Below are 55548 nucleotides of genomic sequence, written 5' to 3'. Positions count from 1 at the left end.
GGCTTCCTGCACCTTGGAGGTGTTATCCCCATAGACCTCGTCGGGGTCGATTGGCTTGTGGCCCCCAAAGAACTTGCCTGCGCCCTCTCCAAACGGGTCAATCTGGACCATCTCGCCCCACTGGAAATCTGGATCGATATCGCTCGGTTTCACTTCCAGCAGCTTCGCGAACTTCATTATCGCGTCGGTATTCAACCCGATCCTGCCGTTCAGGTATGACGCCACTGCCCCCTGTGAGCTCCAGCCGATAAGGTGCGCCGCCTTCTCCTGGGTTAAATCCAGGCGCTTTTTCTTAGCGTGCCAAATCTCCCGCAGGCGTTGCTGCGCGATCTTTTGCTGTGCGGTGAGTTGGCGTCTTTTTTCCATTGGTTGGATTTTATTAGCAGTGCTACTCACAGCTCTAGCTCCATTGGTGTTGACTGGTAATATTACCGCTGGTAATTTTATTTAAATGAAACCGATAGAACGCGCCATCAAGGTGGTGGGAACACAGGAGCAATTGGCCCATGCGCTGGGGCTCAAGTACCAGAGCTCCATTTCTCAGTGGGTGACCGGCCGTCGGCCTGTTCCACCTATGCAGTGCCTTCCAATCGAGAAGGCTACCGGCGGGGCAGTAACCCGCTACGAGCTGCGCCCGGACGTATTTGGCCCGGCGCCGGATGGCGAGTTGAAGAAGGCAGGCTAAGCCGCGGGGGCGGCGACGTGTGCTGACGAATAACGAACATAGTGAATCTCCCTTTTCCCTGATTGCCATTCTGGCTGTGGGGGTGGGGGAGAAGAATCAGACCGGGTACATGGGTATCCATACAGGGGGCACGATGGCCAGCGAACTGAAAGTGGTGCTGCAGGCAGATATTCAACCAGCGCTGAACTGCCTGCAGTCGATCAAGGCCGACCTGTCAGATCTTGAAGGTTTTGTTGAAGCTCCGCTGAAGGTCCTTGAGCGCCTTATCGACACTGGCCAGCCCCTTTTTGAGTTCCGATGCATCGACGTCGATGTTGGCTCCACAGGAGCATCGAATCTGTGTGTTCGCGTTGAGCCCGGAGATTCGCTTTGTGTGTTTGCGGCCGCACTTCGGGCAGGGGATTTCGACGGATTGGTTACCGAAAGCTGACATAACTATTCCTTGTATGACTGTTTGTTGGCGCTTTCAGCATACCGGGAGAGGCGACACCTGCCCAGTGGTGTGACAGCCGGAGAGACGGCAAATAACGAATTAGGGGGCTTCGAAAGGAGCGGGAGAAGACCATGACAATAACGCCAATCACAGGGGCGAGCGTATGAGCACCCGGATTATGTCCGAGTGCTGGCCGCTCGCTATGTCACCGGCACAGAAGTCTGTGCTCATTTCTCTGGCTGACCAGGCGAACGACGACGGCGTTTGCTGGCCTTCCATCGGGACTATGGCTTTGCGTACCTGCCTGACTGACAGGGCGGTGCGTAAGGCTGTGCGTGAGCTGGAATCGATGGGGATCCTGGTTAGCAATTGCCGCTCGGGCAGATCCACGTATTACACGATTACTGTGGATAACTTTGTGCCGCCGGTGCGGAAAAAGCGTACGCGCAAGGCTGCCGAACCCCGGAACGAGGTTCCGCCCACCCCGGAACAAGGTTCCGCCCCGGAATCTCATTCCCCCGGAACCACATTCCCTCCACCCCGGAACGAGGTTCCCCCCACCCCGGAACCACATTCCGGGGACCCCGGAACCACGTTCCCCCAGAACCGTAAAGAACCGTCATTGAACCATCAGGGAACCGTCAGAGAGGGGCACGCAAGCGCGCCCTCACCACTGGGTGAAAAATCGCCAGCGAAAAAATCTACTCGCGGGACTCGCTTGCCCAGCGACTGGCAACCCGGCCCGGAGTACTTCGCCGCAGCACACGAGATTAACCCCCGATTGAGCAACCTGCAGATCGTGGAGATTGCGAACGGCTATCGCGATTACTGGATTTCCCAGCCCGGGCAGCGGGGCGTGAAGCTGGACTGGCTGGCGACCTGGCGGAACTGGGTGCGCCGTGAGCGCGGTATCCCGACACCGCCACTAAGCAACCCGGGCAACCAGCGTACCCGCGATGTGAGCGCGGTGGATATCGCCACGGACACGAGCTGGTGACCGGTATGCGGACGATTGAATTCACGTTGCCGCAGGCCTCGCCTCTGCTGAACCAGATTCGCGGCATGGCTCCGAAGGCGTACATGGCAATGCGTCGTGACTTGGCGAACGTGGTTTACGGGGCACTGGTGCGGTCTGGACAGCGCCGGCCTGCAATGCCGTTCAGCCGTGTGCACATCGAGATCGTGCGCGGCAACAGCGGTTCGCTGCCGGACTGGGATGGCCTCTACGGCGGGCTGAAGCCGTTGCTGGACACGTTCGTTCCCCCGAGTCGACGCCACCCACACGGGTTGGGATTGATCGAAGACGACAACCCTAAGTGCGTTGTGTCGCTGAATGCGCGCCCAGCAAAAACGAAGCGCGGCGAGCAGTGGACGCAGATTTTGATTGCCGAGGTACTGGAGTGAACCAGTTGCCGCACCGGTGGGCTGCGGATATCAGCGCGGGCCGCCGGGTAATTGCGGATGTACCGGCTGAGTTGAGAGAGCTCACCGAGTACCAGCTGGGCCTATTGATCGGTACCCGGCGTGCGCACCAGCTGGACGTGCGGCTGGGGCTGGCCGGGCAGGGCACCCGGATGACGGATTTTGAGCAGTTGAGCGATGCCACCAAGCGCGGTGTACGGCTGGGACTGCAACGGGAGTTTTTTCTACGTCGCCACCAGGCGCGGCGCGGATTGAGTGGGAAGCAACGACGGGGGAGGCGGGCATGACGAGTATTACGGAAGCACCAACGCGCAACTGGTTCACCAGCGAGGAACTGCAATGCGGTTGCAATGGTTGCAATGTAGCGCGAGAGGCCGGCGAACAGGTGGGCTTCAATGCGGACCAGGTGAAAGCGGGTTTCCTACTGCACCTGAACCGGCTGCGGGAATTCTGGTACGGCAAGCCGATGGTGGTATCGAGTGGATTTCGCTGTATCGAGCACCCTCTGGAGGCGAAGAAGCGCACCGCAGCGATGAAAGCGTCTGTGGAATACGTGCCTGGAGATCACCCGTGTGGTGTGGGGGTGGATATCCAGTTGGCGGGTGAGCGGGCACTGGAACTCATTGAGGCAGCGGGTTCGTACAACCGCGCCCACCTGAAGTTAGGCCTGCCGCGCCCGTTTTCGGCCATCAGCCCGAACCAGCGCGGAGACTGGAATACCCGCTTTGTGCACCTGGGGGGCAACACCAACGCACCCCGTCGTCCACGTCCGCACATATGGACCTACTGAGCGAGGTGGCTATGGAGCGAGTAAGCAATCAAGTGATCGCCGCCCTCGAGGAACAGTTGTTTGTCTGGGCGCTGTTCAGCGCGACCGGTACCGGCAACTGCGGTACCAGCCCGATCTACGCGCTGATGATGGGCAGGGTTCAGAGCACCCGCTGCGGATCCGTGGCACTGATGGACGATACCCGGGCTGCGGAGATCGATAGCGCAATGGCAAAAGTTAAACGTGAGTCTCCGGAGCAGTACAGGGTGCTGAGTGTGGAGGCGTACAGCCTGCTGGGCGGTGATTCGCTGGCCCTGCAGCGTAGCCGAGCGCGTCGACTGCGCATGAGTGAGCGCACTTACCGCCGCCACCTGCAGTCTGCGCGGTTGTTCCTGGCGGCGCTGCTGTTCGGCCCCCGGTGGGCGGCCAGCGTTGAGGAGTTGGCAGCATGAGTTTGAAACCTACCCGTATTCCCAAGCTGCTGGCATTGGCTAAGAACCGGACCTGTGTGGCTTGCGGAATCGGCGACGACACCATCGTGGCTGCGCACTACCAGGGCTACCGCTCCCATGCCTACGGCAAGGGTCGAGGGATTAAACCGCACGACGCGATGAGCGCGCAGCTGTGCTTCAAGTGCCACGGTGAGGCTGACCGTAGTGGATTCGCCAAAGGGCGCATTGAGCACAGCGCTGTATTCCTGAAATACATCATCGTCACCCACCTGCGCCTGTACATGGAGGGGCAGTTGTTTGCCAACGAGGAGGGCGGCCAGTTACTCGCTCAGCTTTGTCGGAACGCACGCACTCTGATGGGGGAGAGCGAAGAGAGCCTGCACCGCACGGCAATGGAGATCGCGGAGTGTTTCGACAGTGGTGCCCTGCAGCCGATTACCCGTCGCGGTGCATGTGTTGGCGATTTTGTGGGGGTGATTTATGCGGGTGGCTAATGGGTTCGGCGAGCTGTACTGCACCCGTGGAGAGCACTGGGTGGATCCGGACAAGTTTCCCAAAGACAAGCGAGCAAAGACCGGCCGCGCCAGTTGGTGCCGTGAGTGTATGGCGGAGTATCGCCGGCAGCGCGCGGCACAGATTAAGACCGAGCAATTGCGGGAGCTGGCAAAGCAGAAGCAACTGCAGCCAATTTTTTGATAGTGGAGCAAATGAGCGATGGCGAGAGGCGTCAACAAAGTAATTTTGATCGGCAACCTGGGCGGGGATCCGGAAACCAACCAACTGCCCAGTGGGGGCTCGGTAACCAACTGCAATATCGCTACCAGTGAGACCTGGAAGGATAAGCAGACTGGTCAGCAACAAGAGCGCACCGAATGGCACCGCGTGGTGTTCTTCAATCGCCTGGCAGAAATTGCCGGGGAGTATTTGCACAAGGGCAGCAAGGTCTACGTGGAGGGCTCGCTGCGCACCCGCAAATGGCAGGACAAGAATACCGGGCAGGATCGCTATACCACTGAGATTGTGGTGGCAAATATGCAGATGCTGGATAGCGCCAACGGTAACGGCGGTGGTATGGCCCAACAGCAGGCGGCCTCCTATCCGGAAGCGGGCGGCCAACAGTACGACGACATTCCGTTTTGACACTACAGGAGCAATGCAGATGACAGAGACAGTACCGCCGTATATGGAACCTGGCGAGTTTCAGCCATTTCGTCCCGCTCTCTCTGAGGAGCACCAGTTATCGCTTCTGGGGGTGCCGGGATACGAAAAGCTGGGCGATGTACTGCGCCGAGCCTATAAGCAAGCTGCTGCGGGCAAGGGTAGCGATCGCCACGCGCAGGGTCAGCCCTTCCACGAGCAGCCAATGCAGCGCATTAGCCAGCTACTGGATACAGATGGCGGCATGGCCTTTCAGGCAATGAAGAAAATTCAGGAGTCCCGGAGACTGCCAACCCGTGAGCAACGCGTGGCGGAGCTTCTGGGGGCAATCAATTACATTGCTGGCATGGTGATTTTTGAGGAAGACAGTTTGCCAGTAAGGCCAAGCGAGTAATTCCACCTCTCACAGGGTGATATCAAGGCGGTGCTGGTATGGGCTGCAGTTACAATCAAGAGGATCCACATGGATAACCAACATAGAAAAATTAAGGGCTATCGTGAACTTTCTGAGGAAGAGATCGAGGCCATGAATGCAATCAAGACCAAGGGCGCAGAGCTGGGTGAGCTTGTTGGTAAGCTCCGCAACACCGATAGCGTGGATCAGCGCTGGGTAAGTATCGGAGCCACTGATCTGCAGCAAGGACTGATGGCGTTGACGCGCTCTGTGGCTAAGCCTGATTTCTTTTGACTGGTCGCGAATGAAATTTCATTCGCTGGATTTTGCAGTTTGGCCGTTCGGTGGTAAAAAATCGCTAACTTGGAAAAGTTGTCACCGCAAATCGTTAAATGTATTGAACCGGCTTCGCGCCGGTTTTTTTGTGCTTGGAGAAAACATGAACGGACAGGAAGGAAGCGCCGTAGCCACTACAGCCGCTGGTGTTGGCATGACGCAAGTGCCCGTAAGCCCCGTGCAGTTGGTGGGGTTGATCGTCGCCACCCTTGGCCTGATCTGGAATGTGTACGCCACGATAACACGCAACAAGCACAACAAATTTGTGCGCGACCAGGCCGCCAAGGCTGAGCGGCGACAAAAATCCATTAAATAATTCAGTTTTGCCACCCCTGATTCTCCCTATTCCCCAATCCCGTTTTGGGGGTGGCACCCTACAACCTGCGAGAACGAAAACATGGACTGGAAAGCCCTAGTAAAAAACGTGGCCCCCACGATCGGCGCGGCCCTCGGTGGACCTGCGGCGGGCACTGCGGTCAAGTTTCTTGCGGATAAGTATCTGGGCGACCCGGAAGCCGACGAGAAAGACCTCGCGGAACTGGTGCTGAACAGCAGCCCCGAGCAGCTCGCTGAGCTGCGCAAACTCGACAATGAGTTTCGGGTACAAATGCGTCAGTTGGATATCGATGTTTTCGCACTAGCGGTAGACGACCGCAAAGACGCCCGTGGCATGGCTGCGAAAACTAGTTTGATGCCGCAAATCATTTTGTCTTGTTTATTTATCTCCGGCTATTTCGGCCTTATTTGGGCGCTGTTCTCTGGTGAGGTAGTAATGACTCCAGAGATTGAGAAAACCAGCACTCTGATGCTGGGAGTGATCACCGGCGCCATTCCAATGATCCTGCAATTCTGGTTTGGGTCCAGTCAGGGCTCAAAAGACAAGACCGCGCAGATGGCGGCGCAGAAGCCCGGCTAATGATAAGCATCAAAGACGACCTGCACCTGCTGGAGAAAAAGCTGGGCAGGATGGGGCAGAGGATAGTGCCAAAGGCTGCGAGCCAGGCGATTAATCGTGCTTTAAAGAGCGTGAACAGCTCAGCCATCAAAGAGGTGGCAGCCGAGACCAGCGTAAAGCAGAAGGATATCCGCCAGGCGCATAAGCTATATCTGGCACGCCGTACCAGGCTGCAAGCGTCCATTGACGCAGCTAAAGCAAGAGCACGCAACCTGATTGAGTATGTGCGCCCAGCCCAGCGCAAGGCGGGCTACTTCAACAGTCGCAGCAAGCGGGGCAAGTTCAAGGCGCCAGGCGTGAAAGCCAAGGCCTGGGGCAAGACCAAGACATACAGCGGCACCTTTATCGCACGGGCCCCACAGGGGCAGCTGCTGGTGTTCGCTCGCAAAGGTCCCGGCCGCACGCCCCTCAAAGGTGTGGCAGGCCCCAGCCCTCGCGGCACGTTCGTAAGCCAGCGCCTTGAGCAGGTGATGGAGCGCAAGGCCCGCGAGCGCATACCTATCGAGCTGACCAGATCCATACAAAACGAGCTGCGCAAACTGAAATGACTAACACCATGCACACAGCCGCGGGTCCTTCCCGGGGTGTGTCGCATACGGGTCCGCAGCTGCGCGGGGTTTCGCTATTTATGAGGCGTTTTTTGGGGTGTTTGTTGTTGGTCATTGAGGGGAGGGGAGTGAATGGCCGAGAGCAAGCAAAAACCCCGAAAAAAACAGAGTAAAAATGCAGCAGCCAGCGCCGAGAAAAAAGCCGCGAATACCAAACAAACGGCCACCAGCGAGGTGCGCGACTGTTTGCTAAACCAGCGGCAGATGTGCGAGAGCCTGAGCGTCACCCCGCCGGGGTTTGCGCGCTGGGGTGTGGAGCCCGCCCTACGGGTGGGGAACCGGGCCTATTACAGCGTGCGCGACGTGGTGGACAACCGCGTGGAGGCGGCGCTGGAGAAACAGCGCCTGGAGCGACCGGGCCCGCTGGAGGGGAGCGACCTAAACCCGGTGGCCGAGCAGGCGCGCCTGGCGAAAGAGAAGGCCGACGCCCAGGCCTTGAAAAATTCCGTTACCCGCGGCGAGCTGATCCCGGCCGAGGCCATGGGGCTGGTTATCTCAAAGGTTGCCACCGAAATGGCGGCGGCACTGGATGCCCTGCCAGGGCAGATAAAGCGCATCGAGCCGGGGCTATCGGCCACCAGCCTGGACAAAATCAAGCGCGAAATAGTCCGCGCGCAGAATGCGGCCGCCGAGGTGGACCGCTACCTGGACGAATTTGTCGATGTTATCAGCACTGCAGACGAAGGCGATTAAGCAAGAACTGCGCGCCGCGCTGCGCGTGTTGAAACGGCCCGAGCCGTTGCCGATGGCCGAATGGGCCGACAAATATTTTTACCTGTCCGCCGAATCCAGTTACACCCAGGGCCGGTGGAAAACCGAGCCATTCCAGCTGCCGATCCTCAACGCGATGGGCAATGACGACATTGTCGAGGTCAACTGGAAAAAATCGGCGCGGGTGGGGTACACCAAGTGTATCACCGTGGCCCTGGCGTACTACGCCGAACACAAGCAGCGTAACCAGATGCTGTGGCAGCCTACCGACGCGGCCGCCGAAGATTTTATGAAGCAGCACGCGGAGCCGACCATCCGCGACGTGCCGCCACTGTTCAAGCTGGCGCCCTGGTACGGGCGCAAGCACCGCGACAACACCGTCAACTACAAGCGTTTTTCCAATAGCCGCCAGTGGTTTATCCGCGGCGGTAAGTCCGCGAAAAACTACCGCGAGAAATCGGTGGACGTGGTGTATTACGACGAGCTTTCGAGCTTCGACGCCGACATTGAAAAAGAAGGTCCGCCCACGGTCATTGGCGACAAGCGTATCGAGGGCAGCGCCTTCCCGAAATCCATACGCGGCAGCACGCCCAAGCTGAAAGGCGAGTGCCAGCTATCCAAAGCCGCGGACGAGGCCGACGAATTTTTTTACCGCTGGGTGCCCTGCCCACACTGCGGCGAGCACCAGGTGCTGGAGTGGGGCGGCCCCGACGTGCCCTACGGCATCAAGTGGGACAGCGAGGAAACCGTGCTGCAGGCGTATTACGTGTGCAAGCACCACGGCTGCGTGATTGAGCAGCGCGACCTGGCCGCCATGGACGCCGCCGGCGAGTATCGCAGCCAGTCCGGCATGGTCACCCGCGACGGCCTGAGCTTCTACCGCGACGGCGAACAGGTGGACCCGCCGCTGTCGGTGAGCTTCCACATTTGGGCCGCCTACTCCCCCTGGACCACCTGGGGGCGGATTGCCCGCGACTTCCTGCGCGCAAAGGGCGACCCTATCAAGCTGAAAGGCTGGGTAAACACCACCCTCGGCGAGGAGTGGGAGGAGGCCGGCGAGCGCGTGGAGGCGCATCACCTGTATATGCGACGCGAACACTACCCCGCACAAATCCCGCAAAGTGCCAGCGTCATTGTCGCCGGCGTGGACGTACAGGACGACCGCATCGAGTGCAGCGCCTGGGCCTTTGGTGGCGAGCGCGGCACCGAGTCCTGGCTAGTCGAGCACGAAATATTTTACGGCGACCCGGGCCGCTGGGAACTGTGGCAACGGCTCACCGACTGGCGGCTAAAGACGTTTGACCACCAGAGCGGTGCGCGCCTGCGTATTGCTGCCACCGCCATCGACACCGGCGGCCACTTCACCGACATGGTGTACAAGTACGCCAAGGAAAACGAGGCGCAGCGGGTCTACGCCATCAAGGGCAGCAGCCAGCCCGGCGCGCCCCTGGTGGGCCGCCCGAGCAAAAACAACAAGGGCAACGTCAACCTGTTTTCCATTGGCACCGACACCGCCAAGGAAATGATTTTGGGCCGGCTGCAGATTAACGAGCCGGGCGCCGGCTATGTGCACTTTCCGGTTGAAATCGACCGCGAATACTGCGAACAGATGACCGCCGAAAAGCGCGTGCCCGTACGTCGCGGTGGCCGCACCGTGCACACCTTTAAGCAGATGCGACCGCGCAACGAGGCCCTGGACTGCTACGTCTACGCCCTCGCCGCGCTGGAAATCCTAAACCCGGATTTTGTCGCCCTGTCGCGCCGGCTGCTGCCGGCGGAACCGGAGCCTGTTGAAAACCCCAACGCCCTGCACTATCCGCAGGAGCCGGAGCCAACCAAGCCGCGCCCGCGCCGCCGCCGCAACCGCGCGCGCAAGGTGGGTGGCATTAGGTAACAAGACACCATGACCGAACCCCGTAAATTTATCGCCGGCGATTCCGTGCGCTGGAGCCGCAGCCTGCCGGATTACCCACCGGCCGACGGCTGGGCGCTGGAATACAAATTGGTGTCCCTGGGGCAATCCCACACCATCGCCACCACCGGTGCCGGCACTGAGTACCAGGTAAGCCTGGCCAGTGCCGATACCGAAAGTTGGGCCGCGGGTGACTACCACCTGGTGCCCATGGTGAGCAAAGACACCGACCGGCACAGCCTGGACCCGATCCGCGTAGTGGTGAAACCCAACCCCGCCAGTGCCAGCTACGACCCGCGCAACTTTGACGAAAAAGTCCTGGCCGAGCTGGAAAGTTTGCTGCAGAAAAAGGCCACCGCGGATAAACAAACCGTAACCGTTGAGGGCCAGACCGTCGGCCGCTACACCTGGGCGGAGCTGCAGGCGGCAGAAAAATATTTCCGCGGCCGGGTCAACCGCCAGCGCCGCCTGGAGCGCGAAAAGCGCACCGGGCGCAAATCCAACCGCGTGCTGGCGCGGGTTAAATAAGGGCAGCCCATGAAATTGTTAGATCGACTTACCGGCCGCGCCGCTTTGCAAACCCAGGTCACCCAGCTGGAGAACAAACTGGACCAGGTGGGCCGCCAGGCGCGCAATATGCGCGGCGCCCTGCGCAGTGCGGCCCATTTCAAGGGTGCGGAAAAAAGCCGCCTAGCCGAGGGCTGGACCACCACCCCGGTGCCCATTAACCAGCAGCTGCAGCAGGAGCTGCACACCATGGTGGCGCGCAGCCGGCACCTGGCCAAAAACGACCCTTATTTTCGCCGCTTCCTGGGCCTGGCAAAAAACAATGTAATCGGCCACGCCGGTTTCAAGTTCGCCGCCAATATCAAAAAGATCAATGGCGAGGACCCGGACAAACGCGCAAACAGCGCAGTGGAAAAAGCCTGGCGGCAGGCCTGCAAAAAAGGCGTGCTGGACTATCGCGGCCGCCTGAGTCTGCAGGCCATGTGCGGGCTGATGCTCAACAGCCTTTTGCGCGACGGCGAAGTGCTGGCGCTGAAAATCCGCAGCCGCAAAATCAAGCCGTTTGGTTTTGCCATCCAGTTGCTGGACCCGCTGCTGCTGCAGCTATCCAGCGACCAGGTGCCCGGCCGCATGGGGCACAAAATCACCCTGGGGGTTGAGTTCGACCGCGAAGGCCGCCGCGTAGCCTACTGGCTGTACAGTACCGACACCACCCACGACGATTATTACACCCTGCACGGGCGAGGATATATCCGCATCCCCGCCCACCGCATCATCCACGAATTTCTGGACGAATACGTGGACCAGGCCCGCGGCTTCCCCCTCGGCAGCGCCGCCGCCGCGCGCCACCATATGCTGGACAAATACGAGGACGCCGAGCTTTCGGGTGCCGTGATTAGCGCCAGCACCATGGGGATTATTGAGCGCAACGAGGAGGACGTGGGTTTTACCGGCGAAAACGAGCCGGGGTACGACGACGAATACGAGGACGACGAGCCGTTTTACATGGAAGTGGAGGGCGGGACCTTTCAGGAAATCCCCTACGGCGCCAAGCTGAACACCTGGGACCCGCAGCACCCAAACCAGGCATTTAAAGACTTTGTAAAGGGCATTTTGCGCGGCATCGCCGCCGCCTTGGGTGTGTCTTATTTCAGCCTCGCCAACGACCTGGAGGGCGTTAACTTTTCTTCGGGCCGCCTGGGCGCGCTGGAAGACCGCGAAGTCTGGAAGGGCCTGCAGGGCTGGTTTATCGACAACCTGCTGCGGCCCATATTCGATGAGTGGTTAAGTCAGGCCCTACTGATGGGCGCGGTGCGCTTTAAAAGCGGCACCCCATTAAATCCCGGTGACCTAGCCCGCTACGCCGAGGGTGCCACGTTCAGCGGCCGCCGCTGGGCCTGGGTGGACCCGCAAAAGGAAATCACCGCACACGAAAAAGCCGTGGCCCTGCGGGTATCCAGCCGCAGCGAAATTATCCGCGAGCGTGGACGCGACCCGGAGGAGGTATGGGACGAGATTCAGCGCGAGGACGAGGAGCTGCGCCGCCGCGGTATCAACCCCGCCAGCGCGCTGGACAAAGCCCTAGAGAAAACCAGCAAGCCCCCGGCGGGCGACGACACCGACGACGAGGACCAGGAGCAGCCGCAAGATGATACTTAACGAAACGGACGAGCTAGTCCGCCAGATCAACGAGAAAGGGTCGCAACGTGCGGCCCTTTTTTATGCCCGCCCGAAAGGTGGCACCCGCGCCGAAGCAGACGACGAAGCCGGCCCCATCGACCTGGACGCCCGCACCGTGGAAATGGCCTTCGCCAGTGAAACCGAAAAGGTCGAACGCTGGTTCGGCATCGAGGTGCTGGTGTGTACACCCGAGGCCGTGGACCTGTCGCTGCTGAACAACCGCGCCCCGGTGCTGGAGATGCACAACTGGCACCAGCAGGTGGGCGTGGTGGACGAGGCCCGTGTGGACCCGGACCACATCGCCCGCGCCGTAACCCGCTACAGCCGCAGCCAGCGCGGCGAAGAAATCCTACAGGACATTGCCGACGGTATCCGCGGCAAGGTCAGCGTGGGTTACCGCGTGCTGGAAATGAAACTGGTCGAGGAGCGCGAGGACGGCCCCGACGTTTACCACATCACCAAGTGGCAACCCTTTGAAATTTCCATTGTGTCGGTGCCCGCCGACGACGCCGTGGGCGTCGGCCGCAGCGCGGCCACCAGGGACCCGGCACACCCCCCCCCAGAATCCGACAGCAACGCCGGAGGCGAGGGCCGCAGCGCGGACCCCGTTGTCAGCGATTCGCCCGCAACCCCTGAACCCGTAACACCCGAACCCGAAACCCGAGAGGCCATTGTTATGACCGAACAAGAAAAGCAAGCCGCAGCGAAAGCCGCGCGACAGCAGGGCAGCGCCGACGAATCCCAGCGCGTTGCTGACATTCTCGACACCGCCGAAGCGTACAACGCCGACCCGGAACTGGTGCGCACCATGCTGCGCGACACCAGCAAAACCAAGCACGACCTGGCGGAAGCCCTGTTGAGCGCACGCGCGGAGGAGCGCGGCACCCAGGCGGAAGGCCCGGAAATTGGCATGAGCGACAAAGAGGTACGCCAGTTCAGTTTCCTAAAAATGTTCCGCGCCATGGCGTTCCCCGAGAGCACCCAATTCCGCAAAGAGGCGGCCTTTGAATTCGAGTGCTCGCTGGCAGCTGCCGACAAACACAAAGGCGAGCGCAAGGGCGACCAGATGATCCCGCACGACGTGCTGGTGGCCGGCCGCGCCATGGATGCAGGCACCCTGCGCGCCGCTGGCTTCAATACCCGCGCGTTGTCCGCCACCCTGGCCGACACCGGCAACGCCCTGGTGGGCACCCAGCACCTGGCCGCCAGCTTTATTGACCTGCTGCGCAACCGCATGGTGCTGGCGGGCCTGGGCGCCATGACCCTAACCGGCCTCAACGGTAACCTGGCGATCCCGCGCCAGGTGGGCGGCGCTTCTATGTACTGGCTGGACCCGGAAAACAACGATATTCCAGCCGAGGGCCTGCCCAGCTTTGACCAGGTGGCGCTGACCCCGAAAAACGCCGCCGCCTTTACCGAGCTGACCCGTCAGCTGTTGCTGCAGTCCAGCCCGGACGCTGAAAACCTGGTGCGCATGGACCTGGCCAAGCAGATGGCCCTGGGCCTGGACAAGGCGGCCCTGTACGGCACCGGCATCGACGGCCAGCCCCGCGGCATTATCAATATGACCGGCATCAACACCGTGGACTTTGCCGGCGTCAATCCGACATTTGCCGAAGTGGTGCAGATGGAAACCGAGGTGGCGCTGGACAACGCCGACGAAGGCAATGCGGCCTACGCTATGGGCGCGGGCCTGCGCGGTTACTTCAAAACCACCGAGAAATTCACCGGCAGCAACGGCGCCACCATTTGGGAGCCGGGCAACCAGGTCAACGGCTACGGCGCGGTGGTTTCCAACCAGGTGGAGGCCGCCGACCTGCTGTTCGGTAACTTCTCCGACGTGATTATCGGCATGTGGGGCGGCCTGGATATGCTGGTCAACCCCTACAGCGGCGACAAGGCCGGCACCGTGCGCATCACCGCGCACCAGTCCTGCGATACCGCCGGCCGTCACCCGGAAAGTTTCTGCCACGGCAAGCAGTTCACCCCGTAAGCCGCGCCGCCTAGTGCGGTAACCCAGCAAAGGCCCGCCATTGTGCGGGCCTTTGTTTTTCCCCTTTTTTACATTTCACGCCGAGGACAAATCCATGGCCGAGAAGCAAGAAGAAATCAACGAGATCACCGTTACCCGCAGCACCAAAGTCAAAGGCAAATTTGTCGAGCGCGGCCGCGTGCTCGCAGTGGGCGCTGACCTGGACAAAAACGACGCGCGTTTTCTGCTGCGCAACGGCAAGGCGCTGCCGGGCAAGCAAACCCGCATCGCCGAGGCGCACGCCGCGGAAAAAAAAAGCGCTGAACTAGCGCGCGCTGAAACCAGTGCGGGCGCCGGCAATGTGGCCGAGCTGGAAAAACAGCTGGACGAAGCCGACGCGCAGCTGGAAGCCGCCGAGGACCGTGCCGCCGCCGCCGAAGCCCGCGCACTGGAAGCGGAAAAGCGTGCGGCCGAGGCCGAAAAAGCGCTGGCCGCTGCCAACAAGAAAGGCAGCAAGTAACCCATGGCCGGGCACTACGCCGAGCTGATCGACCCGGACCTGCCCGGCTATGTGGAGGCCGCCGCGCCCGGTGGCACCCTAGCCGGCATTTTTACCAATGCCTGGCAGGAGGCGGCGGGGCAGGGGGGCACTGTGCCGGTGCTGACCTGTGACGCCACCGATGCCACCGCCGTGGGCGCTATGGCCGACGCGCTTGTCACCATCGACGGGCACGACTTTGTGATCCGCGAGGCGCAACCGCGCAACGGTGGCGGCGTGTCGCTGGTATTGGAGGAGCAATAAGTGGCCCACGTATCCCACCAGCTGCTGGACGCCATCACCACCGCGGTGACCGGCCTGCCCACTACCGGCGACCGGGTGCGCCAGTCGCGGTTGTATGCCCACGGCCGCGGCCCCGCGTTGAATATTCGCCTGGGCGAGCGGCGCAATACCGCCACCCTGGGCAATGCCCTGGTGAATGCCGAGCAGGACATTTTTATCGACATTGCCGTGGCCGGCACCGCCGAGAGTATCGACGACCAGCTGTTGCAGATTGAATCCGAAATTCACCAGGCGCTGATGGCGGATTACAGCCTGGGCCTGCCGTTTGTGCTGGACCTGAACCCGCAAGGGTTGAGCGAGCCGGACCTGGAGCAGGCGGAAAAACCCAAGGCCGTGGCCACCAGCGCCTGGCGCTATGTGATCCGCCACCGCCTGACCGACCTGGAGAGCTGACGCCATGCCGAAAACTTCAGCCAAGCGCAACACCCTGATCCTGAAACCCCGCAAGGGCGGATGCACCGAAAAGCCCGCCCCGGCAAAACCCAAGCAAGTGAAAGAGGCCAACACCGATGGCAAAGCTGGTTAAACGCGAACTGATCCTGGCGGCCATCGAGGCCACCTATAACACCGACGCCACACCCACCGGCGCCGACGCGGTGCTGGTGGAAAATGTGGGCTGGAGCTACGCCGGCGCGCGCATGGTCGAGCGCCCGGTGATTAAACCCACCCTCGGGCAGTTTCAGCAGGTATTTGCCGGCACCCTGATGGAAATCACCTGCGACGCCGAGCTGAAAGGCAGCGGCAGCGCGGGCGACGCGCCGGAAATCGACGCGCTGCTGCGCGCCTGCGGCCTGGCATCGATCGTTACCGCCGGCACCAGCGTGGAGTACGCGCCGGCGAGCAGCGCGCACGAATCCGCCACCGTGTATTTCCACGAGGACGGCAGCCTGTACAAACTCACCGGCGCCCGCGGCACCGTGGCGCTGAACTTGGGAACCGGCAACAAGGGCATGGCCAGCTTTACCCTCACCGGCCACGTCACCGGCCCCATTGACGCGCCTCTGCCCACTGCCAGCTACGACGCCAGCGTGCCGCCGCCGGTAATCGGCGCGCCGTTTAGTGTCGGCGGTTACGCCGCGGTAATCAGCACCCTGGGCCTGGACCTGGGCAACACCGTGAGCACCCCGCCGAGCATGAGCGCCGCCGACGGTTACAGCGAGATCATTATCAGCGACCGCGACGTGACCGGCAGCTTCGACCCCGAGGCCACCCTGGTGGCCACCGAGGACTGGCACGGCGACTGGAAAAGCGGCGCCACCAAGGCCATCACCACCGGCGCCATTGGCAGCACAGCGGGCAACCGTTACCAGCTGGACATTGCCCAGGCGTATTACCGCGAGCTGGCGCCAGGCGACCGCGAGGGCGTGCGCACCTACGACATCACCTACGGCGCCGCCGGCGACGACAGCGCTTTTACCCTCACTTTCACCTGATTCTCGGGCCGCACCGCGGCCCCTGGCTTTCCTCAACAAGCGAGCAACCAATGGCACTAAGACTAAACCCCGGCCTGGCCCCCATGTGGTACACGCCGAGCGACACCGACCCCGACGACGCCGCGCCGGCGGGATTTCTGCTGGCACCGCTGACCGAGGTGCAGACCATGGAAATTATGGCGGACGGCACCATCGACGCCGCCGGCAATTTCTACCCCAACCACGGCGCGCGGGTGAAGATGCTCACCTGGGGCCTGAAAGACTGGCGCAACGTGGAGGACGCCAACGGCGTGCCGGTGGACTACAAGCCCGGCGACTGGCAACAGCTGCCGTGGAACCTGATGGGCGAGCTGGCGAATCAGATCATGATCCGCAGCGCCCTGCGCGAGGACGAAAGAAAAAACTCGCCATCGCAATCGTCGTCGCCCGCGAACCCGGAGCCTTCGATTGCGGCAGCTGCAAGTGGGGCAGACACTGCGACGACTCCAACCCCGCACCCATCCCAAAATTCGTGATCCCCGGGGTGCTGGAATCCCGCACCTGTTTCAAACCCATGGTGACAGAGCGCAGCGCCACCCTGCTGCGCATGCACCAGCACTACCGCGCCGGCCACCTGTTCCGCGCCGGCGGGGTAGGCGACCAGCCCGCGTACTACCTGGACGCCATGGCCACCATTGACGCCCTGGCCGCCGAAACCGACAGCTAAACCCCGAACCAGCCCGAGGACCCCATGGCCGACAATTACAAATTTGTCATTACCGGCAGCGATAAAACCCGCGCCATGTTCAAAAGCCTCAAGGCCAACCTGGGCGCGGTGCGCGGTGCACTCAACAGCACCCAGGTGAAAGTGGCGGGCCTCGCCGGTGTGGCGGGCCTGGGCGCGCTGGTGAAATCCAGCCTCAACACCCAGGACGCGCTCGCTAAAACCGCCGACCGCCTCGGCCTCACCACCCGGGAGCTGGCCGCCTACCAGCACCAGGCCAACCTCACCGGCAGCAGCAACGAGGGCATGAACAAGGCCCTGGAACTGATGAACCGGAATCTGGGCGACGCCGAGCGCGGCACCGGCGAGGCCAAGGACGCCCTGGCGGATCTGGGCCTGACCGCAGCGCAACTGAATCAAATGCCCACCGCCGCGCGCTTCGAGCTGCTGGTGGACCGCTTGGGTCAGGTGAGTGACCGCACGAAACAAGCAAGCCTGGCAGCGGACCTATTTGGGCGATCCGGCACCGACTTAATCAATATGATCGACGCCGGTGCCGCGGGCCTGGCGCAGGCGAAAACCGAGGTGGATGCCTACGGCGTGGCGCTTACCCGGGTGGATGCTGCCAAGCTGGAGGCCGCCAACGACGCCATGTTTCGCGTGGGACAGATTGGCCAGGGCCTGGGCAACCAGCTGACCGTGCACCTGGCGCCGATTATCGAGGAGGTGGCCACCCAGTTTGCCCACGCCGCGCAACAGGGCGGCGGTATGGGCGCAGTGGTAGAAAAAGCCTTTAAAAAAGGCGTCTCCGTGGTGGGCGTATTCGCCGATGGCATCCACGGGGTGAAAATTCTGTTTCAGGGATTGCTGACCCTGGGACAGGGGCTGCTTGCCGCGCTCACCACCGGCTTTGCCGCGGTGGTGGAAAACGTGATGGCACTTTCTAACGGCATTGTGGACGGCCTGTTCTGGCCGATCCGCAAGGTGATGGAACTGCTGGCCCCGTTTTCCGACACCGTGGCGCAATCGCTGGCGGACGTGAATACCCTGGTGGACGGCCTGAAATTCAAGGCGCCCCAGGGTATGCGCGACTTCGCCGAGGCCCAGCGCCAGGCGTTTGCCGAATCCAAGGAGCAGCTGCACGCGCTGCTGATGACCGAGCTGCCCAGCGACGTGTTGAAAGGCAAGGTGGACCAGATTCTGGCCGCGGCCGACGTGCGCGCCCAGGAAATTGCCGCCAAGGCCCAGCAGAACGCCGGCCTGGCGCGCGCCGCCAACGACGAGGGCGGCGGCAACGGCGCCGATGGCCTCAGTGACCAGGAGCGCGAACAGCTGGCCGCCAAGCTGGAAACCCTCAAATTGTCCTGGCTCACCGAGCTGGAGCAGCTGCAGGTGAAGCAGGACCAGGAAATGGCCCTACTGGACGAAGCGCACGCGGAAAAGCTAATCAAGCACGACGAGTACGAGCGCAGCCTCACCGCGCTGGAGGCCAAGCACGCCAAAGAGCGCGAGAAGTTCGAGGACAAGAGCAGCAAGAACCGCGTGGCCTCGGTGTTCGGCGCCTTCCAGCAGATGCTGGGGGTATCGGACGCGAGCAGCAAAAAGCTGTTCAAAATCCAGAAGGGCCTGGCGCTGGCCAAGGCGGTGGCGACCCTGCCGAGTGCGGTCATCGAATCGTTTAACAATTCCGGCGGCTACCCCTGGGGCATTCCCGCGGCCGCGGCCATGGCGGCCACGGGCGCGGCGCAGATTGCGCAGATCAAGAGCGCCAATTTTTCCGGCGGCGGTGCCGGCGGGGTGCCGAGCATTGGCGGCGGCACCGCTACCGCGGCGGCGCCCAGCGGTGGCGCCAACCTCGCCGGCATCAATCAGTTTGCCGGCAATAGCGCGGCGGCCCCCGGCAGCCAGGTGAATATCACCATCGCCGGTGACCTGGTGGGCGACAACGCGCAGACCATCGCCGACAAACTCACCACCTTAATTGCCGAGCAGGACCTGGTGATTATTCCCAGCGGCAGCCGGCAGGCCCAGGAGTTAACGGGGTAAGTCTATGTATATCGAATTTGTCCCCACCCGCCTGGTGACCGGCGGCAACGGCAAGCTGCACGCGGACCTGCAGCAGTACGACGTGGACGACAAGCCCGAGGGCAAAGAGCACACCGCGTTAAGCGGCTTCCGCGAAACCACAGCCTACCGCCTGGAGCGGCTATCAATTTGCCGCACGGTGCCGCTGAAATTGTCGGACGCCGAGCTGGCGGCGTGGCGCGAGTTCGCCGCCAGCTGCGCCTTTGGCGAGTACTTCACGTTCGACGCGCTGGGCACCGAGGCTGCACCCGACGACCCGCAAACCGTGCAGCTCAAATTTAAAAGTTTTAAGGAAAAGCGCCTACCCGGGCGCTTTTTTGAATTCAGTTTCACCACCCTGCAGGTGGTTGCCTAGAGCCTGTTTAGATGCGCAACAACTCCGAAACCTTCGACCTGTACAACACCAGCCCCCAGCGCGCGCTGCGCCTGGTAGTGGTGATTGAATTTCCGACCCCGGTGTACCTGGCGAGCCACGGCGATATTCCCGGCCTGCCCGGCGGCGCATTGGGTGGCGTGCTGGCCAAGGTCAGCAGTACCAGCCAGCGCTTGATACCCGAGCAGGGCCGCGCGGAAATTGGCGCAATCAATTTTGAGCTGGTGGACGTGGGCGGCGTATTCACCGACACCCTGCGCAACCAGTTGCAGGCGGGCAACGGCATCAAGGGCCGCACCGTGCGCCTGTACCAGGGCGGTGCGGGCATGGACTGGGCCGACTTCCGACTGGAGCAAACCCAAGTGGCGGAGGAAAGCCTGGGCTACGACCACGGCCGCTACCGCGTGCGCTGCCGGGATATTCAGCGGGAAATGCGCAAAGACATTTTTGTGCCGCGCAGCACCCGCCTGGCCGCAGACTTCCCCAAGGGCGCCGGCACCCTGAGTGTGTACAGCACCGCGGATTTTGAACCCTGCCCGCACACCGCGAGCTTTGGTGACGCGCCCGGGCAGACGGTGTATTACCTTAAAATCAAATACCAGAATGGCTGGGAAGTGGTGCGCGCTACCGGAAAAACCGGCAGCACCTTCACCGGCGTCACCCGTGGCCTGTTCGGCACCGTGGAATACGACCACACCGTGCCTACGGAAAATGACGACGACAAGGGCATCGAGGTCGAGGAATTTATTTACCTGGAGCTGCCTGCGCCCGCGCTCGCCTATGCGTTGCTCACCGGCAAGATTCTAGGCACCAGCGACCTGCTGCCGGCCAACTGGCACCTGGGCATCGACCCCTCGCTGGTGGTGGCGGATGAGTTCGAGAATATCGGTACCGACTGGTACAAGCCCGGCGACTATACCAAGGGCGTGATTCTGCGATTTGATGGGCTGGCCAAAACCGACGGCAAAAAATTTATCGAGCAGGAAATAAACCTGCTGATGGGCGCTTATATGCCGGTGAATGCCGCCGGCCAGCTGGGCTACCGCCGCATGACCGGCGTGCTAGCGGACGCTGGCACCGTGGCAACCATTACCGCCGATGACGTGTTAAGCCTGGGCGAGCTGCAGCAGGACCTGGCGGCGCTTCGCAATATCTTTTCCATTCAATGGGCCTGGTACGAGGCGCCGGGATTCGACGGGCGTTTTCTGCGCTCCAATGTGCTGGCAGACGCCGACAGCATCGCCCACCACGGTGAGAGCAAGCCCCAGGCGCTGAAATTCCGCGGCCTGCACAACAGCCGCCACACCTTCACCACGTTAAAAAACCGCTTCGATGCCCTACGCGACCGCTTTGCCGGGCCACCCCTGCGCCTGCGTTTGTCGCTGCTGCCGAGCAATAACGATATTGAAGTGGGCGACGTGGTGCGAGTGACCCTGCCGCAGGTGCGCGACTACACCAGCAGCGGCACCCTGGACCGCGCCATGGAGGTGCAGCGGGTGAGCGTGGACCAGGTGAGCGGTGGCGTGCAGGTGGAACTGTTCGGCTCCACCCAAAAGGCCGCGCCGATTGCCGACGAGGCCGCGAGCACCAACGCCGAGTTGCCGGACGGCTGGTACTCGGCCGAAGGCACCGCCATGGCCGCCGCGGGCCTCACCATCGACGGCAGCGGGTTTTTAACCGCCGACGGCACCCTGGACGGCGCCGCCAGCAGCCGCACCATTTACTATTACTTGGGCGACCTGACCATCCCCGCTGGGCGCACGCTCACAGTGACCGATAACGTCGAGCTGCGGGTGATGGGAGTACTGCAGGTGGATGGCACACTGCGCGGCGCGCCGAGTAACAGCGGTGCGGGCTTTCTCGGCTCCTGCCGCGGCGGCGTCGGCCGAGCGGTGGGCAAGATTGGACCCACCGGCTGGGTGGACACCCGCGGCGAGGTGGTAACTGGGCGCAATGCGGTTATGCCCACGCTCACCATCGACAATGACGGCGGCGAGCTGGTGGGTATTCCCAGCGACTTGCGCGGCAGCGGCGGCGCCCGCGGTGGCCATTCTTACCACTACCTGCGTGGCGACAACAGCTGGGAGCCGGCGGGCTTTGGTGGTATTGGCGGCCAGGGTGGCGCTGGGGTTGCTGTAGTCGCGCGCGGTATTGCCTTGGGTGTGTCGGGCAAGATCAACACCAGTGGCGGCAACGGCCTGCCCGGTAACGATAACGGCCCGCAGTATTCCGTGCCCGCCGGCAGCGGCGGTGGTGGCGCTCCCGGCGGCGTGCTGCTGATTATCGACGGCCACCAGAACCCGCAGCCGGTGCTCACCAACAGCAAGCTGGTGGCCTGCTATGGCGACAGCCCCAGCGGCCCCGGCAATGCCGGCAGCGGTGGCACCTGCCTGGGCGTGAATGCGGCGCGGGTGTACACGGTACCGAAAAGCCGCACCCCGTACCCCAACTACACCCAGGACCAGGCGGACGACCCGCTGGTGCTACAGGCCATTGACGACGCCGCGCAGGCGGCGCAGGACGCGGCCGCCGCACAGAGCGATGCCACCAGCGCCCTGGCCAAGCTGGACGACATAGGCGCCGACGGTAAGCTGCACCCCAGCGAAAAGCTGCGCGCGCAACTGGAGTACAGCCGGCTGATTGCCGAGCAGGCGGGCATCGAGGCCAGTGCCACGGTGTTTTCCATTACTACGGAAAAAACCGCCTACAGCAACGCGGTGGCCGCGCTCACCAGTTACCTGGGCGGCCTTAGCCCCAACTGGAACGACACCAGCGCCACCACCACCATTAGCCGCACCCTGTGGAATAGCAACTGGCAGGCGGTGTATGACGCGCGCCAGGCGCTGCTTAACGAAATTTCCGCAGAGACCAGTCACCGGGCAACCTGGGCGGAGATTATCGGCAGCGGTAAACCTGAGGACGGTGCCACCAGAAATCTGCTGGCCTATGACCCCGTTACCAAAAAGCTGACCGATACCGGCGCGGATATTCTGACGGTGGAGACTCTGCTGGCCAGCCAGCGCCGCGGTGAGCGGACTATAGGGGGCGGATTCTTTGAGGCGTTTACGCAGGCGGATAGTGCCGACGATTGGTTTATCACTGCGGGGGTGGACGACTACAACTGCAGCACGTCAACAAGCGCTATCGCCGGCGGGTATGCGCTAAAAGCACAGGGCTTTAACTGGCTGCACTACGGCGAAAAAATTCCCTTTGATCGCTCAAAACTCTACCGGATGGAGGTCAGGGTGTGGCGCGCGGCCTCGAACGAGGGGACGTTTTACGCGGGCCTGGATGGATATGATTTCGAGGGAAACGCGCTCAATAAAAACGGCGACGCGGGCTACTCTTCACAGCATTACGTGCTGGCACAAGGGAACAGTGCCTCGGGGTGGCAAACTTATGTCACCTATATCAAGGGGACAACCTCTGCGGGGCAGCCTGGCAGCTTCTCGACCGCCAGCGGGACGGAGGGCGGGAAAACAAATAACCCGATCACGAACCCCGGCAAACTGGTGAGCGGTGTTTGCTATATCGCGCCGATGCTGATTTGCGGATACAACGGCGGCGCGAACTCAACCACGGTCGACTATATCCGGATCGATGTCATCGACGAGGATACGCTTAACGAAAAATTCGATAACAAGATCGACGAAAAGCGCCCGGACAGTGATTACAAAAACAGTAACGTCACCAAGGGCACCGTGGGTCTGGCGAACGTCGAAAATAAAAGCTCGGCGGTTATTCGTAGCGAGATCACCCAGTCGAACATCGAGCCATGGGCACCGCGCCGGGATCTGAGCAATTTGCTGACCGGCGGCCTGTCGTTTATCGATGGCCGCGCAAATTCCCGTATTGGCGCGCTGCGCCCGGACTCCGCGTACAAAAACAGCAATACCACGCCGGCGAACCTGGGATTCAGCCGCACCGCAAAACAGATCGAGGCCAACGCCCTGTTTGCGGCGAACTGTGTGCACCGGAAGGATCTGCGAGACACCCCTCAGGGCGTGCCGACAAACTCCTCCTATTCCGCCACCACGCTGGGGTGGACGTTTGACTGCGGCACATCGGGTGACGGCTGGATTCACTGTTTTGTAGCCGACGCCGAGGGGGGGATTTATATCGGGCTGAACGGTGTCGAGCTTGGGCCGATGCACCGCAGCGACATGGGGCTGCCGGATGGTGCCAACCATCCGGGGTGGTTCACCTTTCCGTGCACCGTGGCTGCCGGCACCAACACCGTAAAGGTCTGGGCCAACACTACCGATGGCGCGTCGCTGTACGGCGTGGTGGTGACCCTTGGCGGCACCGGTGATCCGACGGCTTTGCTGGATTCAAAGCTGACGGGCGTCGGTCTCGGGGTTATCCGCAACGGCTCAAGCTGGACAAATCAGGCCGACTCCGGGTCGGATGGTGAAATTTATATTCACGGTTTCGATGAAGCGGGCAACCCGGTCGACGGACCCGGCTTTGTGGTGATCGATGGCAAGCGCCGGGAGGTGCCGCAGCAGTCGCTGAACCCCGGCTCGATGGTGGCAAACCACGGGGTAAAAAATGGCTTTATTGTCATGAAGCGCAGCGGCTCCACCTGGTCCACTACCGGCGGCACCGATGTGCTGGTGGTGGGTCACTGGCTGCGGGGCGATTTTTATATCGATTGGTACAACAGCGGCAATCTGTCCGACAAGGTAACGCCGACAGACGATTATTTTATTGTTGGTGAAATTGCCATGGCCGCCACGGAAGACGTGGAAGCGGTGGCAATGTACCGGGAGCCTAAACCGCTGCTGGGCACCAGCCGGATGGTGAGCGGCTTGAATCATTACGGGCGCGCCATCGATCAGCGCACCATTCCGCAGATCAACAGCTCGGCCCAGTCGGGCACCTCGCAGTCGGCGCTTTCCGCTATCGATAACGGATCCACCGCAAAAATCGATATTTCCGCGCATAGCGTGCAGTACGGGTTCGGGTCGGTGAGTTATTCCAGCGGCTCGGTTTCCGGGTTGTCGTTCAGTACCCGGTACTACATCTACTGCGACGACGAAGGCTATGTGGGCGGCTCGGTCACCTATGTGGCCAGCACCAACAAGTTGGCGCCGGTGTCCGGCACGCACCGCCGCTACCTGGGTAGCATTACCACGCCCAGCAATGGCGGCAGTAGCAGTGGTGGCCAGCTGCCCGGCGAGTGGTGTGTGGTGGGCAATATGTATCTGGCGCCGTACTTCCGAGCCCGCGATGCCTATATGGGCGACTACGTGGATGCCTGGGACGAGGGGCACAGTGAAACCTTCGCTAGCCATATCGAGGCCATTGTGCCGGTGGACAAGGTGGATTGCGTGCGCCTGGTCACCGAGAGCTGCGCCGCGGTGCAGGTTTCCATGGAGACCCCCATCACGCTGCACGACGGGCGCAGTGTGCGTGCCCAGCACGCCATCGGCGGTCGGGTGGCGGTGGTGCACGGCGATAGCCCGGCGATCACCTGGGAAAAAATCATCAAGGTGAAGCCGCTCGGCGAGCGCCGGGTGTATCGCATCAGCGTCGGGGGTATCAGTTACGCCGCCGGCGAGGATCCGCAGCACCGGGTCATTACCCACAACGCCTACAAGCCGTAGGCGCACTTTCTTTACAACCAAGCAACCAACCCACACCGCCGCGGCCAGGGAGCTGTCGGCCGCGGTGTTCTATTGCCTCAAGGAAAGCGAGCGAGATATGACCGTGAGCGAATTGACTTATACCCCGGCCACCGAGCTGGTAACCGGCCTGGAGCCGGGCCAGGTGGCGTTTGTGATAGATAACGGCGCCTATGCAGGCCAGCTGATCCGCATTCAGATTACCCGCGCCGACGTGGACACCGACGCCGACGGCGTGGTGGACCAGGTAAACCTCAAGGTTTCCGGTGCGGTGATTGACGACCAGAACCAGGTGCAGGCCACCGGCGGCGGCGAACCCATGGTGACCCCGGGCAAGGTGGACAGTATCGCCACCAGCGCACTGGCCGAGGGCACCGAGAGCGTGGCCGCGGTGAAGGCGCGCATTACCGACGAGTGTGTGCACCGCATGGTGCGCCTGGCGGCGGCGATGCAGGCGTGGGAGTCGATCCCCAGCGCCGGCTAAACACCAACCCAACCCGAAAATAACCGAGAGAGAAAAACCTATGCCGAAATTTAAATGGAGCTGGACCAAGGGCGCGGTGGCGCTGTTCCTGGTGATTTTACTGTGCGCGCTGGTGGCCGAGCGCGCCGACGCCCGCCCGGTGGTGAGCCTGGGGCACACCGCGCTTAACAGCCACAACACCGTGGGGGAAATCGGCTGGCAGTTCGGCGCCGCCCACCAGTGGGAAGTGGCCGCCACCGCCATAGGCCAGGGCCACACCGACCGCGGCCCCATCGACCGCAACTGGGTGTATTCAATCAGCCGGCGGGTACAGCCGGGGTGGTCGATCCTGGGGGCAGAAAATTACTACCGCCTGGGCGTGGCCTACGTGGACGGCTCGCCGCTGGTCGGGGATATAAATTACCGCCTGGGGGTGGGGCTGCACTGGGGAGTGGTAGCGCTGGAGTATTTTCACTATTCCAGCGCTGGGATAAATGACCCCAACACCGGGGTGGATGGCCTGCAGCTGCGGGTGCCGTTTTAAGCCAATAATTTCCTGATTAGTTTGATGGGCGCAGTTCGGTGACTATCCATGCTACGTCAATACTGTATAAATGTACAGTATTCCGTTAAATTTACTTCTACGCCGCCAAAGAGCGGAGAGTCAACCAACAAAGGAGTAATGGGATGGGACAGGTTGAAGTAGTTGAGTGTGCTGAAGAGGTGCGAGAAGTGCGGCAGTTCAGTGATGGATTGTTATGGGCATTACAGTGTCCTAAACCTGGTCCGCGCAAGTTGATGATTCAGGCGCTGGCCGGAGAAGTAAATGCACGCCTTGGGGCTGTGATTCATCGCCTAGAGGAGCTGGACAGCGAAAAGAGTAATTAACTACCTGCTACCGGAAATTTTTCCCCAGAGTACTCAGTAGATGTAGCGCGGACCACAGGCTGTACCATGAGTGGTTCGCCGCCGTGCTCAAGATCAGGGTGTAAATAGGGCTCGAATGGATCCGTATTTTCGCCTCCAGATAACCATGTCTCGATAAAACGCTGGTTCTGTGGAGCGATCATCGGAAACGACTTTTCGTGATAGACCTTGGTGGCGGGGTGAGCATCCAAAGTGATAATACTGCAGCTCACTACATCGCCCCACGTCTTGTAAAGGCCACAAAAAAAGAATGGAGTATGTTCACCAAAACTGAACTCGACGGGATTTTTGCCGTGCTGACTTTCTACCCAAGCGGTGGCAGGTATCAGGCAGCGAGACTTCCTGTACTCTGGCCGCTGCCCTAGCTTTTTCCAATTACTATTGATTGACCAGTACTTTTTATGAGGCTTCCAGTGGTCTCCCTCCCTCTGTAGATATAAGTGCCAAATGGCATTTTCCAGTTCGGGCTCTCCGTGCCGCCCTGTCACAATACTTACCCGAGTAGTCGGACGCCGCCGGCGCCCGAAGATCATATTCTGGGGGTGGCGGACTCCAATTTCTTCTACAAACCTCTCGATTCCCGCGTGGTCATCCACGTCAAATAAACTGCACATCCGTTGCTTTCTCCTGGGTACTCTTGAATAAAATAATCCAAGTTACTGTGCCAAGGCTGGTACATCCTTGTTTGTCGTTATCTAACCCATTGAAAAATAATGATTTATTTGTTTGTCGCTCCAATCCATCAACGGTGCGGTACAAAAGCGGTGCGATACTGGTGTGGCACTACCGGATGTGGGGCGGGAGCTAGGATTGGGCTTCCCGGCAGGCGTGGAAACCGGAGTGTTGGCAGGTGCGGCGTCGGACATAAACAGCAGATCAGGCGGAAAAACTGCCCGCAGTATAACAGGGGTGGACCCAACCCTGCGCGTCGAGCGCAAGGTTAAGCCGATGACTTACAGATTGCGCTCTTTCGCACCTTCCTGATTGCTCTCTGTCGAGGTTGCGGTTTCCTGTGGCCAGGGGCGGCGGGCTTCCAGTTGTGGCCTGAGCTTTTTTACCACACTGCGCGCGGTGGCCCGGTAGCTGGTGAGTTTGCCACCGGCGACCGCCACGATACGTGGTAACTTATCGTTGTCGCAGCAGATCATGGTCTCGCGGCTGCGCGAGAACGGATTGTTGTTGGCGTGGGGCAACACCCGCAACCCGGCAAAGCTGTCACTCAGTTCGCTCAATTGCAGGGGGCGCGTCTCCGGGAAGTACTGCTTAAGAGTGCGCAGCAGATAGGCTTTTTCTTCCAGGGTGGGCGCCACTTCGGAGGGGTCGCCGTGGTAGCTGCGCTCGGTGGTTCCCACCAGAGTCTCTCCCTGCCAGGGCATGACAAATACCGCCCGTCCATCTTCCGCTTCCACATAGAAGATCTTGTTGGCCAGTTTTAACGGCACCTGGATATGAGTACCGGCAACCAGTTCTAGCGGTGGCAGCTTCGCGCCGGGGGAGCATTTGCTGTTGGTGTCGTCGATCCAGGGGCCGGTACAGTTCACCAGTGCCCGGCAGTGGAGGGTATTCAATTGCCCCTGATGAAAATAGTCTGCGCGCACAAAGCGTTCCGTTACCTCTGCGCCTACCAGGCTACCCGGGCAGATCAGTTCTGCTCCACCGCGCACCGCGGTGCGGATGACTTCCTGGGTAAGGGCGGCGTCGTCGGTTTGTGCGTCAAAGTAGCGGTAGACGGCAATCAGGTCATCGCTGTTCAGACCGCACAGGGCTTCATAATCGTGAATATCGATTTTGCGAAAGCGAGACTGTGAGGAAAACAGCCCCGCCAGCAGTGCGTACAGGCTGAGTCCCAGACGAATTTTCCAGGGGGCGCGGCGGCTGTGGCGGTACACCGGAATCAGGAATGGCACCATATGGACCAGATCCGGTTTGTGGGAGAGCAGCCAGCGCCGCTCTTTGAGGCATTCCCGCACCAGAGAAAGCTGTCCGCTTTCCAGATAGCGCAATCCGCCATGAATCAGCTTAGAGGAGCGCGACGAGGTGCCGTAAGCAACCGCCTCCTGTTCCAGAATCGCAACCCGGTAGCCCGCTGCAGTCAGTGCCTCGGCTACCCCGGCGCCCTGGATACCCGCGCCAACAACAAGAACATCATATTCCGTAGACATTGCTTGCCTCTCGCGAGCGCATTAACAGTGGCAGATTGCCGGTAAGTATGTGGTGGGCACCCCTATGACGCCAGTGCACGGCGCCCTGAGTGGTGTTGATCTCGTGAACCACCCACTGCCAGGGCCCGGGCGGCAGCTCCTGGCAGTCTACGGTTGCCTGATCAATCAACAGGTAGTCCGGGGCCAGCGTTACTACATCTGCAGAAAGGCAGCGCGCCACATTCGGTACCCGCAGCGCTACCAGATCGAACCCCATATTCCGGGCCAGGCGCAGGCTGCGCAGGTCGGAAGTAAGCAGCACAAAGTTGTCCGTGGAGCCCGGGATTTCCTCCAGCAGGCGTTGAATGGCGACTTCCGCCGGGGTCAGCGCCAGGGTTTCCGGGCTCAACTCCACAAACCATTCAAGATGGCGATGACGACCGGCCCAGTCCACCAGCTGCTGGAAATTACTCAGTGGCAGTGTCCGCAGGTCCTTGTCTTTCAGTCTGCGTAGTGGCGCAGAAATCGCCGCCTGCGGAATCTCAAGGCCATCCCCCGCACAGCACCATGGTGTCTGATCTTTACTGAACTGTACTTCCGTGGCAATTGCGCAGGCGCCAAGACCATGCGCCGCCTCAAAGGCCGCCAGGGTGTTTTCCGGGTGGTGAATTTTGTCGCCTAAATGCGCGATCAGCATGATTGGGTGCTTCCGGGGGTAGGGTTATTTGAATGATTCCTTTCGAGCATCCTGTAGGGGCGGCAACAGCGTCTGTGTGCCGAGAAAAGGATTCTTACCTAATGAAAATAGTTCGTGCACAGCGCCTTGCAACATGCGGGCGGCAACTATGGCGTCCGTAACCTGAGAAGAGATTTTCCTCCCGGTCACTCAAGGATGGCGGACAAATGCCGATAGGCTTCTCATAAGGTTTGAGAGGCAGGGGAATTGAGGTGCTGATATTCATAGGATTCATCGTCGTTATTGTCTCGGTATTCGGCGGTTTTGCGATGTCTGGTGGGCACCTGGGTCCTTTGTTCCAGCCGATGGAGTTTTTGATTATCGGTGGTGCGGCACTGGGCTCTTTCATCGCTTCAAATAATGGGAAGGCGATTCGTAGCACGGTGCGTAGCCTTTCGCGCCTGAAACGCTCGGCCAAATATGACAAGTCGATTTATATGGACCTGATGGCATTGCAGTACAGGCTGCTGTGGAAGATGCGGCGAGACGGCGCTATAGGCATCGAGAAGGACATTGAAGCGCCAGAAGACAGCGAAATATTCAGTGAGTTTCCCCGCGTTACCAGGGATCCCATGATCATGAGTTTCACAACGGACTACTTACGGTTGATGGTGAGTGGGAGCATGGATCCACTGGAACTGGATGAGCTCATGACCCACGAAATCGAGGCGTTCGAACATGAGGCCCGAGTGCCGGCTGATGCTCTTCTCAAGGTGGGGGATGCACTACCGGCCTTCGGTATCGTGGCGGCTGTTCTGGGAGTGGTTAAAGCGCTGGCGTCAGCCGATGCCGCAGCAGGTGAGATTGGCCTCATGGTTGCGCATGCGTTGGTTGGAACCTTTGTGGGCATCCTTCTGGCCTACGGATTCGTCAATCCCCTGGCCAGTCGTATTGAGCGGCAGGTCCAGGAGGCGGTGAAAGTACTCCAGTGTGTGCGGGTAACTCTGCTCGCAAATCTGAACGGATATGCCCCGCAGCTGGCTGTGGAATTTGGCCGAAAAACACTGGATACCAGTGATCGCCCAACATTTGGTGAGCTGGAAGACCATGTTCGTCCATCGCTCTCTACCGCATGAGTAGTCTGGCAAAAGGTGAGCGCCGCATTGTTGTCCGGCGGCCACGCAAGGCTCATCACAGTCATCACGGTGGCGCCTGGAAAATCGCTCTGGCCGATCTGATGACTGCACTGATGGCGCTATTTCTGGTGATGTGGATTGTGTCCAACGCATCGCCGCAAGAGCTACAGGGGCTGGCTGAGTATTTCCGCACGCCACTTGCGGTGGCTCTGAGCAACGGCGATCGAAAAAGCGCGAGCACAAGCGTTATCCCTGGTGGCGGTACAGATCCCGCGCACGTAAACGGTGAGCGCGCGCGGGTGGACCTGCGCAGTCAACGCTTGCCGGAAGACGTGCGCCGTACATTGATGGATCTGCGTTTCCGCATTGAAAGCGTTATTCAACGGGATTCAGAGCTGTGGGAGCTGCGCGATCAGGTGCGATTCGAAATGACACCGGAGGGGCTTCGTATCCAGATGATTGATACGGAGCAGCGCTCCATGTTCCAGATTGGCAGCGATCAGCTGGAGCCGCATATGCGCAAGTTGATTCGAGCAATTGCTCCATTGCTGAATGAATTACCAAATGTCGTGAGTATCAGTGGGCATACCGATAGCCTCAGTTATGCCGCAGGTGATACTGGGTACAGCAATTGGGAGCTATCCGCGGACCGAGCCAACGCCAGTCGCCGTGAACTGGTTGCCGGAGGACTGAATAGTAACAAGATGTTGCGGGTTATCGGCATGGGGGACAGAAATCCCATTCCTGGTAGTCATCCGGGGGACGCCGTCAATCGACGGATCAGCCTGCTCGTTTTGAGCGCGGAAGCAGCATTGCGCATTCGCGCGGGTGGAAGGGCCGAACCGCTGCACGCCCTGCAGGAGCGATGATGGATATTACTGATTTTTACGATACGTTTTTTGAAGAAGCGGGCGAACTGCTCGCAGAGATGGAGCAGCATTTACTTGATCTGGATCTGGGCTCTCCAGACCCAGAGCAGCTGAACGCGATATTTCGAGCGGCACACTCCATCAAGGGCGGGGCCGGCACTTTCGGCTTTGAAGCCCTGCAGCGCACTACTCATCTGCTCGAAAATCTTCTTGACCATGCGCGCTGTGGGCAGCTCACCTTGCGCCGCGATCTCATCGACGTATTTCTGGAAACCAAAGATATGTTAAATGACCAGCTGGATGCCTATCGACAGAATGTCGAACCAGACCCCGAGGCTCTGGAATACATCTGTCAGGTGTTGCGGCAGCTTGCGTTGGAAGAAATTGGTGAAGATGTTGACGGTAATGGAAGTACTTCGAACACAAATACAATCTCTGAAGTGCATGCCAAAGAGCCACCCAGAGTGGATGATAAAGTCGAACCACAAGAGGCGACGGCTTCCAGGCGGTATCAGATTACTCTGCTAAAGGTCGCGGAGAAAGATCGACGTTTACTGATCGAAGAGCTTGCGCACCTGGGGCGGGTGGAGAGCGAGTCTGGAGATGAATACCGCTATGAAGTAGCACTTGCGTCTTCGCTCAGCAGTGACGATATCGAAGCGGTGCTGTGTTTTATAACCGAGCCAGATCAACTTGAAATAACCTCCTTGACTGCGGCTGCACCTGAAATAAAGAGCCAACCGTCTGCATTGGACTCGCGTGGTCAGGCGTTGGCAAAGACAGACGAGAAAAAATCAGAGGACTCTGTATCACCGTCGGTAGTAACCCGCAAGTCGGAACCCAAGACGAAGAGCAGCGGCGAGAGTGCATCAATACGGGTGCCAGTGGCGAAAGTGGATCAGATTATCAATCTGGTCGGTGAGCTGGTTATTACCCAGTCGATGCTCGATCAAGTGGTAGACGACTCCGGAAGTGCACGCGATGGAAAACTGAGCAGTGGACTCAGTCTGTTGTCCCGCACCGCACGGGATCTGCAGGAAGCGGTGATGTCGGTACGAATGGTACCGATGGACTATGTGTTCAGCCGCTTTCCACGTCTGGTACGCGATCTGGCGGGAAAATTGGGTAAAGACATTGAGTTGATCACCGAGGGAAAATCCACCGAACTGGATAAAGGGCTGACCGAGCGTATTATCGATCCACTCACGCATCTGGTGCGAAACAGTCTGGACCATGGCATTGAGTTGCCCGAGGTGCGACAAGCCGCTGGTAAATCACGCACCGGAAATCTTCTGCTCTCAGCGCAACATCAGGGCGGCAATATTCTGATTGAAGTCAGTGACGATGGTGCCGGCCTGAATCGCGAAAAGATTCTTGCCAAAGCGGCTGCCAATGGAATTGCCGTTACTGAAAATATGAGCGATGAAGACGTCTGGCAGCTGATTTTTGCTCCGGGATTTTCCACAGCTGCAGAAGTGAGTGATGTTTCCGGGCGCGGGGTCGGTATGGATGTGGTAAAGCGCAATATCGAGGCTATGGGCGGCCATGTGGAGATCGAGTCGCGACCCGGCAACGGTACCACCACCCGTATCGTATTACCGCTGACACTGGCGATCCTTGACGGAATGTCTGTACGTGTAGCCCGTGAGACATTCGTTCTACCAGTGAGCGGTGTGGTCGAGTCATTGCAACCACGTAGCGAAGATCTGTATCCCATGGCAGGCGAAGACCTTCTACTGAAAGTGCGCGATGACTATTTGCCGCTACTTTCTGTGCATGCGGCACTGGATGTTGTCGGTGCTGAAACCGATCCTACAAAGGCAATTGCTGTGATAGTGCACGGCCAGGGACGCCGCTATGCATTACTGGTGGACGAGTTGATTGGACAGCAGCAAGTGGTTGTAAAGAATCTGGAAACCAACTATCGCAAGGTGCCTGGTGTATCTGCGGCGACCATTCTGGGAGATGGCAGTGTTTCGCTCATCCTGGACATCGCAGACCTGCATCGCCTACATCAGAGTAAAAAATCCGAGGGGGCGTTCCAGCCTGCAGGCCGGTGCTCTAGCGAGTCCGGGAAAACGACTTCCAACCGATCCGCCACCGTTAAGCCGGCCCGGCGGACAGTATCTAGTGTAGAGGGAGAAAACGCATGAGTTTTGTTGGCGCAGCCGAGAAGGCATCCGCAGCACTGGCCAGAGATCGGGAATTTCTGGTGTTTTCCTTGGGTGAGGAGGAATACGCTATCGATATCCTGAAAGTGCAGGAGATTCGCGGTTATGACAATGTTACCCGTATTGCCAATGCGCCGGACTTCATCAAAGGTGTTTCGAATTTGCGCGGCGTTATCGTACCGATTGTTGACCTGCGCATAAAATTCCGTCTTTCAGATGCGGTATACGACGATCAGACCGTAGTGATTGTGGTGAATATCGCCGGTCGTGTAGTGGGAATTGTGGTAGACCGGGTATCCGATGTCATGACTTTGAGTGATGAACAGATCAAACCTGCTCCAGAATTTGGCGTAAGTCTACCACTGGACTACATCAGTGGGCTGGGTAACCTGGAGAATCGAATGTTGGTTTTGGTAGATATCGAAAAGCTGCTGACCAGTCGCGAAATGGCGCTGGTCGCCGAAGCCGGAGAGTAACCATCCATGAAAACCAATCAACCGGTAACCAACCGGGAATACCTCCTGCGCGACCAAGACTTTCTCATCTCTCGAACCGACCTCAGTGGCCGCATAGTATACGCCAACTCCGCGTTTGTGGAGGTGAGCGGTTATGCGCAGCATGAATTACTGGGGGCCAATCACAATATTGTCCGCCATCCGGATATGCCGCCGCAGGCTTTCGCCAACCTTTGGCAGACCATCCGCAAAGGCGAAGTCTGGATTGGGCTAGTGAAAAACCGCCGAAAAGATGGAGGTTTTTACTGGGTGCGTGCCCATGTTGTACCGGTTTCGGATGCGGGCCGGATCAATGGATATGTCTCTATACGCCTGAAAGCCGGGCGGCGGGATATTGAGCGGACGGAACAACTGTATCGATGTCTACGGGAGGGCCGCAGCGGGAATGTAACGTTACAGCGTGGTGAAATGATACACCGCGGCCCCAAAGGCTGGTGGCAACGCGCTGCTCGCGCCTCGCTCAAGCTTCGCCTGGGTACCCTGGCAGCGCTGTCTGGCTTGTCACTTATGCTTGGATCGGCGTCCGTCTACTCTTCTCACGGAATGATCCCTGCGGTTGCTATTACCCTCGGCGGTTGTGCGTTACTTGCCGGGCTCACTGTTTCCGTCGCACGCAGCATTTTGCGTCCGTTACGGGATATGCAGAAATTCCTACTTCAGATTGCCGCGGGAAACCTGGGGATACCAGCGCCTACTGAAGCGGAAGGCGAAATGGCACCTCTCGCCAATGCCCTTACAATCATGCATCGCAGTCTTCACGATATTGTAAGTGAAGTAAGCGCGAGCGTTGCAGTGTCAGTACCGAGTACACGTAAGATTGCGGATGGTAACGACGACTTGGCATCGCGTACTGATCAGCAGGCCGCATCGCTGCAGCAGACCGCTTCCAGCATGGAGGAGATCACCATAACCGTCGGTCAGAATGCCGACAATGCGCAGCAAGCATTCGGCCTTGCGGAAGATGCGTCCCGCGACGTGAAAGTGAGTGGTGAAACCATGGGCCAGATTGTTAGAACCATGGAGGGAATCACTCAGAGCTCTAAGCAGATGGCAGCGATCATCGAGACGATTGATGGCATTGCTTTCCAGACTAATATCCTCGCGCTCAACGCTTCCGTGGAAGCTGCGCGAGCAGGTGAACACGGTCGAGGTTTCGCCGTGGTAGCACAGGAAGTACGAAATCTCGCGGGGCGTTCGGCCGACGCAGCGAAACAAATTCGCGTTTTGATTGACGGTTCAAATCGCGAGGTTAATGCCGGCGCCGAGTTGGTGCGTCAGGCAGGTACCTCTATTGCCGGGGTGGTCGAATCGGTTACTCGTGTGAGTAATATCATGCGAGAAATCTCCACAGCGTCCGCCGAGCAGAGTACCGGTATCGGCCACATTAACCTCGCTGTTGCACAGATGGATGAAGTCACCAAGCAGAATGCAGACAGAGTACGAGCGATCGCCGAATCATCGGCCGCGTTGCAGGGGCGTATGGCGCGTCTCTCACAGGCAGTGGGCGTTTTTTCTTTGGAAAAGACCGTACCGGAGAATTCTGCTAAGGGGATAGCATCGCCAAAATCCATTAACAATCCTTCTGATGAGGCTGCCGTAGATACATCTACAGAAATCCGCCTGAGCGCAGGTTGATTGCAGTGAAGCAGCGAGTGGTAGCGCCTATCAATCAGCGTGAACTTGAGTTCACCGATCGAGATTTCGAGCGAATTCGTGTACTGATCGCGGAGCGGGCCGGTATTGTCCTGGCTGAACATAAGCGGGATATGGTGTATAGCCGACTTGGCCGTTGTGTACGAAATCGTGGCCATCAATGTTTCAGTGCGTATTTAGATTGGCTGAATGGTAGGTCGGGAGCGGAGGCCTGGCAGGAATTTGTCAACGCATTGACCACTAATCTCACTGCTTTTTTTCGTGAACCCCACCATTTCGATTTGCTGGCGTCGCATATCAGAGATCGGAGGGATCCAGTTCGAGTCTGGAGTGCCGGGGCTTCCACAGGAGAGGAGCCGTATTCTATCGCAATTGCACTTGAAGAGGCTCTGCCTACCCTGACGAGGCGCGAAATCTTCGCGTCGGATATCGACAGCGAAGCATTGACCAGGGCGCGCAATGGAATTTATCCACTGGATCAGGTGCGCCGCCAGGTGCCTGAGAATCAGCTACGGCGCGGTTTTCTCAAAGGCTGTGGTCGGCGCAGCGGATACGTTCGCGTACGACCGGAGTTGGCGCGTCAGGTTCACTTCGAGCCTGTGAACCTTGTTGGTCAACATTGGCCTGTCCAGGGTCGGTTTGACGCGATCTTCTGCCGCAACGTAATGATCTACTTTGACCGAGAGACCCACGCACGACTGCTTGAGCGTTTCGCTCGACTGTTGAAGAGTGATGGTTTGCTATTTGTTGGTCATTCGGAGAACTTCACCAACATTACCCAGAGGTTCCGCCTGCGCGGCCAGACTGTCTATACACTGGCCTGATCATTCCGGGGGCTTCCTATCGCCCGTCCAGCGGCGTGAGAAAAACCTCGTTGCCCTCCCTAAAGCCCGGCGATTAGCGGCCGATGAATACTTCAGGTTCAGCGAATACCCGATTCTAACACTTGGGGGCCCTGTCAGTTTGCAAGGTCAGATTGAAAGACAGCGCCGTAGCGTGAGCGAGAGAGCAGACGTTATCCATGGAAAAAATCAAAGTGCTCTGTGTCGATGACTCGGCACTTATTCGCGGACTTATGCGCGAAATTATCGATGGCCAGTCAGATATGGAAGTAGTAGCGGTCGCTCCTGACCCTCTGGTTGCACGTGATCTGATCAAGCGACTGAATCCCGATGTTCTGACTCTGGATGTGGAAATGCCGCGAATGGACGGACTGGACTTCCTGGAGCGGTTGATGCGCCTGCGTCCAATGCCCGTCGTTATGGTTTCGTCGCTCACCCGGTCTGGGTCGGAAATCACCCTACGTGCTCTGGAGCTCGGTGCGGTCGACTTTGTCGCCAAGCCGCAACTGGGTATACGAACGGGTTTACTGGAGTACGGCCATCGGATAGCAGAAAAGATCCGTGCGGCTGCCCGAGCGCGACCAGCACGCCATATGGTACGAAATAAAGAACCCCCTTCCGCGTTGGAGCCGGTAATGGTTTCGAGCGAAAAGCTGATGATTATCGGCGCTTCCACTGGTGGGCCCGAAGCGATTCGGCGCGTGCTCGAGCCTCTTCCTGCTAACTGCCCGGCAATCCTCGTTGCCCAGCATATGCCCAGTGGATTTACCCGTTCGTTTGCGGAGCGATTGAATCGGCTCTGCAGGATACAGGTGAAAGAGGCCGAGCACGGCGAGCGTATTCTACCTGGCCATGCGTATATCGCTCCAGGCGACCAGCATCTGAAGCTGGCGCGTAGTGGAGCCAACTATCTGGTCGAGTTGGATACCGGGCCAGCGGTTAACCGGCATCGTCCATCGGTCGATGTTCTGTTTCAGTCTGTTGCTGAACTGGCTGGTCGCAATGCCATCGGAGCACTGCTTACCGGTATGGGGCGAGATGGTGCCGCCGGTTTGCTGGCCATGCGGCAGTCTGGTGCGGCGACGCTTGCTCAGGATGAAACCTCGTCTCTGGTATTTGGCATGCCGAGAGAGGCAATTGCCATTGGGGCTGCAAAGGACATAGTGACTTTGGATCGCGTCGCCGAGCACATGCTCACATTGGCAGCCGCGTCTGGACGCGCCCAGCGCGTATAACAAATGCAAATAGAAATTTAGTTCCAGGATTACCGACGAGGAGAAACGCCGGCCATGATGAAACTGATCAGAAACCTCAATATCAACACGGTAGTGGCCGGAGTGCTGTTGTGTTGCACGCTGTTGATGGGCGCCCTGGTTGCCCTGCGTATGGCGACGAATCAGGTGGGTGACGATTCTATTCGTACGCTGCACCGGGTCAATGTGCAGGTAATGCACGATGTATTTCGAGCATATTCCACCCTCAATAAAAGCATGATTGAAATGAATCTTGCTGCCGGAGAGCTGGAGAACGGGCGCAACCTCAGCGCAAAAACGTATCTTAAAAGTGTCAATGAGACATTACAGCAGACACACAGGGAGTTTGATCGGCTATCCGAAATAGAGATGACGGAACAAGAAGCCGCGGAGTTTGAAGAACTATCGCTGGTATTTACCGATATGCTGGGAGAGCTGGATGCGGAATATCAGCTTCTAGTACAGGATAAGCCAGACCTTGAAAGTTACAACGAACGCAAAGAGGAAATCAGTGTTTTCAGTGATGACCTCAATGTGGCTTTGCTGTCACTTCTTGATCAGGCAGGGGTTCAGAGCGAAGGCATCATGGAGGGGTATAGAGATACCACTAGTCACTACGGAACCATCGGTATCATTGTCATAGCGTTTATCGCCATCATTCTCGCCCTGATCTATCTACTGCTGCGTAATATCGTAGTGCGCCCTCTGGGTGAAGCAATGGAAAATCTGCAGAGTATTGCGCAAGCAGATCTTTCGCGCCCGATCAGCGACCATGGTGGAAATGAGATTGGTCAGCTGTTCAGTGCCATGCGCGATGTGCAGCTGAGCCTCAGCCGAATTGTCACTCAGGTGCGCAACGGAAGTACGTCTATCTATAGCGGTTCGTCAGAAATTGCACGAGGCAATATCGATCTGTCTGCGCGCACGGAACAGCAGGCTGCATCACTGGAAGAAACCGCGACCAGCATGGAAGAGTTGACCGCTACCGTGAAGCAGAATGCAGACAATGCCCGTCAGGCCAGTGGACTTGCCAATGATGCTTCTGGAACGGCCATTCGTGGTGGGGAGGTTATGCAGCAGGTTTCCAGCAAAATGCAGGGGATTACCGAGAGTTCCCGTAAAGTTGCGGAAATTACCGGAATGATAGATTCAATCGCTTTCCAGACGAATATTCTGGCATTGAATGCCTCAGTCGAAGCTGCGCGTGCCGGTGAACAGGGCCGCGGATTTGCGGTGGTTGCCGGAGAGGTACGGAACCTTGCGGGCAATAGCGCCGACGCCGCACGTCAGATCAAGTCCCTGATTGAAAATTCGGTGCAGGAAGTAGAGCAGGGCGCGTCTCTGGTAACCCAGGCCGGTGACACCATGAAAGAAGTGGTGGATGCGGTGAAGCGCGTGACCGACATTATGGATGAAATTTCTGCCGCATCTCAGGAGCAGAGCAGCGGAATCGAACAGGTCAGTCGCGCTGTGAGTCAAATGGATGAATCTACCCAGCAGAATGCAACATTGGTGGAGAAGGCGTCTGCTGCCGCGGCCTCTCTGGAGGCGCAAGCACAGCGCTTGGAGGAAGCCGTCGCCATTTTCCGTCTCACCAGTGAATCTGAGGACGAGGGTGGTTACTCCTCCAGCAGCATTGATCCCGAAACACCCTTGGCGAAGAACAACGCTGGAAATCGTACAGCGCAAGTAGAAAAGGCCGATAGCCAGGAGTCCGCGGACGCGAAGAAGGTTTCGGCACCGGAAAAGGATGCTCGTGAACTGATCACATCTACCGATGAGGAGTGGGAAGAGTTTTGACCCTAAACCTGCGAGTGTGGAGAAGCGTTAACACAGAGAGTACAGATCATGGATAAAAATATGAAGATACTGGTGGTGGACGATTTCCCCACCATGCGACGGATAATTCGGAGCCTGCTCAAGGAGCTTGGCTTTAATAACGTGGATGAAGCAGAAGACGGCCAGGAAGGGCTGGCCAAAGTGAATGGTGGTGGCTTTGAATTCGTAGTCTCCGACTGGAATATGCCGAATCTAAACGGTCTGGATATGCTCAAGGATATTCGAGCGAACGAGGCGACTAAATCCTTGCCCGTCCTGATGGTTACCGCCGAGGCAAAAAAGGAGAATATTGTGGCCGCGGCACAGGCTGGCGCCAACGGATATATTGTTAAACCTTTCACGGCGGCGACATTGGAAGAGAAGTTAACTAAAATCTTTGAGAAGCTGGGAAAATGAGCGCGCTGATGCCCGCTTCTTCCGGAAAGGAGAAGTGACCGTGAGTAGTGAGTTAAAAGCTGTCAGCTTCGATAATACCCAAAGTGACGAACTGGTGGTGCGAATTGGCCAGTTGACGAGAATGCTGCGCGACAGCATGCGGGAACTGGGCCTTGATAAAGAAGTAGAGAAAGCAGCCAAAGCCATTCCAGATGCCCGTGCCCGGCTCGATTACGTGGTTTCCATGACTGAGCAAGCCGCAGAGCGCGCGCTGAATTGTGTTGATCGCGCACAACCTCTGCAGAATGAGATTGAGTCCCGCGCCCAGGCATTGGATAAGCAGTGGCAGTCCTGGTTTGAGAATCCAAAGGAGCTTGATGAGGCGCGTGAGTTGGTAAAGGAAACCCGTGGTTACCTCTCTGCCGTACCCACCATGGCCCGCGAGACCAACAAGGAATTGTTGGAAATCATGATGGCGCAGGACTTTCAGGATCTGACTGGTCAGGTTATCAAGAAGATGATGGAAGTCATCCAGGAGGTCGAGCGCCAGCTATTGCAGGTCCTCCTGGAAAGTGTACCGGAGGGTGAGGAGCGGGAGGCGTTTCGGCGCCGGCTGGAAGATGGATCAGCAGCGGACAATCAGCGCCGCGAGGAGTCCTCTCTGGTCAACGGGCCTCAGATCAACGTTGAGGCTGAAGACGTGGTCAGCAGCCAGGACCAGGTGGATGATCTGCTGGAAGAGCTGGGATTCTGATCACTTGTGCGAATGGCGAGTAACGGGTGCTCTGCTGAAATAGCACCCTGTTACCCCGCTTTTTCGCCCTTTAGCGATACCCGCTTTGGTCGACAATGGCCGGCACCCGATAACCACCGGATGCCCAAATGGCTGACGATAGCCAGGACCAGGACAAAACAGAAGCCGCCACACCCCGGCGCCTTGAAAAGGCCCGTGAGGACGGCCAGGTAGCACGCTCCCGAGAACTCGCCACGGTCATGCTCTTATGCACTGGTCTCGGAGGTCTGTGGGCGTTGGGTCCGACCCTGTTCGCACAGCTCGGGCTTATGATGGAGCAGTCTTTTCTGTTTGATCGGCAGCGGGCCTTTGACCCCGCTGTCATGGTAACCACCAGCGCCAATCTTACTGCTCACAGTCTACTGGCACTGATCCCACTGTTCATACTCGTCGCTGTGGTTGCATTGCTTGCACCTAACTTGCTGGGCGGCTTTCTTATTTCCGCCAAATCCCTCAAACCCCAGTTCTCTAAACTCAATCCGATCAAGGGGCTCAAGCGGCAATTCTCCTCCCAGGCTCTGGCTGAACTGGGTAAGGCTATTGCCAAATCTGTACTTGTAGGTACGGTGCTCGCGCTGTTTTTATATAGCCGGCGCGGCGAGTTTCTGGCCCTGATGGATCTCGGAACCGAACGAGCCATGGCATCTGCGCTGCGACTCGCAGCGGAGGCCTGTGGATTGATGGCATTTTCCCTCATTCTCGTGGTGGCAATCGACGCTCCGTATCAGTTGTGGAGTCATGCCAAGAAATTACGGATGAGCAAAGAGGAAGTGCGCCGCGAATTCAAGGAAAGTGAGGGCGATCCTCAACTCAAGGCACGGATACGTCAACAACAGCAATCGATGTCGCGTAACCGAATGATGGCCCAGGTTCCTGATGCAGACGTAATCATTACCAATCCTACACGATACGCAGTTGCCCTGCGCTATGACGAGAGCCGCATGAGTGCACCGCGAGTAATTGCGAAAGGCGTGGAGGCGGTTGCCGCGCGTATTCGGACATTGGCGGACGAACACGATATTCCTCGTCTTGAAGCCCCACCGCTGGCTCGATCCCTGTACCGTCATGTCGATCTGGATCAGGAAATTCCTGCACCTCTGTATACCGCCGTAGCCGAAGTGCTCGCCTGGGCTATGCAGCTGCGTCGCGCAAATGAGCAGGGGGAAACCCCACCTGTAACACCGGAACAGCTCCCGTTACCTGAAGAGTTGGAGGTAGACCCGTGAAACCCTTGAATTCCTATTTCAGCAGTACTGGATTCTCGCTGCCCGCCGGGCGGGTGCTCGCTGGTCCGGTGCTGATTCTGCTAATCATGTCCATGCTGATCCTGCCGTTGCCGCCGTTTGCGCTGGATATGTTTTTTACCTTCAATATTGCCCTTTCTCTGATGGTGCTACTGGTGAGCATGTTTACCTTGCGCGCACTGGATTTTGCCGCTTTCCCGGCGGTACTGCTTTTCACGACCTTATTGCGCCTGGCACTCAATGTCGCCTCCACCCGAGTTGTATTGATGGAGGGGCACACCGGGGGGGCTGCCGCGGGCAAGGTGATTGAGGCTTTCGGCCAGTTTTTGGTTGGAGGTAACTTTGCAGTGGGGCTGGTGGTGTTTCTGATCCTGGTGGTGATCAATTTTATGGTGATCACCAAAGGCGCTGGGCGCATTGCTGAAGTAGGGGCGCGTTTTATGCTTGACGCCATGCCCGGAAAACAGATGGCTATTGATGCAGATCTTAACGCGGGGCTGATCGGTGAAGAGGAAGCCCGTACCCGTCGTACAGAAGTCGCTCAGGAAGCAGATTTTTACGGCTCCATGGACGGCGCGAGCAAATTTGTGCGTGGAGATGCTGTCGCGGGGCTGGTAATCATGGCAGTGAATGTCATCGGCGGTCTGATGATTGGCACCATGCAGCATGATCTGTCTTTCGGCGATGCTGCGCGTACTTACACGTTGCTAACGATCGGTGACGGTCTTGTAGCTCAGATCCCTGCGCTGGTGATCTCCACAGCGGCTGGTGTAACTGTTTCCCGGGTCAATACCGACCAGGACGTTGGTCAGCAGATGATCGAGCAGCTGCTTACCAACCCGCGTGTGCTGTATCTCGCCGCAGGCGTTATGGGGCTGCTGGGTTTGGTTCCCGGTATGCCGAATTTTGTATTCTTGCTTTTTACTGCTGCCTTGGCTGGGATCGCCTGGTGGATGGGGCGGCGACGGGAAGAGCAGTTGGTGCAGGAGCAGATTGATGCGGAACCCGCCATTGTACCGGAAACACCTGAGGCCAGTTGGGATGATGTGGAGCTTATCGATACCCTGGGTCTGGAGGTGGGACATCGCCTGATTTCCCTTGTAGATCAACGTCAGCAAGGAGAGCTACTTGGGCGCATTAAAAGTGTGCGTAAGAAATTTGCTAAAGAAGTCGGGTTTTTACCACCTGTTGTCCATATACGGGATGACCTTGAGTTATCACCAAACACCTATGTGATTAACCTTAAAGGCGCGGAAGTTGGCAGAGGTGAAGCACATCCAGGGAAGTGGCTTGCAATCAATCCCGGGCAGGTAAGCGGCGAGCTTCAGGGCATCGCAACAGAGGAGCCCGCGTTTGGTTTGCCTGCGGTGTGGATAGATCAGGGGCAGCGTGAACAGGCTCAGGTGTATGGGTATACGGTGGTGGATGCGAGTACTGTTGTGGCTACACATTTCAACCATTTACTACATCGTCACTGCGCGGAAATGCTCGGCCGTCAGGAAGTTCAGCAGCTTCTGGATAAACTTTCCGGTGATTGTAAAAGTTTGGTTGAGGAAGTCGTTCCTAAAACGGTCACCCTGACAACCTTACAGCGAATTCTGCAAAATCTGCTGGATGAGGATGTTCCCATCCGTGATATGCGCAGTATTCTTGATGTTCTGGCCGGCCAGGGGGAGCAGAGTTTTGATGTGCCCGAGCTGACCGCGCGGGTGCGCCTTGCTTTGGGAAGAGTGCTTGCACATCAGTGGTTCCCCGGCAGTGCTGAACTCCGGGTGATGGGCCTGGAAAGTCAGTTGGAGCAGGTGCTTTCTCAGGCGCTGGAGAGTGGTGGCGCACTGGAGCCAGGACTTGCGGATACCCTGATGTCTCAAGCTGCGGCTGCCATGGAGCGACAAGAAACCGCCGGTGATCCACCCGTGCTGGTTGTGCGTCACAACCTGCGCCCACTACTCGCGCATTTTCTCAGGCGTCGCCTGCGTCAGTTGGCGGTGCTTTCCCAGGCTGAGATTCCCGATGACCGTATGGTTAAAATCACGAATATGATCGGTGATCGCAGCGAGGCTAATGTCTAACGCTTAAGGTTTGAAAAGGCGTCTTCAACGGGGTTTATTCTGCGCATACAAATTTCCTCGTCAGCCAATAATGGAATTGGCTCCGGCAGATCCACCCAACACAAAGCTGCAGAGCCATGTTTACTAAACCTGGAAAGATGGCTGGGGAACTGCAATGTATACAGCACAGGGTACGATTAACCGGGATGCGCTGCTGGAAGAACATCTTCCAGCAGTACGGCGCCAGGCATTATCACTCCAAGTAAAACTGCCTGCAGGCATAGACCTTGATGATTTGATACAGGCCGGTATGGTTGGACTGCTTGATGCGTTACAGAGGTTTGATCCGAACGCTGGCGCCAGTTTTTCCACCTTTGCCAACCAACGCGTCCGTGGTGCTATGATCGATGAATTACGTACCCGCGACTGGTTGCCACGCAGCGTACGCCGCAATGCGCGAATGTTGGATCAGCAGCTTCAGAAGCTCGAGCAGCGTCTCGGGCGTGCAGCTGACGAGCGGGAAATTTCGGCAGCAATGGGTATGTCCGTTGACGAGTATCACCAATTGCTGCAGGACACCAATTGTGGGCACCTTTTGCCATTTGAAGAGGTGGTAGCCGAGCGCGGTGAGCCTGAGGCTGGCGCGGGTTCGCCAGCGACGCCCTTTGCGGCCTTACTGGAAGGCGAACGTAAACGCGACCTCCTCAATGCGATTGAGCAACTTCCTGAGCGCGAAAAGTTATTGATGGCGTTGTATTACCAGGAAGATCTGAACCTTAAAGAAATTGGTGCGGTTCTTGGGGTAACGGAATCCCGGGTATGTCAGTTGCACAGTCAGGCAATCAAACGCCTACGTGCACGGCTGGTGGAGTGAGAAGTTGGACTTGATCGGAGGTTCCCTAGGGAGAGTTTACTTGGGAAAGCTCGCCTAAATATAAAAAAGACGGCGGGCGTGCCGCCGTCACAACAAGCGCAATTGTTCATCAACTGCCAAGAGAGAAACGAATAGGCACTGTAAAACTGAACGAATCTACACCAAGATGGGAGGGGATTTGAGGGTAGGGATTGGCGCGCTCCACACTGCGCAGAGCCTCACGGTTCAGGCTGGAGTAACTGGACTCTTCGACTACCTGAATATCCTGCACTTCACCGCTTTTATTCACAACGATTTTCAGAACAACTTCCCCTTCCCACCCGCGCTGCTGAGCACGCGATGGATAACGAAGATTCTTCATTGTGTGGCGGTTGAGTGCGTCTGAGTAGCTCTCGACATCACCTTGTTGTTTGGCACCGATCAGGCGAGGTGCAGCATCGACAGACAGACTGGCTGCCAGTAGTGGTAGAGCCAGTGCAAAATGTAAAGCTTTCATGACTGTATCCCGGTAAGTTGCGTTTCAATACTGACTGTGGATTTCCAATACAGGCGGACGCATGCCCCCCGTTATTAGTTGTATCGGCCGTCCTCAAAAAAGCTTTAGGAAATAGAAAAGCCCGGCAAAGGCGCAGCTTCGCCGGGCTGTTCGTCACACACCTGTGAGAGTGTACTCGATAAGTTTGGTGATCTTGCCGAGAAGACTAGGTGTCTCCATTCAACGCCTGCTGGGCCTGTCTGGCCCAGGATACGCTGTGTCGATATGCAGTTTCGTAAATCGGCGTAGTTCCGATCAGCGATAGCTCTGCGAATCGACCCTGCTCATAGAGTTCAACTTCATTCAGGACTGCCCCCAAATGTCCATTGCGATAGAGTAGTGCGTCCTTCACTCCTTGGCTTAGGGGTACCTGTTGCATAAGCTCTTCCATGGAAATATCCATCACTGCATCTAGAAGTGATAGCAGACCCACAATAAAATTGTCGCTGGCGTTTCCACTTCCACTGACTTCGGCAAGGACTTCGCACATGCGCCCGCGAATAAGCATTTTACGGGTCAGTTCTTCGGGTTTTCCCTGTTCTCCTTCAATCAGGAATAGGCTTGCCCAGCGCTGGATCTCTTTCATACCCAGTAGCCCGATAGCATGGGAAATGGAAGTTACTTCCCTGTGTAGGCTGACTGCTGCGGAGTTGACCAGTTTTAGAATTCGATAGGTAAGCTTGGGGTCTTGAAGTGCGATTTCTTCGAGCCGTAAAGGGGATGCTGCAGGGTTTTGCAGCTCGTTCAGGAGTTCCAGTAATAGTGCTTTATTGCCGCTGATTTTCTTGCCTTTTACCGGCGACGGCTCACTGAGGAAATCACCCTGATAGTAGGTAAATCCTAGCTTTACACAGGTAGTGAAGTGTTCCCTGGTTTGCAGGTTGTCTGCGAGTGTTTCCACACCGTGCATGCGAAGCTTGGTTATTGCAGCACGCAGTTGCATATCGGTCATCTGGCTTGGATCCAGTTTCACGATATGTACAACGTCCAGCAACGCGTCCAGCTCGCTATCTTCAGGATCGTAGCTGGACAGGGCAATCCGGTAGCCACGCTTGGCCATTTCTCTCAGTCGCTCTACGCGTTCGGATGTCAGAAGCACGTCCTCGGCTACTTCCAGGATGTAATGTTGCTGGGAGAGCGTTGGCAAGCCGGGTGCAAAGATGACGTCGTCCGTCACTTTAAGAAAGCCGGGGACACTTTTGGTTTGACCCCGCTGATACACCTGATTGTAATTGCCCATGATAATTGGATTACTGGCCTCAATTTGCCTGAGCGTGGCACCTGAGCGTGCCGTTTCGCCCTGCAACAGTAGTTCAAAAGCGGCGACATCATGGTTACGGGTAAATATTGGCCGGCAGGCCAATAAGACATCCAGAGTGTCGTCACTGATTGCTTGTGCAAGTGATGTCACGTTGTGGACTCCTGAGTATTGTTGTGGGGGGCAGAGGCAGGTAGAGCACCAAATAGAGCACTAGCGTGTGAGTTGGCTGTGATTCCGTCACGCGCGGGAGTCTATTTTGCCATTCGGTACGCGGGCGCGGCCGTCAGGACCGTAGAGGCCTTTTCCTTTGGCTTCCTGCAATGCGTTCAATAATCGTTGGTTACTCTCGGCGCGGATGTTGATCACCGTGCCATTGGCCCGGTTAAGTCGTTCCGCTTCACCAGCGAGAGCGATAAGGTCCTGCCAGAGTGGGAGACAACCGGCTTCACGCGCGGCCTGTTCATCCCCTTGGCGGTCATTTGTGTACCCCAGGCGTTGAAGAGCCGTACGTCGCTGTTGCTCGAGATCGTTAAGCTGGTGCAGGCTTTCCTGCTTGCGTCTGGCAATATCTGTCAGTCGCCCGCCATCTACTGTACCCGCGCTGAGCTCTGTTCGCTCGTCATACAGGAGCTGGGTTAGATGTTCGACTCTCTGCCGGTGCTGCTGGAGAAACTGATGCAGACTCATGGTTCATCCAACCCTTCGTCTTCCCGAAGGCTGGCTATAAGGCCCTCGGCAATGCGGTCGGCGCGGATTTCAAATTTGCCAGATGCAATAGCTTCTCGGAGCTCATCGACCCGTAGCGAGTCCAGGTCGTGGCTGCTGTCTACAGCAGGCTGGTGTAACTGGCTAACGTTATTCTGTGTGCCAGGTGTGCTACTTGGCGTTGCAGGCTCCGCCACTGAGTTGCCCGATTTCTCGCGAAGCGTGCTGGCGGGCGTCAGGTGGGTAATATTCTGGATTTTCACGCGGCGGTCTCCGTTGTTCTTCCTACGCTATATCGGCGCTTTCTCGCCCATCTTGAATCTATTTGTGTGACATTTGTCACACTTCTGTCCGGTGCTCGCTGGGGTGCTTTATCGTATATGCCGTGGGGAGGCTACTGCATCGTAGTCTGGTGAATACTGACCAGACCGGGACCAGTCACGAACCCCGAGACGACCTTTCGGCTGGATAGGCGGACTCGCACTTTGTCGCCCTCGGCGCCATCATCCATTGCGTGCCCTTCTCGTGCGATATGAAAACCTCGACCTGAGGCGATTAGGGTGACCGGTTGCCGACGGTTGACTAGCGGGCGTGTTTTCAATTGGTGTCGCTGGATAGCGTAGCCAGAGGGCAGAAACCGACTGGCGATCTGGCCCACGATCTCGGAGCGCTTGCGCAGTGTTCCCTTCGGGAGAGCGCTGAGCTCTCCTTCTACGCGCTTAAGTAGCGGCGCGCTCAATTCGGTGCCCGCTGGAACATTTTCGCTAGGTACCCAGTAGTGCCCAAATGCCCGAATGGACGCTTGCAGGTAGCGTGTGTGAGGTGCGTTTGCGCACCGTATACCTACCGTTACCCGTCCCCATCGAACCTCGTGATTTGCCGGTAGGAACGCGCTCGGAGTCTGGCAATGATTCCAGCGAGCCGCGCTTTGCTGCACTTGTATTTCTACACGCTCACCCAGGTGTTTACTTTGTCTGCTAAGAAAATTCTGGGCGATCCGTTGTAGTTTTTGCTCCTTGTATGCTCCTTCTACTTGATCGGTAGCGGAGAGCAGTACAAGCAGCGGTAGCATAAATTTGAAAAAGCGATACATGACAGAGGCTGCCTTGCGTGGCGTTTCGAGGCGGACTGTGAATTGATGGATATCATAATAAGGATCAACGGTTTCGAAGAGGAGAAATAAGGGGAAAAGCAGTGCCTATTTCCTGCATTGTGTTTGTGTGGCTGTCTGTAGTCTTCACCGTGAAAAAATAAAACCGGGAGAACCTGCATGATTGATCGGCTTTCCGCAGCACTCAACTTTGACAGTGAAGCACTGGGTCTGCGCAATCGACGTCAACAGGTATTGGCAAACAATATTGCCAATGCGGATACTCCGAACTTCAAGGCACGGGATTTCGATTTTTCCCGCGCATTGGCAATGGCGACTTCAGGATCCGCGAGGACAGGGGGTAGCGGCTCAACCAGTGGTCTGAAACTTTCAACGACGTCATCGCAACATATTACTGCGCGCAGTGGAATCAGCAGCGGGCCGAGCCTGTTGTACCGGGTCCCGGATCAGCCCAGCCTTGATGGAAATACCGTCAGTATGGACCAGGAGCGTAGTCGGTTTACCGATAATTCCGTGCGTTTCCAGGCCGCACTCACCCTGTTAAATAGTCGTATCCGTGGACTCAAGTCGGCAATGCAGCCGGAGTAATAAAGGCGAGATGATTAGGTCAGTCGCGCCCACAAAAAATGAAAACCGAGGAGTGCAGAGTGTCAATGTTTTCCATATTTGAAATTTCCGGTTCCGCCATGGCGGCTCAAGGGCAGCGAATGAATGTCACTGCCAGTAACCTCGCCAACGCCGATAGTGTGGCTGGGCCAAATGGGGAGGCCTACCGTGCAAAGCACCTGATCTTTGCTGCGCGCCAGCAGGAAGGCGGTGGTGTTGGCGGAGTACGTGTGCGCGGATTGGTAGAGGATTCGGCACCTTTACGCCAGGAGTATCGGCCGGACCACCCGCTCGCCGATGATGCGGGCTATGTCAGTGTCCCGAATGTAGAGCCTGTCAGTGAAATGGTAGACATGATCGCCGCCTCTCGTTCTTATCAGGCCAATGTCGAAGTGATGAATACCAGTAAGCAGTTGATGCTGAAAACCCTCACTCTGGGAGAAAGCTGATGTCTGTAGCCAATGTTATCGATAGCAGCGTGCGTAGTGCGTTGAACACAACTGCGGGTTCCAGTAGCGGAAGCGCCGATCTCCAGGATAGCTTCATGACACTGCTGGTAGCGCAGCTGCAGAACCAGGATCCGATGAATCCTATGGAAAACGCAGAGATGACTTCGCAACTGGCACAAATCAATACGGTAAGTGGAATCGAAAGCCTCAATGAAACCCTGGCGGGAATTAACGGCCAGCTAGATACGAGCCAGATGCTGCAGGCTGCCGAAATGATCGGTAAAGGTGTGCTGGTGGAAGGGGACCGGGTATTAGTGGGTGAGGAGGGCGCGACCACGCCCTTCGGTATTGAGTTGCCGCGGGCGGCGGACGAAGTACTTATCACCATTCGCAACGCGGCCGGTGAAGTGGTTCGAAGTTTTGAGCCATTTTCACTGGATGCCGGCGTGGAGTCGTTCACATGGGATGGCATGACCAATGAGGGCACCGTCGCACCAGAGGGATCCTATCGTGTATCCGTCAGTGCGACAGCTGATGGCGACACTCTGGCTGCCAGTGCATTGAACTACGCCCTGGTGAGTGGGGTAAACCTCGATGAGCAAGGCGCACCGAAGCTGGATCTCGGAGGTATCTCTGATCCCGTGAGCCTCGACGATATCCGCCAGATTCTCTGATTTCTCTCCAGTCAACAATTCACAGCATAACAGGTACTGTTTTATGGGTTTTTCACAGGCGCTGAGTGGGCTTAACTCCGCAGCAATCAATCTCGACGTTGTCGGTAATAATATTGCCAACTCCCAGACCGTAGGCTTCAAAGGCTCTAGTGTCCAGTTTGCCGACGTATATACCGGTGCGTTAGCTGGCCAGGGTAACCGTGTTGCTTCTGTGCTGCAGGATTTTTCCAATGGCACTCTGGAAGCTACCGGGCGAAGCCTGGATCTCGGTATCAACGGCAACGGTTTTTTCCGTTTTACCCAGGCAGGTGAAGTGGTCTACTCAAGAAACGGGCAGCTCACACTTACCGCAGACGGATACTTGCAAAACGCGCAGGGCGCCCGGCTTACCGGATTTCCCGCAGGTGTGGGTACCGGCGGTCAGCCAGTGGAACTGCGTGTTCCCGCCGATGCCATGAATGCGACACCCACCACGGGTGTGGATATCTCGATGAATCTCGATGCAACAGTGGATATCGTTGACCGTACGGCACTCCCATTTGATACCACAGACAGTGATACCTATTCATATGCCAACACTGGCACAGTGTACGACTCGCTCGGTATCCAGCACACCATGACCACTTATTTCACCAAGACCGCGGACAATGTATGGGAGGTTCGTGTGGCGGTGGATGGTAACGCAGATACCGTTAATACAGGTCAGCTGGTATTTGATAACAATGGCAGCCTGAATGAGCCGGGTAGTAGTTTCCCTACCTACAGTTTTACCCCGGGCGGCGGCGCCGATGTGTTGGATTTTGAGCTTCGGTTTGATGGTTCCACACAATTTGGAAATGACTTCGCCCTCAATTCCCTCGATCAGAATGGCTATGCAGCGGGCGCGTTGGTGGGAATTACATTTGATGATGATGGCACTCTGCGGGGCAATTACGCCAACGAAAAGAGTCAGGTTCTTGGTGTCATTACCCTGGCAAATTTCCGTAATCCGGAAGGTCTTTCCCCCAATGGCGATAACGTATGGGTGGAAACAGGAAGTTCCGGGCAACCGCTATTGGGCTTAGCGGGCGTTGGTCAGTTCGGCACCCTCGAATCGGGCGCCGTGGAAACCTCCAACGTCGACCTTACCCGTGAATTGGTGGACTTGATCGTTGCTCAGCGCAACTACCAGGCGAATACCCAGACCATCAAAGTGCAGGACGAAGTGCTACAGGCAGCGGTAAATCTACGCTAGTCGTGTTGAATCACAGGAATTAAATCTATGGATCGCCTTCTGTACACCGCCATGAGTGGCGCTCGCCAGAGCATGGAGCAGCAATCAGTCGTCAGCAATAACCTGGCCAATGCCACGACTTCCGGTTTTCGCGCGCAGCTTTACGCACTGCGTGCGGTACCGGTTCAGGGGGAGGCGCTGTTGGCTACGCGAACGTCAGTGGTGGCATCCACACCCGGGGCGGATTTCAGCGCTGGCCCGGTGAATGCCACCGGACGCGAACTGGACATCGCGCTGCAGGGCGACGCCTGGCTCGCGGTCCAGAGTAGCGATGGCAGTGAGGCCTATACCCGCCGCGGTGACCTTCAGATAGATGCCACAGGCATGCTTTCTTCGGCCGGTCACCCGGTAATCGGTGAAAACGGCCCGGTGATTGTTCCATTGGGAGCGAGCCTCACCGTGGGTACAGACGGCACCATCAGTGCTATCGGTGCGGGGGAAGATCCTGAAGTGCTTGTACCGGTAGCTCGCCTGAAAATGGTGAATCCAGGTGAAGAATCCCTGCAGCGCGGTACCGATGGGCTTTTCCGAGTTACACCGGATGCGGCGGGTAACGTGATTCCTCTTGCACAGGACGAACAGGCGCGTTTGATTTCCGGCTCTCTGGAGGGTAGCAACGTCAGCCCGGTGGAATCCATGGTGGCAATGATCGACAACGCGCGCCGCTACGATATGCAGCTCAAGGTAATCGAGAGTGCCGATGAAAACGGCCGCAAGGCAGACAGCCTCCTGTCATTGGACTAGTACCAAAATTTAGAGAGAGTGCAAAATGATTAAATCCCTGTGGACCGCCAAAACAGGTCTGGAATCCCAGCAGGTAAAAATGGACGTCATTGCCAACAACCTGGCAAACGTCAGCACCAATGGTTTCAAAAAATCCCGGGCGGTATTTGAGGACCTCCTGTACCAGAATATGCGTCAGCCCGGTGCGCGCAATGATATCCAGAATACTCTGCCTTCTGGAATGCAGGTGGGAACCGGCGTACGTCCGGTCGCCACCGAGCGGCTGCATTCTCAGGGAGGCCTGGAGAATACCGGCAACTCCCGTGACCTCGCCATTAACGGCGCTGGCTTTTTTCAGGTGCGTATGCCTGACGGTAGTACAGCATTTTCCCGGGACGGCAGCTTTCAGCTGGATCAGAACGGGCAGATGGTTACCGCAAGTGGTTACCCGCTGGAGCCCGCAGTAATTATTCCCGAGAATGCATTATCAGTCACTGTGGGAAGAGATGGACTTGTTTCGATCACTGAGCCCGGTTCCACGCAGAGTATCGAGGTAGGGCAATTAACTTTGTCGACGTTCGTCAACCCAGCCGGTCTGCAAGCCATTGGTGAAAACCTGTTTCTGGAAACCAGCGCGTCCGGAATGCGCAGTGAAAGCATTCCCGGCGTAAACGGTGCCGGTAGTCTCTACCAGTCATTTGTGGAGACTTCCAATGTCAACGTAGTGGAAGAAATGGTCAATATGATCCAGACTCAACGCGCCTATGAAATCAATAGCAAAGCTGTACAAACCTCTGACGAAATGCTCTCCCGTCTGGCTCAGTTGTAATGCTTATGCTACGCCTCACTTTCTTTTCAGTGCTCACCATATTTTTTCTTGTTTCGGGCTGTGCACAGATACCGCAGTCTTCATTGGCCGGTGAGCCTGAGTGGGTGGAAATTCCTCTGCCGCCGACACCGAGGGCTAATGGATCCGTCTATCAATCGGAGTCTGGCTATCGTCCTCTGTTTGAGGACTATCGTCCGCGTATGAGCGGCGACCTACTTACCGTTGTATTCAACGAACAGGTCAGCGCATCGAAGAATTCCGAGGTGAATGCAGACCGTGAAGGCGAATCCATCTTTACGGCGGATACTGCTCCCCTGGGGCTGGAAAAGCTGGCCGAGTATGGACTGGATATTAGCGGCAGCTCAAATTTCGAAGGTGGCGGTGGAGCCGAAGCCCGCAATACGTTTTCCGGTACGCTGACGGTGACGGTGCTTGAAGTCTTACCCAACCGAAATCTGCGCGTTCGCGGCGAGAAGCAGATCCGCATCAATCAGGGCACCGAGTTTATCCGTTTTTCCGGTATCGTCGACCCTCGTGAAATCAGCGGCGAAAACTCGGTGCTGTCGACCCAGGTAGCCGATGCGCGTATTGAGTATGTTGGCGATGGGTATATCAACGAAGCCCAGACCATGGGTTGGCTGCAGCGACTTTTATTGAATATCGCTCCTTATTAATCATCCTTTCCCATTTAACAGCGAAAAAGCCATGCGTAAATTATTGCCATTGCCCATTCTCCTGTTGGTTGTTGTGGGCTTGAGTACAGCTCTGAGCTCTCTGGCAGCCGCCACGCCGATTCGAGAACTGGCAGATTTTTCCGGTGTACGCGATAACCAACTGGTGGGGTATGGACTGGTGGTCGGTCTGGATGGTAGCGGGGACCAGACCATGCAGACTCCGTTTACCACTCAGAGTCTCAGTAATATGTTTTCGCAGCTGGGGATCACGATTCCTGCCGGGACCAATATGCAACTGCGCAATGTCGCCGGCGTAATGGTGACCGCTAGTCTGCCGCCCTTTTCGCGACCAGGTCAGCGACTGGACGTGGTTGTGTCGTCGGTAGGTAATGCCCGCAGTCTGCGGGGCGGCACATTGCTGATGACGCCTCTCAAGGGGCTGGATGGTAATACCTACGCCGTGGCCCAGGGAAATCTCGTCGTTGGTGGCGCCGGTGCTGAGGCGGGAGGGTCCAGTGTGCAGGTCAACCAGCAGGCCGGGGGGCGCATTGCCGGAGGTGCTTTAGTGGAGCGGGAAGTTCCTGTGGCGCTCGGAGCCGGTGGGTATCTCGACTTGCACTTGCGTGATGCGGATTTTACGACAGCGGAGCGTGTGGTTCAGGCAATCAACCGCACGTTTGGCAGTCAGATCGCGGGCGCGGTAGATGCCGGATTGGTACGTATACACAGCCCCGATACTGACAATGAGAGAGTGCGCTTTATCGCCCGGGTTCAGCAAATCAATGTGACGCCGCAGGCTCCACCCGCGCGGGTGGTTCTCAATGCCCGCAGTGGCGCGGTAGTACTGAACGGCCAGGTTACGCTTGGCCCGGCAGCCGTAGCACACGGTAATCTGTCGGTAGTGATCGATACTGCGTTTGGCGTAAGTCAACCATCACCATTTGGTGACGGGCGCTCGGTGGTTGTTCCGGACAGTGATATTTCCGTCAGAGAACAGGTGGGTGCTCTCAAGTTTGTCGAAGGCGCCGATCTGATGGAGGTAGTTGATGCCCTCAATGCACTCGGTGCGACACCCACGGATCTAATGACCATTCTGGAAGCGCTCAAAGCAGCAGGTGCGTTGCGTGCAGAACTGGAGGTAATCTGATGTCCCCGACGGATACGCGGGCCGGTTTGGCCCTGGATGTGCAGGGGCTTAATCGCCTGAAACTGAATAGCGATGTGCCGCGCGGAGATAAAAATGCCTCATTGCAGGCAGCGGCCGAGCAGTTTGAGGCATTGTTCCTGCATCAGGTGATGAAAAGTATGCGCGAGGCAACACCTCGCTCGGGCCTGATGAACAGCTCAGCGACTCGCTTTTACGAATCCATGTTTGACCAGCAGCTCTCTTCACACCTATCCGGCCGCGGGTTGGGGCTTGCCGAGCAGCTGGTCAGCCAGCTGTCCCGGGCGGCCGAATCTGAAGCTGCGCCTGCTACGCGTCCGCAGGCATCCGATCTCCAGGCTGATGAAGCCGTTAGTAAATAATTGATCCCCGGGCTCAAGGCTTCGCACCCTGCCGCCGATAAACGGATCAACGGTGACACGGAATTACAACGATGAGTATCTTTTCAATTGGCTTAAGCGGACTGAATGCGGCACAGAATGCGCTGAACACTACCAGTAATAACATCAGTAACGTGTATACCCCGGGTTACAATCGCGAGCTGACTCTGCTGTCAGAACGTAATGGCGCAGGAGGGGTTACAGTTGAAGATATTCAGCGACAATTTGATAGTTTTGTTGCCGGCCAGTTGAATCGCGCGAACAGTGAAACCAGTGCTCTGAGCA

65 protein-coding genes and 1 pseudogene (2 of these 66 running past the window's edge) are annotated in these 55548 nt (G+C 57.9%); 57 read left to right on the top strand and 9 right to left on the bottom strand.

Annotation, left to right across the window (positions count from 1 at the left end; genetic code table 11):
- Positions 1–396, bottom strand: the 5' portion of a protein-coding gene (locus tag AAFH99_RS15150) for a helix-turn-helix domain-containing protein (RefSeq protein ID WP_406828141.1). The gene continues 129 nt to the left of window position 1, outside the view; the window shows 396 of its 525 coding nt (coding positions 1–396); it begins with the start codon at positions 394–396; its stop codon lies off the left edge, out of view.
- Between the two features lie 55 nt (positions 397–451).
- On the opposite strand from AAFH99_RS15150, the gene AAFH99_RS15145 reads away from it, so the two are divergent.
- From AAFH99_RS15145 to AAFH99_RS14980, 34 genes and pseudogenes are all read left to right on the top strand, one after another.
- Complete coding sequence (locus AAFH99_RS15145) at positions 452–685, top strand: helix-turn-helix domain-containing protein (protein WP_406828140.1); 234 nt, start codon at positions 452–454, stop codon at positions 683–685.
- 19 nt (positions 686–704) lie between these two features.
- Positions 705–1115 (top strand): hypothetical protein, encoded by a 411-nt coding sequence (locus AAFH99_RS15140; RefSeq protein WP_406828139.1) that lies wholly within the window; start codon positions 705–707, stop codon positions 1113–1115.
- A gap of 166 nt (positions 1116–1281) precedes the next feature.
- Positions 1282–1467: pseudogene (locus AAFH99_RS15135) on the top strand (helix-turn-helix domain-containing protein); the annotation flags it as partial.
- 369 nt (positions 1468–1836) lie between these two features.
- On the top strand, positions 1837–2115 hold the full coding sequence (locus AAFH99_RS15130; protein ID WP_406829194.1) for a hypothetical protein: 279 nt from the start codon (positions 1837–1839) through the stop codon (positions 2113–2115).
- A gap of 5 nt (positions 2116–2120) precedes the next feature.
- On the top strand, positions 2121–2522 hold the full coding sequence (locus tag AAFH99_RS15125; protein ID WP_406828138.1) for a hypothetical protein: 402 nt from the start codon (positions 2121–2123) through the stop codon (positions 2520–2522).
- On the top strand, positions 2519–2827 hold the full coding sequence (locus AAFH99_RS15120) for a hypothetical protein (protein WP_406828137.1): 309 nt from the start codon (positions 2519–2521) through the stop codon (positions 2825–2827). Before AAFH99_RS15125 ends, AAFH99_RS15120 begins: the two co-directional genes overlap by 4 nt.
- Entirely contained in the window at positions 2824–3330 is a 507-nt protein-coding gene (locus tag AAFH99_RS15115; protein WP_406828136.1) for a hypothetical protein, read from the top strand. Before AAFH99_RS15120 ends, AAFH99_RS15115 begins: the two co-directional genes overlap by 4 nt.
- An 11-nt stretch (positions 3331–3341) precedes the next feature.
- On the top strand, positions 3342–3761 hold the full coding sequence (locus tag AAFH99_RS15110) for a hypothetical protein (protein WP_406828135.1): 420 nt from the start codon (positions 3342–3344) through the stop codon (positions 3759–3761).
- Entirely contained in the window at positions 3758–4255 is a 498-nt protein-coding gene (locus AAFH99_RS15105) for a hypothetical protein (protein ID WP_406828134.1), read from the top strand. Before AAFH99_RS15110 ends, AAFH99_RS15105 begins: the two co-directional genes overlap by 4 nt.
- Positions 4242–4457 (top strand): hypothetical protein, encoded by a 216-nt coding sequence (locus AAFH99_RS15100; protein WP_406828133.1) that lies wholly within the window; start codon positions 4242–4244, stop codon positions 4455–4457. Before AAFH99_RS15105 ends, AAFH99_RS15100 begins: the two co-directional genes overlap by 14 nt.
- An 18-nt stretch (positions 4458–4475) precedes the next feature.
- Positions 4476–4901 (top strand): single-stranded DNA-binding protein, encoded by a 426-nt coding sequence (gene ssb, locus AAFH99_RS15095; protein ID WP_406828132.1) that lies wholly within the window; start codon positions 4476–4478, stop codon positions 4899–4901.
- 19 nt (positions 4902–4920) lie between these two features.
- Complete coding sequence (locus AAFH99_RS15090) at positions 4921–5313, top strand: hypothetical protein (protein WP_406828131.1); 393 nt, start codon at positions 4921–4923, stop codon at positions 5311–5313.
- A gap of 69 nt (positions 5314–5382) precedes the next feature.
- Positions 5383–5607 (top strand): hypothetical protein, encoded by a 225-nt coding sequence (locus AAFH99_RS15085; RefSeq protein ID WP_406828130.1) that lies wholly within the window; start codon positions 5383–5385, stop codon positions 5605–5607.
- Positions 5608–5617: 10 nt separating this feature from the next.
- Entirely contained in the window at positions 5618–5965 is a 348-nt protein-coding gene (locus AAFH99_RS15080; RefSeq protein WP_406828129.1) for a hypothetical protein, read from the top strand.
- Positions 5966–6046: 81 nt separating this feature from the next.
- Entirely contained in the window at positions 6047–6565 is a 519-nt protein-coding gene (locus AAFH99_RS15075) for a hypothetical protein (protein WP_406828128.1), read from the top strand.
- Positions 6565–7152: a phage tail protein gene (locus AAFH99_RS15070; RefSeq protein ID WP_406828127.1), complete on the top strand. Its 588-nt coding sequence runs from the start codon at positions 6565–6567 to the stop codon at positions 7150–7152. The genes AAFH99_RS15075 and AAFH99_RS15070 overlap by 1 nt, the downstream gene beginning before the upstream one ends.
- 132 nt (positions 7153–7284) lie before the next feature.
- Positions 7285–7905: a terminase small subunit gene (locus tag AAFH99_RS15065; RefSeq protein ID WP_406828126.1), complete on the top strand. Its 621-nt coding sequence runs from the start codon at positions 7285–7287 to the stop codon at positions 7903–7905.
- The gene (locus AAFH99_RS15060; protein WP_406828125.1) at positions 7874–9817 is read left to right on the top strand and encodes a phage terminase large subunit family protein; all 1944 of its coding nucleotides are present in this window, start codon (positions 7874–7876) and stop codon (positions 9815–9817) included. The genes AAFH99_RS15065 and AAFH99_RS15060 overlap by 32 nt, the downstream gene beginning before the upstream one ends.
- Positions 9818–9826: 9 nt before the next feature.
- On the top strand, positions 9827–10363 hold the full coding sequence (locus AAFH99_RS15055) for a hypothetical protein (RefSeq protein WP_406828124.1): 537 nt from the start codon (positions 9827–9829) through the stop codon (positions 10361–10363).
- Positions 10364–10372: 9 nt separating this feature from the next.
- Positions 10373–12001 (top strand): phage portal protein, encoded by a 1629-nt coding sequence (locus AAFH99_RS15050; protein ID WP_406828123.1) that lies wholly within the window; start codon positions 10373–10375, stop codon positions 11999–12001.
- Entirely contained in the window at positions 11991–14015 is a 2025-nt protein-coding gene (locus AAFH99_RS15045) for a phage major capsid protein (RefSeq protein WP_406828122.1), read from the top strand. Before AAFH99_RS15050 ends, AAFH99_RS15045 begins: the two co-directional genes overlap by 11 nt.
- 94 nt (positions 14016–14109) lie before the next feature.
- A complete protein-coding gene (locus tag AAFH99_RS15040; protein ID WP_406828121.1) occupies positions 14110–14514 on the top strand; it encodes a hypothetical protein in 405 nt (134 codons plus the stop codon).
- A 3-nt stretch (positions 14515–14517) separates the two neighbouring features.
- Positions 14518–14796: a hypothetical protein gene (locus AAFH99_RS15035; RefSeq protein WP_406828120.1), complete on the top strand. Its 279-nt coding sequence runs from the start codon at positions 14518–14520 to the stop codon at positions 14794–14796.
- On the top strand, positions 14797–15228 hold the full coding sequence (locus tag AAFH99_RS15030) for a hypothetical protein (protein ID WP_406828119.1): 432 nt from the start codon (positions 14797–14799) through the stop codon (positions 15226–15228).
- 4 nt (positions 15229–15232) lie between these two features.
- Entirely contained in the window at positions 15233–15361 is a 129-nt protein-coding gene (locus AAFH99_RS15025) for a hypothetical protein (protein ID WP_406828118.1), read from the top strand.
- On the top strand, positions 15345–16268 hold the full coding sequence (locus AAFH99_RS15020; protein ID WP_406828117.1) for a hypothetical protein: 924 nt from the start codon (positions 15345–15347) through the stop codon (positions 16266–16268). Before AAFH99_RS15025 ends, AAFH99_RS15020 begins: the two co-directional genes overlap by 17 nt.
- A gap of 50 nt (positions 16269–16318) precedes the next feature.
- Positions 16319–16783, top strand: coding sequence for a hypothetical protein (locus AAFH99_RS15015; protein ID WP_406828116.1), 465 nt, complete (start codon positions 16319–16321; stop codon positions 16781–16783).
- 8 nt (positions 16784–16791) lie between these two features.
- Positions 16792–16974 carry a hypothetical protein gene (locus AAFH99_RS15010; RefSeq protein WP_406828115.1) on the top strand — a complete coding sequence of 61 codons (183 nt, stop codon included), beginning with the start codon at positions 16792–16794 and terminating at the stop codon, positions 16972–16974.
- A gap of 24 nt (positions 16975–16998) precedes the next feature.
- On the top strand, positions 16999–19017 hold the full coding sequence (locus AAFH99_RS15005) for a hypothetical protein (RefSeq protein ID WP_406828114.1): 2019 nt from the start codon (positions 16999–17001) through the stop codon (positions 19015–19017).
- A 4-nt stretch (positions 19018–19021) separates the two neighbouring features.
- Positions 19022–19411, top strand: coding sequence for a hypothetical protein (locus AAFH99_RS15000; protein ID WP_406828113.1), 390 nt, complete (start codon positions 19022–19024; stop codon positions 19409–19411).
- Positions 19412–19422: 11 nt separating this feature from the next.
- Positions 19423–25038, top strand: coding sequence for a hypothetical protein (locus tag AAFH99_RS14995; protein ID WP_406828112.1), 5616 nt, complete (start codon positions 19423–19425; stop codon positions 25036–25038).
- Positions 25039–25135: 97 nt separating this feature from the next.
- On the top strand, positions 25136–25540 hold the full coding sequence (locus AAFH99_RS14990) for a hypothetical protein (protein WP_406828111.1): 405 nt from the start codon (positions 25136–25138) through the stop codon (positions 25538–25540).
- A gap of 40 nt (positions 25541–25580) precedes the next feature.
- A complete protein-coding gene (locus tag AAFH99_RS14985) occupies positions 25581–26063 on the top strand; it encodes an acyloxyacyl hydrolase (protein WP_406828110.1) in 483 nt (160 codons plus the stop codon).
- 143 nt (positions 26064–26206) lie between these two features.
- Complete coding sequence (locus tag AAFH99_RS14980) at positions 26207–26407, top strand: hypothetical protein (protein WP_406828109.1); 201 nt, start codon at positions 26207–26209, stop codon at positions 26405–26407.
- Here the strand turns inward: AAFH99_RS14980 and AAFH99_RS14975 are convergent.
- From AAFH99_RS14975 to AAFH99_RS14965, 3 genes are all read right to left on the bottom strand, one after another.
- On the bottom strand, positions 26404–27060 hold the full coding sequence (locus AAFH99_RS14975) for an SOS response-associated peptidase family protein (RefSeq protein ID WP_406828108.1): 657 nt from the start codon (positions 27058–27060) through the stop codon (positions 26404–26406). The genes AAFH99_RS14980 and AAFH99_RS14975 overlap by 4 nt on opposite strands.
- Positions 27061–27399: 339 nt before the next feature.
- The gene (locus tag AAFH99_RS14970) at positions 27400–28608 is read right to left on the bottom strand and encodes an FAD-dependent oxidoreductase (protein WP_406828107.1); all 1209 of its coding nucleotides are present in this window, start codon (positions 28606–28608) and stop codon (positions 27400–27402) included.
- Positions 28592–29284 (bottom strand): glycerophosphodiester phosphodiesterase family protein, encoded by a 693-nt coding sequence (locus AAFH99_RS14965; protein WP_043318914.1) that lies wholly within the window; start codon positions 29282–29284, stop codon positions 28592–28594. Before AAFH99_RS14965 ends, AAFH99_RS14970 begins: the two co-directional genes overlap by 17 nt.
- Before the next feature lie 251 nt (positions 29285–29535).
- On the opposite strand from AAFH99_RS14965, the gene motA reads away from it, so the two are divergent.
- The 13 genes from motA (at position 29536) to AAFH99_RS14900 (ending at position 44878) form a co-directional block, all read left to right on the top strand.
- Positions 29536–30399, top strand: coding sequence for a flagellar motor stator protein MotA (gene motA / locus AAFH99_RS14960; RefSeq protein WP_043318911.1), 864 nt, complete (start codon positions 29536–29538; stop codon positions 30397–30399).
- Positions 30396–31268, top strand: coding sequence for a flagellar motor protein MotB (gene motB / locus AAFH99_RS14955; protein WP_406828106.1), 873 nt, complete (start codon positions 30396–30398; stop codon positions 31266–31268). Before motA ends, motB begins: the two co-directional genes overlap by 4 nt.
- A complete protein-coding gene (gene cheA / locus AAFH99_RS14950; protein WP_406828105.1) occupies positions 31268–33421 on the top strand; it encodes a chemotaxis protein CheA in 2154 nt (717 codons plus the stop codon). Before motB ends, cheA begins: the two co-directional genes overlap by 1 nt.
- Positions 33418–33915 (top strand): chemotaxis protein CheW, encoded by a 498-nt coding sequence (locus tag AAFH99_RS14945; protein WP_043318909.1) that lies wholly within the window; start codon positions 33418–33420, stop codon positions 33913–33915. The genes cheA and AAFH99_RS14945 overlap by 4 nt, the downstream gene beginning before the upstream one ends.
- A 6-nt stretch (positions 33916–33921) precedes the next feature.
- Positions 33922–35589, top strand: coding sequence for a methyl-accepting chemotaxis protein (locus tag AAFH99_RS14940; protein ID WP_406828104.1), 1668 nt, complete (start codon positions 33922–33924; stop codon positions 35587–35589).
- A gap of 5 nt (positions 35590–35594) precedes the next feature.
- Positions 35595–36431, top strand: coding sequence for a CheR family methyltransferase (locus AAFH99_RS14935; protein WP_406828103.1), 837 nt, complete (start codon positions 35595–35597; stop codon positions 36429–36431).
- Positions 36432–36628: 197 nt separating this feature from the next.
- Positions 36629–37684 (top strand): chemotaxis response regulator protein-glutamate methylesterase, encoded by a 1056-nt coding sequence (locus AAFH99_RS14930; RefSeq protein ID WP_043318906.1) that lies wholly within the window; start codon positions 36629–36631, stop codon positions 37682–37684.
- A 54-nt stretch (positions 37685–37738) separates the two neighbouring features.
- On the top strand, positions 37739–39502 hold the full coding sequence (locus AAFH99_RS14925; RefSeq protein WP_406828102.1) for a methyl-accepting chemotaxis protein: 1764 nt from the start codon (positions 37739–37741) through the stop codon (positions 39500–39502).
- 48 nt (positions 39503–39550) lie between these two features.
- Positions 39551–39937 carry a chemotaxis response regulator CheY gene (gene cheY, locus AAFH99_RS14920; RefSeq protein ID WP_231758144.1) on the top strand — a complete coding sequence of 129 codons (387 nt, stop codon included), beginning with the start codon at positions 39551–39553 and terminating at the stop codon, positions 39935–39937.
- Positions 39938–39977: 40 nt separating this feature from the next.
- On the top strand, positions 39978–40670 hold the full coding sequence (cheZ, locus tag AAFH99_RS14915) for a protein phosphatase CheZ (RefSeq protein WP_406828101.1): 693 nt from the start codon (positions 39978–39980) through the stop codon (positions 40668–40670).
- A 128-nt stretch (positions 40671–40798) separates the two neighbouring features.
- Positions 40799–41935 carry a flagellar biosynthesis protein FlhB gene (gene flhB, locus AAFH99_RS14910; RefSeq protein ID WP_043318900.1) on the top strand — a complete coding sequence of 379 codons (1137 nt, stop codon included), beginning with the start codon at positions 40799–40801 and terminating at the stop codon, positions 41933–41935.
- Positions 41932–44025, top strand: coding sequence for a flagellar biosynthesis protein FlhA (gene flhA / locus AAFH99_RS14905; RefSeq protein ID WP_406828100.1), 2094 nt, complete (start codon positions 41932–41934; stop codon positions 44023–44025). Before flhB ends, flhA begins: the two co-directional genes overlap by 4 nt.
- A gap of 154 nt (positions 44026–44179) precedes the next feature.
- Entirely contained in the window at positions 44180–44878 is a 699-nt protein-coding gene (locus tag AAFH99_RS14900; RefSeq protein ID WP_043318898.1) for an RNA polymerase sigma factor FliA, read from the top strand.
- 109 nt (positions 44879–44987) lie between these two features.
- Here the strand turns inward: AAFH99_RS14900 and AAFH99_RS14895 are convergent, their stop codons facing one another.
- The 5 genes from AAFH99_RS14895 to flgA all read right to left on the bottom strand — a co-directional run bounded on the left by AAFH99_RS14895 (position 44988) and on the right by flgA (position 48451).
- Positions 44988–45374 (bottom strand): energy transducer TonB, encoded by a 387-nt coding sequence (locus AAFH99_RS14895; RefSeq protein WP_043318896.1) that lies wholly within the window; start codon positions 45372–45374, stop codon positions 44988–44990.
- A 205-nt stretch (positions 45375–45579) separates the two neighbouring features.
- Complete coding sequence (locus AAFH99_RS14890; protein ID WP_051687127.1) at positions 45580–46824, bottom strand: EAL and HDOD domain-containing protein; 1245 nt, start codon at positions 46822–46824, stop codon at positions 45580–45582.
- 87 nt (positions 46825–46911) lie between these two features.
- Complete coding sequence (locus AAFH99_RS14885) at positions 46912–47361, bottom strand: flagella synthesis protein FlgN (protein ID WP_043318894.1); 450 nt, start codon at positions 47359–47361, stop codon at positions 46912–46914.
- Positions 47358–47642, bottom strand: a complete 285-nt coding sequence (flgM, locus tag AAFH99_RS14880; protein ID WP_406828099.1) for a flagellar biosynthesis anti-sigma factor FlgM — start codon at positions 47640–47642, stop codon at positions 47358–47360. Before flgM ends, AAFH99_RS14885 begins: the two co-directional genes overlap by 4 nt.
- A 131-nt stretch (positions 47643–47773) precedes the next feature.
- Positions 47774–48451, bottom strand: a complete 678-nt coding sequence (gene flgA / locus AAFH99_RS14875; protein ID WP_369797830.1) for a flagellar basal body P-ring formation chaperone FlgA — start codon at positions 48449–48451, stop codon at positions 47774–47776.
- 198 nt (positions 48452–48649) lie between these two features.
- Between flgA and flgB the strand changes: the two genes are divergently transcribed.
- The 10 genes from flgB to flgK form a co-directional block, all read left to right on the top strand.
- Positions 48650–49078 (top strand): flagellar basal body rod protein FlgB, encoded by a 429-nt coding sequence (flgB, locus tag AAFH99_RS14870; RefSeq protein WP_406828098.1) that lies wholly within the window; start codon positions 48650–48652, stop codon positions 49076–49078.
- A 65-nt stretch (positions 49079–49143) separates the two neighbouring features.
- Positions 49144–49545: a flagellar basal body rod protein FlgC gene (gene flgC, locus AAFH99_RS14865; RefSeq protein ID WP_406829187.1), complete on the top strand. Its 402-nt coding sequence runs from the start codon at positions 49144–49146 to the stop codon at positions 49543–49545.
- Complete coding sequence (gene flgD / locus AAFH99_RS14860; RefSeq protein WP_043318887.1) at positions 49545–50219, top strand: flagellar hook assembly protein FlgD; 675 nt, start codon at positions 49545–49547, stop codon at positions 50217–50219. The genes flgC and flgD overlap by 1 nt, the downstream gene beginning before the upstream one ends.
- Positions 50220–50262: 43 nt before the next feature.
- On the top strand, positions 50263–51453 hold the full coding sequence (flgE, locus tag AAFH99_RS14855; protein WP_043318885.1) for a flagellar hook protein FlgE: 1191 nt from the start codon (positions 50263–50265) through the stop codon (positions 51451–51453).
- A gap of 27 nt (positions 51454–51480) precedes the next feature.
- Positions 51481–52236 carry a flagellar basal body rod protein FlgF gene (locus AAFH99_RS14850; RefSeq protein ID WP_406828097.1) on the top strand — a complete coding sequence of 252 codons (756 nt, stop codon included), beginning with the start codon at positions 51481–51483 and terminating at the stop codon, positions 52234–52236.
- A gap of 25 nt (positions 52237–52261) precedes the next feature.
- Positions 52262–53044: a flagellar basal-body rod protein FlgG gene (gene flgG, locus AAFH99_RS14845; RefSeq protein ID WP_043318882.1), complete on the top strand. Its 783-nt coding sequence runs from the start codon at positions 52262–52264 to the stop codon at positions 53042–53044.
- Positions 53045–53127: 83 nt separating this feature from the next.
- Positions 53128–53718 carry a flagellar basal body L-ring protein FlgH gene (locus tag AAFH99_RS14840; protein WP_406828096.1) on the top strand — a complete coding sequence of 197 codons (591 nt, stop codon included), beginning with the start codon at positions 53128–53130 and terminating at the stop codon, positions 53716–53718.
- A 31-nt stretch (positions 53719–53749) separates the two neighbouring features.
- Entirely contained in the window at positions 53750–54865 is a 1116-nt protein-coding gene (locus tag AAFH99_RS14835; protein WP_043318879.1) for a flagellar basal body P-ring protein FlgI, read from the top strand.
- Complete coding sequence (locus tag AAFH99_RS14830) at positions 54865–55245, top strand: rod-binding protein (RefSeq protein ID WP_406828095.1); 381 nt, start codon at positions 54865–54867, stop codon at positions 55243–55245. Before AAFH99_RS14835 ends, AAFH99_RS14830 begins: the two co-directional genes overlap by 1 nt.
- 71 nt (positions 55246–55316) lie before the next feature.
- Positions 55317–55548, top strand: partial view of a flagellar hook-associated protein FlgK gene (flgK, locus tag AAFH99_RS14825; protein ID WP_043318878.1) — the 5' portion only. Its footprint extends 1388 nt past the window's final position; 232 of the gene's 1620 nt are visible here — the first part of the coding sequence; its start codon is at positions 55317–55319; its stop codon lies off the right edge, out of view.

Source organism: Microbulbifer sp. ARAS458-1 (genome assembly GCF_045348205.1).
Taxonomy (GTDB): Bacteria; Pseudomonadota; Gammaproteobacteria; order Pseudomonadales; family Cellvibrionaceae; genus Microbulbifer.
Note: the sequence above shows the minus strand (reverse complement) of the source record. Positions and strands in the feature narration are given on the sequence as shown.

Bases quoted from the DNA above. Each gene is read 5' to 3' on its own strand.
- AAFH99_RS15035 (WP_406828120.1), top strand. From the start codon at position 14,518: ATGGCCGGGCACTACGCCGAGCTGATCGACCCGGACCTGCCCGGCTAT.
- AAFH99_RS14990 (WP_406828111.1), top strand. From the start codon at position 25,136: ATGACCGTGAGCGAATTGACTTATACCCCGGCCACCGAGCTGGTAACC.
- AAFH99_RS14945 (WP_043318909.1), top strand. From the start codon at position 33,418: ATGAGTTTTGTTGGCGCAGCCGAGAAGGCATCCGCAGCACTGGCCAGA.
- AAFH99_RS15065 (WP_406828126.1), top strand. From the start codon at position 7,285: ATGGCCGAGAGCAAGCAAAAACCCCGAAAAAAACAGAGTAAAAATGCA.
- AAFH99_RS15100 (WP_406828133.1), top strand. From the start codon at position 4,242: ATGCGGGTGGCTAATGGGTTCGGCGAGCTGTACTGCACCCGTGGAGAG.
- cheA (WP_406828105.1), top strand. From the start codon at position 31,268: ATGGATATTACTGATTTTTACGATACGTTTTTTGAAGAAGCGGGCGAA.
- AAFH99_RS15070 (WP_406828127.1), top strand. From the start codon at position 6,565: ATGATAAGCATCAAAGACGACCTGCACCTGCTGGAGAAAAAGCTGGGC.
- AAFH99_RS15040 (WP_406828121.1), top strand. From the start codon at position 14,110: ATGGCCGAGAAGCAAGAAGAAATCAACGAGATCACCGTTACCCGCAGC.
- AAFH99_RS15000 (WP_406828113.1), top strand. From the start codon at position 19,022: ATGTATATCGAATTTGTCCCCACCCGCCTGGTGACCGGCGGCAACGGC.
- motB (WP_406828106.1), top strand. From the start codon at position 30,396: ATGAGTAGTCTGGCAAAAGGTGAGCGCCGCATTGTTGTCCGGCGGCCA.
- AAFH99_RS14975 (WP_406828108.1), bottom strand. From the start codon at position 27,060: ATGTGCAGTTTATTTGACGTGGATGACCACGCGGGAATCGAGAGGTTT.
- cheY (WP_231758144.1), top strand. From the start codon at position 39,551: ATGGATAAAAATATGAAGATACTGGTGGTGGACGATTTCCCCACCATG.
- AAFH99_RS14965 (WP_043318914.1), bottom strand. From the start codon at position 29,284: ATGCTGATCGCGCATTTAGGCGACAAAATTCACCACCCGGAAAACACC.
- flhB (WP_043318900.1), top strand. From the start codon at position 40,799: ATGGCTGACGATAGCCAGGACCAGGACAAAACAGAAGCCGCCACACCC.
- AAFH99_RS15080 (WP_406828129.1), top strand. From the start codon at position 5,618: ATGAAATTTCATTCGCTGGATTTTGCAGTTTGGCCGTTCGGTGGTAAA.
- AAFH99_RS15085 (WP_406828130.1), top strand. From the start codon at position 5,383: ATGGATAACCAACATAGAAAAATTAAGGGCTATCGTGAACTTTCTGAG.
- AAFH99_RS14930 (WP_043318906.1), top strand. From the start codon at position 36,629: ATGGAAAAAATCAAAGTGCTCTGTGTCGATGACTCGGCACTTATTCGC.
- AAFH99_RS15025 (WP_406828118.1), top strand. From the start codon at position 15,233: ATGCCGAAAACTTCAGCCAAGCGCAACACCCTGATCCTGAAACCCCGC.
- AAFH99_RS15005 (WP_406828114.1), top strand. From the start codon at position 16,999: ATGGCCGACAATTACAAATTTGTCATTACCGGCAGCGATAAAACCCGC.
- AAFH99_RS14850 (WP_406828097.1), top strand. From the start codon at position 51,481: ATGGATCGCCTTCTGTACACCGCCATGAGTGGCGCTCGCCAGAGCATG.
- AAFH99_RS15060 (WP_406828125.1), top strand. From the start codon at position 7,874: ATGTTATCAGCACTGCAGACGAAGGCGATTAAGCAAGAACTGCGCGCC.
- AAFH99_RS14925 (WP_406828102.1), top strand. From the start codon at position 37,739: ATGATGAAACTGATCAGAAACCTCAATATCAACACGGTAGTGGCCGGA.
- AAFH99_RS15090 (WP_406828131.1), top strand. From the start codon at position 4,921: ATGACAGAGACAGTACCGCCGTATATGGAACCTGGCGAGTTTCAGCCA.
- AAFH99_RS14885 (WP_043318894.1), bottom strand. From the start codon at position 47,361: ATGAGTCTGCATCAGTTTCTCCAGCAGCACCGGCAGAGAGTCGAACAT.
- AAFH99_RS14830 (WP_406828095.1), top strand. From the start codon at position 54,865: ATGTCCCCGACGGATACGCGGGCCGGTTTGGCCCTGGATGTGCAGGGG.
- AAFH99_RS14995 (WP_406828112.1), top strand. From the start codon at position 19,423: ATGCGCAACAACTCCGAAACCTTCGACCTGTACAACACCAGCCCCCAG.
- AAFH99_RS14970 (WP_406828107.1), bottom strand. From the start codon at position 28,608: ATGTCTACGGAATATGATGTTCTTGTTGTTGGCGCGGGTATCCAGGGC.
- flgG (WP_043318882.1), top strand. From the start codon at position 52,262: ATGATTAAATCCCTGTGGACCGCCAAAACAGGTCTGGAATCCCAGCAG.
- AAFH99_RS14985 (WP_406828110.1), top strand. From the start codon at position 25,581: ATGCCGAAATTTAAATGGAGCTGGACCAAGGGCGCGGTGGCGCTGTTC.
- flgA (WP_369797830.1), bottom strand. From the start codon at position 48,451: ATGCTACCGCTGCTTGTACTGCTCTCCGCTACCGATCAAGTAGAAGGA.
- AAFH99_RS15115 (WP_406828136.1), top strand. From the start codon at position 2,824: ATGACGAGTATTACGGAAGCACCAACGCGCAACTGGTTCACCAGCGAG.
- flgD (WP_043318887.1), top strand. From the start codon at position 49,545: ATGTCTGTAGCCAATGTTATCGATAGCAGCGTGCGTAGTGCGTTGAAC.
- AAFH99_RS14980 (WP_406828109.1), top strand. From the start codon at position 26,207: ATGGGACAGGTTGAAGTAGTTGAGTGTGCTGAAGAGGTGCGAGAAGTG.
- AAFH99_RS15145 (WP_406828140.1), top strand. From the start codon at position 452: ATGAAACCGATAGAACGCGCCATCAAGGTGGTGGGAACACAGGAGCAA.
- AAFH99_RS15055 (WP_406828124.1), top strand. From the start codon at position 9,827: ATGACCGAACCCCGTAAATTTATCGCCGGCGATTCCGTGCGCTGGAGC.
- flgE (WP_043318885.1), top strand. From the start codon at position 50,263: ATGGGTTTTTCACAGGCGCTGAGTGGGCTTAACTCCGCAGCAATCAAT.
- AAFH99_RS14895 (WP_043318896.1), bottom strand. From the start codon at position 45,374: ATGAAAGCTTTACATTTTGCACTGGCTCTACCACTACTGGCAGCCAGT.
- AAFH99_RS14835 (WP_043318879.1), top strand. From the start codon at position 53,750: ATGCGTAAATTATTGCCATTGCCCATTCTCCTGTTGGTTGTTGTGGGC.
- ssb (WP_406828132.1), top strand. From the start codon at position 4,476: ATGGCGAGAGGCGTCAACAAAGTAATTTTGATCGGCAACCTGGGCGGG.
- AAFH99_RS15015 (WP_406828116.1), top strand. From the start codon at position 16,319: ATGGCACTAAGACTAAACCCCGGCCTGGCCCCCATGTGGTACACGCCG.
- AAFH99_RS15050 (WP_406828123.1), top strand. From the start codon at position 10,373: ATGAAATTGTTAGATCGACTTACCGGCCGCGCCGCTTTGCAAACCCAG.
- flgC (WP_406829187.1), top strand. From the start codon at position 49,144: ATGTTTTCCATATTTGAAATTTCCGGTTCCGCCATGGCGGCTCAAGGG.
- AAFH99_RS15045 (WP_406828122.1), top strand. From the start codon at position 11,991: ATGATACTTAACGAAACGGACGAGCTAGTCCGCCAGATCAACGAGAAA.
- AAFH99_RS15105 (WP_406828134.1), top strand. From the start codon at position 3,758: ATGAGTTTGAAACCTACCCGTATTCCCAAGCTGCTGGCATTGGCTAAG.
- AAFH99_RS14900 (WP_043318898.1), top strand. From the start codon at position 44,180: ATGTATACAGCACAGGGTACGATTAACCGGGATGCGCTGCTGGAAGAA.
- AAFH99_RS15110 (WP_406828135.1), top strand. From the start codon at position 3,342: ATGGAGCGAGTAAGCAATCAAGTGATCGCCGCCCTCGAGGAACAGTTG.
- AAFH99_RS15125 (WP_406828138.1), top strand. From the start codon at position 2,121: ATGCGGACGATTGAATTCACGTTGCCGCAGGCCTCGCCTCTGCTGAAC.
- AAFH99_RS15075 (WP_406828128.1), top strand. From the start codon at position 6,047: ATGGACTGGAAAGCCCTAGTAAAAAACGTGGCCCCCACGATCGGCGCG.
- flgB (WP_406828098.1), top strand. From the start codon at position 48,650: ATGATTGATCGGCTTTCCGCAGCACTCAACTTTGACAGTGAAGCACTG.
- AAFH99_RS14940 (WP_406828104.1), top strand. From the start codon at position 33,922: ATGAAAACCAATCAACCGGTAACCAACCGGGAATACCTCCTGCGCGAC.
- AAFH99_RS15020 (WP_406828117.1), top strand. From the start codon at position 15,345: ATGGCAAAGCTGGTTAAACGCGAACTGATCCTGGCGGCCATCGAGGCC.